This is a genomic window from Streptomyces sp. Ru62 (assembly GCF_002920615.1).
Taxonomy (GTDB): domain Bacteria; phylum Actinomycetota; class Actinomycetes; order Streptomycetales; family Streptomycetaceae; genus Streptomyces.
Window position 1 is genome coordinate 172481 of the sequence record NZ_PQSU01000004.1, and the last position, 57671, is coordinate 230151.

47 protein-coding genes and 2 pseudogenes (1 of these 49 cut by a window edge) are annotated in these 57671 nt (G+C 73.0%); 20 read left to right on the forward strand and 29 right to left on the reverse strand.

What is annotated here, in order from left to right; genetic code table 11:
* Nucleotides 1–163 precede the first annotated feature (163 nt).
* The 6 genes from C3492_RS07025 to C3492_RS07050 all read left to right on the forward strand — a co-directional run bounded on the left by C3492_RS07025 (nt 164) and on the right by C3492_RS07050 (nt 8881).
* On the forward strand, nt 164–928 hold the full coding sequence (locus tag C3492_RS07025; protein ID WP_258055541.1) for a phytanoyl-CoA dioxygenase family protein: 765 nt from the start codon (nt 164–166) through the stop codon (nt 926–928).
* Nucleotides 929–1029: 101 nt separating this feature from the next.
* Nucleotides 1030–2913: an NAD(P)-dependent oxidoreductase gene (locus C3492_RS07030; protein ID WP_103810860.1), complete on the forward strand. Its 1884-nt coding sequence runs from the start codon at nt 1030–1032 to the stop codon at nt 2911–2913.
* 2 nt (nt 2914–2915) lie between these two features.
* Nucleotides 2916–4322 (forward strand): MFS transporter, encoded by a 1407-nt coding sequence (locus tag C3492_RS07035; RefSeq protein WP_103810861.1) that lies wholly within the window; start codon nt 2916–2918, stop codon nt 4320–4322.
* A gap of 64 nt (nt 4323–4386) precedes the next feature.
* A complete protein-coding gene (locus C3492_RS07040) occupies nt 4387–5646 on the forward strand; it encodes a nucleotide sugar dehydrogenase (protein ID WP_103810862.1) in 1260 nt (419 codons plus the stop codon).
* Between the two features lie 46 nt (nt 5647–5692).
* Nucleotides 5693–7528, forward strand: coding sequence for an asparagine synthase (glutamine-hydrolyzing) (gene asnB, locus C3492_RS07045; protein ID WP_103810863.1), 1836 nt, complete (start codon nt 5693–5695; stop codon nt 7526–7528).
* 66 nt (nt 7529–7594) lie between these two features.
* Nucleotides 7595–8881, forward strand: a complete 1287-nt coding sequence (locus tag C3492_RS07050) for a serine/threonine-protein kinase (RefSeq protein ID WP_103811041.1) — start codon at nt 7595–7597, stop codon at nt 8879–8881.
* Between the two features lie 81 nt (nt 8882–8962).
* Here the strand turns inward: C3492_RS07050 and C3492_RS44490 are convergent, their stop codons facing one another.
* Nucleotides 8963–9433, reverse strand: a complete 471-nt coding sequence (locus C3492_RS44490) for a hypothetical protein (protein WP_181140235.1) — start codon at nt 9431–9433, stop codon at nt 8963–8965.
* Between the two features lie 210 nt (nt 9434–9643).
* Here C3492_RS44490 and C3492_RS07060 point away from each other — a divergent pair, with 210 nt between their 5' ends.
* Complete coding sequence (locus C3492_RS07060; protein WP_165951547.1) at nt 9644–9940, forward strand: STAS domain-containing protein; 297 nt, start codon at nt 9644–9646, stop codon at nt 9938–9940.
* The gene (locus C3492_RS07065; protein WP_103810865.1) at nt 9937–10890 is read left to right on the forward strand and encodes an anti-sigma factor RsbA family regulatory protein; all 954 of its coding nucleotides are present in this window, start codon (nt 9937–9939) and stop codon (nt 10888–10890) included. The genes C3492_RS07060 and C3492_RS07065 overlap by 4 nt, the downstream gene beginning before the upstream one ends.
* Before the next feature lie 18 nt (nt 10891–10908).
* On the opposite strand, the gene C3492_RS07070 is transcribed toward C3492_RS07065, so the two are convergent.
* The 5 genes from C3492_RS07070 to C3492_RS07090 all read right to left on the reverse strand — a co-directional run bounded on the left by C3492_RS07070 (nt 10909) and on the right by C3492_RS07090 (nt 19484).
* On the reverse strand, nt 10909–11946 hold the full coding sequence (locus C3492_RS07070; protein ID WP_103810866.1) for a rod shape-determining protein: 1038 nt from the start codon (nt 11944–11946) through the stop codon (nt 10909–10911).
* 158 nt (nt 11947–12104) lie between these two features.
* Complete coding sequence (locus C3492_RS07075) at nt 12105–16058, reverse strand: SAV_2336 N-terminal domain-related protein (RefSeq protein ID WP_258055543.1); 3954 nt, start codon at nt 16056–16058, stop codon at nt 12105–12107.
* 49 nt (nt 16059–16107) lie between these two features.
* A complete protein-coding gene (locus C3492_RS07080; protein ID WP_103810867.1) occupies nt 16108–17142 on the reverse strand; it encodes a MoxR family ATPase in 1035 nt (344 codons plus the stop codon).
* A 42-nt stretch (nt 17143–17184) separates the two neighbouring features.
* Nucleotides 17185–18987: a trypsin-like peptidase domain-containing protein gene (locus C3492_RS07085; protein WP_181140236.1), complete on the reverse strand. Its 1803-nt coding sequence runs from the start codon at nt 18985–18987 to the stop codon at nt 17185–17187.
* Entirely contained in the window at nt 18987–19484 is a 498-nt protein-coding gene (locus C3492_RS07090) for a CU044_2847 family protein (protein ID WP_103810869.1), read from the reverse strand. The genes C3492_RS07085 and C3492_RS07090 overlap by 1 nt, the downstream gene beginning before the upstream one ends.
* A 190-nt stretch (nt 19485–19674) precedes the next feature.
* On the opposite strand from C3492_RS07090, the gene C3492_RS07095 reads away from it, so the two are divergent.
* Complete coding sequence (locus C3492_RS07095; RefSeq protein ID WP_103810870.1) at nt 19675–23286, forward strand: S8 family serine peptidase; 3612 nt, start codon at nt 19675–19677, stop codon at nt 23284–23286.
* Here C3492_RS07095 and C3492_RS07100 read toward each other — a convergent pair.
* From C3492_RS07100 to C3492_RS07115, 4 genes are all read right to left on the reverse strand, one after another.
* Nucleotides 23261–24868, reverse strand: a complete 1608-nt coding sequence (locus tag C3492_RS07100; protein WP_181140237.1) for a carboxyl transferase domain-containing protein — start codon at nt 24866–24868, stop codon at nt 23261–23263. The two genes, C3492_RS07095 and C3492_RS07100, sit on opposite strands and share 26 nt — an antisense overlap.
* Nucleotides 24861–26345: an acyl-CoA synthetase gene (locus C3492_RS07105; protein ID WP_258055544.1), complete on the reverse strand. Its 1485-nt coding sequence runs from the start codon at nt 26343–26345 to the stop codon at nt 24861–24863. Before C3492_RS07105 ends, C3492_RS07100 begins: the two co-directional genes overlap by 8 nt.
* Before the next feature lie 77 nt (nt 26346–26422).
* Nucleotides 26423–27028 carry an O-methyltransferase gene (locus C3492_RS07110; protein WP_103810871.1) on the reverse strand — a complete coding sequence of 202 codons (606 nt, stop codon included), beginning with the start codon at nt 27026–27028 and terminating at the stop codon, nt 26423–26425.
* A 10-nt stretch (nt 27029–27038) separates the two neighbouring features.
* Entirely contained in the window at nt 27039–28139 is a 1101-nt protein-coding gene (locus tag C3492_RS07115; RefSeq protein WP_181140260.1) for a MerR family transcriptional regulator, read from the reverse strand.
* A gap of 145 nt (nt 28140–28284) precedes the next feature.
* On the opposite strand from C3492_RS07115, the gene C3492_RS44120 reads away from it, so the two are divergent.
* Complete coding sequence (locus tag C3492_RS44120; protein ID WP_103810873.1) at nt 28285–29187, forward strand: RimK family alpha-L-glutamate ligase; 903 nt, start codon at nt 28285–28287, stop codon at nt 29185–29187.
* Here the strand turns inward: C3492_RS44120 and C3492_RS07125 are convergent.
* The 4 genes from C3492_RS07125 to C3492_RS07140 form a co-directional block, all read right to left on the reverse strand.
* Nucleotides 29174–30226 (reverse strand): M12 family metallopeptidase, encoded by a 1053-nt coding sequence (locus C3492_RS07125; protein ID WP_103810874.1) that lies wholly within the window; start codon nt 30224–30226, stop codon nt 29174–29176. The two genes, C3492_RS44120 and C3492_RS07125, sit on opposite strands and share 14 nt — an antisense overlap.
* Before the next feature lie 45 nt (nt 30227–30271).
* Nucleotides 30272–30613, reverse strand: coding sequence for a DUF1036 domain-containing protein (locus C3492_RS44125; RefSeq protein ID WP_103810875.1), 342 nt, complete (start codon nt 30611–30613; stop codon nt 30272–30274).
* A gap of 2 nt (nt 30614–30615) precedes the next feature.
* Nucleotides 30616–30879 (reverse strand): hypothetical protein, encoded by a 264-nt coding sequence (locus C3492_RS44495; RefSeq protein ID WP_103810876.1) that lies wholly within the window; start codon nt 30877–30879, stop codon nt 30616–30618.
* A 197-nt stretch (nt 30880–31076) separates the two neighbouring features.
* On the reverse strand, nt 31077–31634 hold the full coding sequence (locus C3492_RS07140) for a hypothetical protein (protein WP_258055545.1): 558 nt from the start codon (nt 31632–31634) through the stop codon (nt 31077–31079).
* 140 nt (nt 31635–31774) lie between these two features.
* Here C3492_RS07140 and C3492_RS07145 point away from each other — a divergent pair, with 140 nt between their 5' ends.
* A complete protein-coding gene (locus tag C3492_RS07145) occupies nt 31775–32548 on the forward strand; it encodes an IclR family transcriptional regulator (RefSeq protein ID WP_103810877.1) in 774 nt (257 codons plus the stop codon).
* Nucleotides 32545–33390, forward strand: a complete 846-nt coding sequence (locus C3492_RS07150) for an SMP-30/gluconolactonase/LRE family protein (RefSeq protein ID WP_103810878.1) — start codon at nt 32545–32547, stop codon at nt 33388–33390. The genes C3492_RS07145 and C3492_RS07150 overlap by 4 nt, the downstream gene beginning before the upstream one ends.
* A gap of 137 nt (nt 33391–33527) precedes the next feature.
* On the opposite strand, the gene C3492_RS07155 is transcribed toward C3492_RS07150, so the two are convergent.
* The 3 genes from C3492_RS07155 to C3492_RS07165 are packed head-to-tail and all read right to left on the reverse strand — an operon-like array spanning nt 33528 to nt 36773.
* The gene (locus tag C3492_RS07155) at nt 33528–34922 is read right to left on the reverse strand and encodes an FAD-dependent oxidoreductase (protein WP_181140238.1); all 1395 of its coding nucleotides are present in this window, start codon (nt 34920–34922) and stop codon (nt 33528–33530) included.
* Nucleotides 34915–36144, reverse strand: a complete 1230-nt coding sequence (locus C3492_RS07160; RefSeq protein WP_103810880.1) for an MAB_1171c family putative transporter — start codon at nt 36142–36144, stop codon at nt 34915–34917. The genes C3492_RS07155 and C3492_RS07160 overlap by 8 nt, the downstream gene beginning before the upstream one ends.
* The gene (locus C3492_RS07165; RefSeq protein WP_181140239.1) at nt 36141–36773 is read right to left on the reverse strand and encodes a toxin-antitoxin system, toxin component family protein; all 633 of its coding nucleotides are present in this window, start codon (nt 36771–36773) and stop codon (nt 36141–36143) included. The genes C3492_RS07160 and C3492_RS07165 overlap by 4 nt, the downstream gene beginning before the upstream one ends.
* A gap of 217 nt (nt 36774–36990) precedes the next feature.
* On the opposite strand from C3492_RS07165, the pseudogene C3492_RS45460 reads away from it, so the two are divergent.
* The 3 genes and pseudogenes from C3492_RS45460 to C3492_RS07185 all read left to right on the forward strand — a co-directional run.
* A pseudogene (locus tag C3492_RS45460) lies at nt 36991–37346 on the forward strand (sugar transporter); the annotation flags it as partial.
* Nucleotides 37315–37539, forward strand: a pseudogene (locus C3492_RS07180) (carbohydrate ABC transporter permease); the annotation flags it as partial. The pseudogenes C3492_RS45460 and C3492_RS07180, both read left to right, overlap by 32 nt.
* A 39-nt stretch (nt 37540–37578) precedes the next feature.
* Entirely contained in the window at nt 37579–39093 is a 1515-nt protein-coding gene (locus tag C3492_RS07185) for an alpha-N-arabinofuranosidase (RefSeq protein ID WP_103810883.1), read from the forward strand.
* Here C3492_RS07185 and C3492_RS07190 read toward each other — a convergent pair.
* Nucleotides 39080–42034, reverse strand: a complete 2955-nt coding sequence (locus C3492_RS07190) for a beta-galactosidase (protein WP_103810884.1) — start codon at nt 42032–42034, stop codon at nt 39080–39082. The two genes, C3492_RS07185 and C3492_RS07190, sit on opposite strands and share 14 nt — an antisense overlap.
* Before the next feature lie 75 nt (nt 42035–42109).
* Between C3492_RS07190 and C3492_RS07195 the strand changes: the two genes are divergently transcribed.
* From C3492_RS07195 to C3492_RS07205, 3 genes are all read left to right on the forward strand, one after another.
* Nucleotides 42110–42568, forward strand: a complete 459-nt coding sequence (locus C3492_RS07195; protein ID WP_103810885.1) for an Rrf2 family transcriptional regulator — start codon at nt 42110–42112, stop codon at nt 42566–42568.
* A gap of 69 nt (nt 42569–42637) precedes the next feature.
* Nucleotides 42638–42841: a hypothetical protein gene (locus C3492_RS07200; protein WP_103810886.1), complete on the forward strand. Its 204-nt coding sequence runs from the start codon at nt 42638–42640 to the stop codon at nt 42839–42841.
* A 259-nt stretch (nt 42842–43100) separates the two neighbouring features.
* Nucleotides 43101–43751 carry a DUF4360 domain-containing protein gene (locus tag C3492_RS07205; RefSeq protein WP_103810887.1) on the forward strand — a complete coding sequence of 217 codons (651 nt, stop codon included), beginning with the start codon at nt 43101–43103 and terminating at the stop codon, nt 43749–43751.
* A 93-nt stretch (nt 43752–43844) separates the two neighbouring features.
* Here the strand turns inward: C3492_RS07205 and C3492_RS07210 are convergent, their stop codons facing one another.
* The 9 genes from C3492_RS07210 to C3492_RS07250 form a co-directional block, all read right to left on the reverse strand.
* Complete coding sequence (locus C3492_RS07210; protein ID WP_258055546.1) at nt 43845–44297, reverse strand: hypothetical protein; 453 nt, start codon at nt 44295–44297, stop codon at nt 43845–43847.
* A 31-nt stretch (nt 44298–44328) separates the two neighbouring features.
* Nucleotides 44329–46020: a histidinol-phosphate transaminase gene (locus C3492_RS07215; protein ID WP_103810888.1), complete on the reverse strand. Its 1692-nt coding sequence runs from the start codon at nt 46018–46020 to the stop codon at nt 44329–44331.
* A gap of 102 nt (nt 46021–46122) precedes the next feature.
* Nucleotides 46123–47283, reverse strand: coding sequence for an aldose epimerase family protein (locus C3492_RS07220; RefSeq protein WP_103810889.1), 1161 nt, complete (start codon nt 47281–47283; stop codon nt 46123–46125).
* Nucleotides 47284–47308: 25 nt separating this feature from the next.
* Nucleotides 47309–48553, reverse strand: coding sequence for a multiple monosaccharide ABC transporter permease (mmsB, locus tag C3492_RS07225; RefSeq protein ID WP_103810890.1), 1245 nt, complete (start codon nt 48551–48553; stop codon nt 47309–47311).
* Nucleotides 48550–50100 carry a multiple monosaccharide ABC transporter ATP-binding protein gene (gene mmsA / locus C3492_RS07230; protein ID WP_103810891.1) on the reverse strand — a complete coding sequence of 517 codons (1551 nt, stop codon included), beginning with the start codon at nt 50098–50100 and terminating at the stop codon, nt 48550–48552. The genes mmsB and mmsA overlap by 4 nt, the downstream gene beginning before the upstream one ends.
* Before the next feature lie 34 nt (nt 50101–50134).
* A complete protein-coding gene (chvE, locus tag C3492_RS07235) occupies nt 50135–51244 on the reverse strand; it encodes a multiple monosaccharide ABC transporter substrate-binding protein (protein WP_103810892.1) in 1110 nt (369 codons plus the stop codon).
* Between the two features lie 37 nt (nt 51245–51281).
* Complete coding sequence (locus C3492_RS07240) at nt 51282–52250, reverse strand: hypothetical protein (protein ID WP_103810893.1); 969 nt, start codon at nt 52248–52250, stop codon at nt 51282–51284.
* 122 nt (nt 52251–52372) lie between these two features.
* Entirely contained in the window at nt 52373–53377 is a 1005-nt protein-coding gene (locus tag C3492_RS07245) for a zinc-binding dehydrogenase (RefSeq protein WP_103810894.1), read from the reverse strand.
* Complete coding sequence (locus tag C3492_RS07250; RefSeq protein ID WP_103810895.1) at nt 53374–54537, reverse strand: mandelate racemase/muconate lactonizing enzyme family protein; 1164 nt, start codon at nt 54535–54537, stop codon at nt 53374–53376. Before C3492_RS07250 ends, C3492_RS07245 begins: the two co-directional genes overlap by 4 nt.
* A gap of 201 nt (nt 54538–54738) precedes the next feature.
* On the opposite strand from C3492_RS07250, the gene C3492_RS07255 reads away from it, so the two are divergent.
* Nucleotides 54739–55626, forward strand: a complete 888-nt coding sequence (locus C3492_RS07255; RefSeq protein WP_181140240.1) for a hypothetical protein — start codon at nt 54739–54741, stop codon at nt 55624–55626.
* A gap of 233 nt (nt 55627–55859) precedes the next feature.
* Nucleotides 55860–57017: a serine hydrolase domain-containing protein gene (locus C3492_RS07260; protein WP_103810896.1), complete on the forward strand. Its 1158-nt coding sequence runs from the start codon at nt 55860–55862 to the stop codon at nt 57015–57017.
* Nucleotides 57018–57107: 90 nt separating this feature from the next.
* Here C3492_RS07260 and C3492_RS07265 read toward each other — a convergent pair whose 3' ends face one another.
* Together C3492_RS07265 and C3492_RS07270 are read right to left on the reverse strand one after the other, a co-directional pair.
* Nucleotides 57108–57527 carry an organic hydroperoxide resistance protein gene (locus tag C3492_RS07265; protein ID WP_103810897.1) on the reverse strand — a complete coding sequence of 140 codons (420 nt, stop codon included), beginning with the start codon at nt 57525–57527 and terminating at the stop codon, nt 57108–57110.
* Between the two features lie 116 nt (nt 57528–57643).
* Nucleotides 57644–57671 carry the 3' portion of an NADP-dependent oxidoreductase gene (locus C3492_RS07270; RefSeq protein ID WP_103810898.1) on the reverse strand. The gene runs 971 nt beyond the window's last position, so only the last 28 of its 999 coding nucleotides appear in the window; its start codon lies off the right edge, out of view; it ends in the stop codon at nt 57644–57646.

Here is a 57671-nt window from a genome sequence, read left to right on the forward strand (position 1 = left end):
GTGTGTCGCCCCGTAGATTTCCGTCCCGTCTTGATCAATGGTCCAGACCAGCTCTCCAAAGGCTCGCTGGGCTTTCCGTTCGACGATCCCCCTTCTCGGGGTGCGCTGTGCTCTCAGGCTGCTGGGAGAAGGGGCGAAGGGGATGTTTGTCTTGACGACGCAGGTGTTAACGAACCTTGCGCAGAAGTTCACGGCCGACGGATTCGCCACCGTCGGAGAACTCGTTTCCCCCGGTGAACTCGCTGTTTACCGGGACATCTACGACCGTTTCCTGAACGGTGACATCGAAGCGGGCGACAAACGGTCCGATCTCGGTTCCCACGCCCCCCGCAAGGACGGGGTACGCGAGAACATCACACAGATCATGTGGCCCTCGGCCCTCCACCCGCCGCTGCGGGAACTCCCCCTCCACCGCAAGGCGCTCGCCGTCGCCCGGGAACTCATCGGCGCCGACGCGGAACTCGACTTCGACATGATGATCCACAAGGATCCGCACACCGCCGTCCCCACGCCCTGGCACCAGGACGCGGCCTACTGGATCGACATGCCCGACCACCGGGCGGTCTCGATCTGGGTGGCGCTGGACGACGCCGACGTCGACAACGGCTGCATGTGGTACGTACGCGGCTCGCACGAACAGCCGCTGCGGCCGCACCGGCCCACCAGCGACGGCAAGAACATCGAGTGCGACTGCTCCGAGGACGAGCCGGGAGCCACTCCGGTGCCACTGCGGGCGGGGGAAGCAGTGGCCCACTCCGGCTTCACGCTCCACTACTCGCGGGGCAACACCACGGACGGCGCGCGCCGCGCGTACATCCTCAACTACCGCCCCGCCGCGATGATCCGGCACGAACGGGCACAGGGCGCGGACCACGGACTCAACGAGAACGTACGGCAGGTCCGCAACTCCGGCGCCGTCGAGGACTGACCACCCGGCACCACCCCCCACCGCCGGGCCGGCCACCACCGGCCCGGCCCCGACAGCCAGATGGGAAAGCCGTGAACCCTGTCATTCTGACTGGTGCCGTCATGACCCACCCGCGACGCCGAGCGGCGGCCGAGGCCATCGCGGCGAAGGACCCGCGGGGCCGCGTCCGTGTCGTCACCGACCCGGACCCCTCCGGCCCGCCCACCGCGCTGCGCACCGCGAACCCGTCCTGGAGCTGTGTCGGTGCGGACGCCACCCACCACGTGGTCTTCCAGGACGACGTCCTCGTCGCCGAGGATTTCTTCCCCTGCGCCGAAAAGGTCGCCGCCGCCGTTCCCGGTGAGGCCGTCGCCTTTTACGAGGGCTGGGAAGGCAGAAACAGCGGTGTCGTACGGCTCGGCGCCCTCACGGGTGCGCAGTGGGCCTATGCCATCGACGAACACGTCCCGTCGCTGGCCCTGATGCTGCCCGCCGACGCCGCCCGCGGATACGAGCGATTCGCGGCGGAACACGGCAATGGCTGGCCGTACGACGTGGTGATCCAGCGGTACCTCAAGGCGCTGGACATTCCGGTGCGGATCGCCGTGCCCAGTACGGTCGACCACGACGACGTGCCGAGCATCGCCGGAAACAGCACTCATGGATGGCGCCGCGCCACATTCTTCACCGACCGGGCCGCGTTTTCCTCCGACGTGAACAACGCGTGCGCCGTATTCTCCGTGGTGCCCTTCTACCAGTACGGCGAGTCGAAATGCGCGGTACGGCAGGAGGACGGCTGGGAATACCTCGACACCGACCGCCATCTGCGGCGCGTCGGCCTGCTCGACCGGTGCGAGGACACCCTCGCCGCGGCGGACCGGCCCGACCTGCCCGACACCGTGTGCCGGCAGGTGTGGCTCACGGCCTTCGCCACCGGTGTCGCCGTCGCCGGCCTGACGGACCGTGACCCGGAGCCCGCCGTGGCGGCGGCGGTGATGGAGTCCCTGGGCCCCGGCGGCCTGTGCGAGGAGTACACCGGCGCCGAACTCGTACCGATGATCCCGCTCGTGCGCGACCTCGCCCTGGCCGCCCTCGACGCGGGCCGGGCCGCGCACCGCGCCACCGCCGGCACCCCCCGCCCCGCACCCGCGCCCGGCGTCGTCGTCACCGGCGGCGACCCCGCCTTCGGCGCCCAGCTCGCGCGGCTGCTGACCGACGCGGGCCGCACCGCCGTACACGCCGAGCGGCTCGACCCGGCCACGCACGCGGTGCCCGAGGCACCGGACGCCGTGATCCACCTCGGCACCCCGCACGACACCGGGTATCCGCTCGCGGACCTGCTCGCCGACACCGAGAAGCTCGGCGCGCGGCGGCTGGTGCACGCGAGTTCGGCCGCCGTCTACCGGGGCGGCGCCGCCGAGGACCGCACCGAGGACTCCGTGCGCGAACGGCCCGGGGACGCCGAGGCCCGGCTGTGGTGGGACGCGGAGGAGCAGTGCCGGGCCTGGGGCCGGCAGACCGGCACGCCCGTGCAGATCGTGCGGTTCGCGGAGCCGGTGGGCCCGCACGCCCCGCTGGACGGGGTCCTCGCCGGCTGGATGCTGCGGGCCTGGACCCGGCGCCCCATGACCCTGGTCGAGGGCCGCCGGCACCAGATCGTGGACTACCGCGACATGGCGGACGCGCTCGCCGCGCTGCTCGCCCGCCCGGCCGGACCCGAGGTCTGCAACATCGCCTCCGCCGGCTACGACGAGACCGCCTTCGCCGAACTGGTCACCCGGACGGCCCGCCGCACCCCCTGGGAGCGGGCCGACGCGCCCGGACCGCACACCCCCCTCATGTCCACCGCCCTGATCACCGCCGAAACCGGCTGGCGGCCCGCGGCACCGGTGCACAATGGCGCCCGGGCGCAGGCACAGTGGCTGGCCTGCGACACCCATGACGACCTCGTCGGGCTCTGGCGGACCCCGGACCCCGGCGACGACACCGGCGTACGGCGGGCCTGACGATGACGGAGAAGGCGGAGAAGCGGGCGGCGCCCGAGACGGGCGGCGGCACGGGGGACGGGATCTTCTCGCCGACGTACCTGGCCGCCACCCTGACGTTCGCCGTGGTGATGTTCCTGACCGGGTTCGCCGCGCTCGCCGTGGTGCCCACCCTGCCGACCGCGGCCCGGGAACTGGACGGCGTGTCCCTGTTCCCGGTCGTGGCGGGCTGCTTCGTCGCCGCCAGCCTGTTCGGCGGGGTGCTCGGCGGGCACTGGGCCGACCGGGCGGGCGCCCGGCGGCCCCTGGCGCTCGGCATGGTCCTGTCGGTGCTCACGCTGCTGGTGTCCGCGTCCAGCGTGTCCGTCTGGCAGCTCGCCGCCGGCCGGTTCGTGGACGGCCTGGCCGCCGGCATGGTCGCGGTGTCGGTGACCACCGCCATCGGCCAGGCCTACCCCGAGCGGCTGCGGCCCCGGATGCTCGCCATGATGAGCGCCAGCTGGGTCATCCCGTCGCTGCTCGGGCCGCCGCTCGCCGGTGTGGTCGTCCAGTGGTGGTCCTGGCGCGCGGTCTTCTACGGCCTGGCCGCCCTGACGGCGCTGCCCGCCGTCGCCCTCGTCGTCGTCCTGCGCAGACCCGTGGACGGCGACGCGGCCGGCGTACCCCCCGCCGCGGAACGGGCCGCCCGCCCCCCGCTGCTGGTCGCGGCCATGCTCAGCCTCGGCGCGGCGCTCGGCCAGTACGGCGTCTCCGACTGGGACCCGCGCCACCTCGCATTCGTCGCCGCCGGCCTCGTCCTCCTCGTCGTCTTCGCCCCGAGGCTCCTGCCGCGCGGGACCTGGCGCAGCGCCCGGGGCCTGCCGACCGCGGTGCTGCTGCGCGGCCTGACCTCCGGCACGTACTTCACCATCGAGGCGCTGGTGCCACTGATGCTGATCACCGAACGGCGGGTCGACGCCGTCGTGGTCGGCGTGGCCTTCACCGCCTCCGCGGTGCTGTGGGCCGGCGCCTCCTGGGTGCAGGGCAAGGCGCTCCAGCACGTGGCCCGGCACCGCCTCGTCACCGTGGGCGCTCTCGTCATGACCGCCTCCGCGGCCCTCGCCGTGGCCGGCTGCTCCGGCGGACTGCCCGCCGTCACGGCAGCCGCCGCGATGCCGCTGTCCGCCATCGGCATGGGACTGCTCGACCCCTGCGTCACCGTGCTCTCCCTGAAGCACAGCGAGCCGCACCGGCAGGGCCACACCACCAGCGCCATGCAGACCAACATGAACCTCGGCCAGGTCGTCGTCCTGGCCCTGGCCTCCGGAGTCCTCAACGCCTGCCTGGCCGCCGGCGCCGGCCCGCTCGACGGCTACCGCGTGGCGTTCGCGCTGCTGCTCCTGCCGACCCTGCTGGTCGCCCTGCTCGCCGTCCGCGCCCGCGGCGACTGACCTCCCTCCCCCTCCCTCCTTTCTCTCTCCTCTTTCCGCACCCTCCCCTCCGAAAGGGACCGTTGTGCGCAGTGACCTTGTCGTCATAGGACTCGGATACGTGGGCCTGCCCCTCGCGGTGGAAGCCACCCGCTCCGGGATGACCGTCGTCGGCCTCGACAGGAACCCCGAGGTCGTCACCCGGCTCAACGCCGGTGTCTCGCACGTCGACGACATCGACGACGCCACCGTCGCCCAAGTCCGCGCCCAGGGCTTCACCGCGACCACCGACGAGAGCGCCGTCGCCGGGACGGACACCGTCGTGATCTGCGTCCCCACCCCGCTGTCCGCGCACGGCGGACCCGACCTGACCATGGTCGAGAGCGCCTGCGCGGCGATCAGCCGCCACCTGCGGCCCGGGACCCTGGTCGTCCTGGAGTCGACCACCTACCCCGGCACCACCGACGAGGTCGTCCGGCCCCTCCTCGAACGCTCCGGACTCACCGCCGGCCGCGACTTCCACCTCGCCTTCTCACCGGAACGCGTCGACCCCGGCAACCAGGTCTACGGCATCCGCAACACCCCCAAGGTCGTCGGCGGCCACACCCCCGGCTGCGCGACCGCCGCCGCGGCCTTCTACGGCAAGATCGTCGACACCGTCGTCCAGGCCACCGGCACCCGTGAGGCCGAGATGGCCAAGCTCATCGAGAACACCTACCGGCACGTCAACATCGCGTTGGTCAACGAGATGGCCATCTTCTGCAACGAACTCGGCATCGACCTGTGGGACGCCATCTCCTGCGCCGCCACCAAGCCCTTCGGCTACCAGGCGTTCCGGCCCGGCCCCGGCGTCGGCGGCCACTGCATCCCGATCGACCCCAACTACCTCGCCCACAAGGTCCGCACCCTCGGCTACCCCTTCCGCATGGTCGAACTGGCCCAGGAGATCAACACACGCATGCCGCGCTACGTCGTGGAACGCGCCCAGCACCTCCTGGACCGGGCCGGCAAGACCCTCGGCGGCGCCCGCGTCCTGCTGCTCGGCGTCACCTACAAGGCGGACATCGCCGACCAGCGCGAGACCTCCGCCCGCGACGTCGTCAAACGGCTCCGGGCCCGCGGCGCCGACGTCTCCTACCACGACCCGTACGTCCCCGAGTGGTCCGTCGACGGCACGGCCGTCCCGTCCGCCGCCGACCTGCCCGCCGCCCTGGAGACCGCCGACCTCGCCATCCTCCTCCAGCGGCACCGGGCGTTCGACCTGGACGAGATCCAGCGGCGCGCCCCGCTGCTCCTCGACACCCGCGGTGCCGCACGCCCGCAGCCGCACGTCGAACGCCTCTGACCGGCAGCCCCGCCCCCTCCCCTTCTCACACCTCAGGAGTGCTCCCATGTGCGGAATCGCCGGATGGGTCGACTACGCCCGCCCCGTCGACCACGACATCGCGCGCGCCATGACGGACACGATGGCCCGGCGCGGGCCCGACGCGGAAGGGCTCTGGACCGACGACCACGTCGCCCTCGGCCACCGGCGGCTGTCCGTCATCGACCTCGAAGGCGGCTGCCAGCCGATGGCCGTCGACGAGGGCCCCGGCGCCCGCGCCACGCTCACCTACAGCGGCGAGACGTACAACTTCCAGGAACTGCGCACCCGGCTCACCGGCCTCGGCCACCACTTCACCACCCGCAGCGACACCGAGGTCGTCCTGCGCGCCTACCTGGAGTGGGGCCCGGGGTTCGTCGACCGGCTCGAAGGCATCTACGCCTTCGCGATCTGGGACCGCGACCGCGACGAACTCCTGCTCGTCCGCGACCGCATGGGCGTCAAACCCCTCTACTACGCGCCGACCCCGACGGGCGTCCTGTTCGGCTCCGAACCCAAGGCGATCCTCGCCCACCCCGCGTTCCGGGCCGTGCTCGACGCCGACGGCCTGCGGGACATCCTCTCCGTCGCCAAGGTGCCCGGACACGCGATCTTCCGCGGCATGCGCGAGGTCCCGGCCGGCTGCCTGGTCCGGGTGAACCGCACCGGCCTCACCGAGGAACGCTACTGGCAGCTCCGGGTCGCCGAGCACACCGACTCCCTCGACGACACCATCCGCACCGTGCGCGAACTCCTCGCGTCCACCGTGGAGGAGCAGATGGTCTCCGACGTACCGCTGTGCACCCTGCTGTCCGGCGGCCTCGACTCCAGCTCGCTCACCGCGCTCGCCGCGCACACCACCCGCGCCAAGGGGCTCGGCCGCATCCGGTCCTGCTCGGTCAGCGACCCCGACCTCGACGGCACCGCCGGCCCCGACGCCAACGAGGACCACGTCTACGCCCGGCTGCTCGCCGAACACGTCGGCTCCGACCACAGCGAACTCCCGCTCAAGGCCCCCGACCTGCTCGACCCGGCACTGCGCGCCTCCGTCCTGCGCGCCTACGACCTGCCTCTCGCCAAGGGCGACGAACACGCCTCCCTGCACCTGCTGTTCAGCATCGTCCGGCAGCACTCCACCGTCGCCCTGTCCGGCGAGTGCGGCGACGAGGTGTTCGGCGGCTACCGCTGGCAGCGCGACCCCGACGCCGTCTTCTCCACCACGTTCCCCTGGGTCCACGAAGGACGCCACAACTACCGGGGCAACGACGTCGTCTTCACCCGCGACCTGCTCGCCAAGCTCGACCTGGACACCTACGAACGCGACTGCCACAGCACCGCCGTCGCCGAGATCGACGCCCGCCGGCACCTGGACGACCCCGCCGAGGCCCGTTACCGCGAAGTCACCTACCTCGCCCTCACCCGCCACGCCCAGGTCCTCTTCGACCGCAAGGACCGCATGAGCATGGCCTGCGGACTGGAGGTCCGCGTGCCCTTCGCCGACCACCGGCTGGTCGAGTACACCTTCAACGTGCCCTGGGCGATGAAGAGTTTCGACGGCCGGGAGAAGAGCCTGCTGCGCGCGGCCATGAAGGACCTGCTGCCCACGGCCGTCGCCCAGCGGGTCAAGACGCCCTACCCCTCCATCCGGGCCGAGGCCTACGACCGGACCCTGCGCGAGCGCCTCGCCGACCTCGTCCGCACCGGCACCGGCCCGCTCGACCCCTTCTTCTCGCCCGGCCTCAGGACACGGGTACGGCAGGACGGAGCCGCGGCGCTGGAGCAGGGCATGAGCCGGGCCGCCCTGGAGACCACCCTCCAACTGGACGCGTGGCTGCGGGCGTACGACGTGGACGTCGTGCTCTGAGCCGCACCGGCCGCCGGATCCGGGCCGGGCATGGACGGGCCGGGTCCGGCGGCCATACTGGACCGCATGGAACGCATCGGGGGATACCTCGTCGAGCGCCGGCTCGGCGAGGGCGGCATGGGCACGGTCTATCTCGCACGGACGCGCGGCGGACGGGCCGTCGCCCTGAAGGTCGCCAAGGCCGAACTGGCCGCCGACCCGGTGTTCCGCGAGCGGTTCCGCAGCGAGGTGGAGGCGGCCCGCGCGGTCGGCGGCTTCCACACGGCACCGGTGGTGGACGCCGACGTCGACGGCGACCCGCTGTGGCTGGCCACGGCCTACATCCCCGGACCCACCCTCGCCGCCCGGCTCGCCGCCGAGGGCGCCATGGACGAGGACCGGCTGCGGTCCCTGGGCGCCGCGCTCGCCGAGGCGCTGGAGTCCATCCACTCCTGCGGCCTGGTGCACCGCGACCTCAAGCCCGGCAACATCATCATGGCCGTCGACGGGCCGCGCGTACTCGACTTCGGCATAGCCCGGGCCGTCGAGTCCACCCGCCTCACCGCCACCGGTACCGCCTTCGGCACCCCCGGCTTCCTCGCGCCCGAGCAGGCCCTCGGCCACGATGTGACCGGCGCCGCCGACGTGTTCGCCCTCGGCGCCGTGCTGGTCGCGGCGGCCGGTGGCAGCGCCTGGGGCGAGGGCACACCGATGGGGCTGATGTACCGCTCCGTGCACGAGCCGCCCGACCTGTCCGCCGTACCCGCCGGGCTGGCGGACCTGGTCTCGGCGTGCCTGGCCAAGGAGCCCGCGGACCGGCCGACGCCCACCGAACTGCTGGACCGGCTGACGGACCCGGCGCCGGGCCCGGACCGGCCGGCGGCACCGCCGTACCCGCCCACGCTCACCGTGTCCCCGGGACCGGCCACACCGCCAACGGCGTTCACCCCGCCCCCGCCGCCCGCGACACCCCCGCAGGCCGCGGCGCCCCTGTACCAGCACCCCGTGCAGCAACCCGTCCAGACCGCCACGCCACCGCACCTGCCCGCGCAGCCCGCCACCCCGCCAGCCCCCTACGGCTTCGGGCCGCCCATGCCCTACGGCGCCCCGGAGGCCGTGCTCGCCGACGCTCAGTCCGGCGCGGTCGTCAACGCCACCGGCGTCCTCTTCGAAGTGGCGGGGGTCACCGCGGACTTCGCCTGGTCCGAGATCGCGCACGTAGGACGCCACTGGCGCGGCAACCGCCTCACCCTCACCGTGCGGCTGTGGGACGGCGGGGTCTACACCTGCGAGCTCAACGCCCGCCGCAGGGCCCGGCTGACCGCCTGGCTCGCCCAGCTCGACCCGGTCCTCGCCCGGTACCTCACCCGCTAGCCGGCCCGGCCAACCACCGCCCCGCCCGGAAGACTTGGGCCGGTCCAGGCTTGAACCGGTCAGGACCTGGGCACGCACCTCCTACCGGCGTCCAGCCGGGCGTTGTCGGCAGCAGGAGGGCGTCATGGACCGTCGGATCCGGGTACGTGTCAGCCGGCGGCCCGCCGCGCCGCGCGGGCAGGAGATCGACCGCAGGACCCCCTCGGGGCGCGTCCTGCCGTACTGACCGCCGTACCGACCCGGTCCGCCGCGGCGGCCAGGGGCGTCCGCAGCGGCTCCGGCGGGGCCGGACCGTCCGGCACCGCGCTCGCCGTGACCGCCGACGCAATGCCGCAGCTCGGTGTCCGTCTCCAGCAAGGTCACCCCGGACGCGTCCACGTCGGCCCCGGCCACGCCCGCCGGCAGAGCCGCCGGCGCCCTGGTGAGGGGCTGCGTACAGCCGCGGACCAGCTCACCGCGCGCGGTCAGCAGGACCCGGCAGCCCTCCGTGCCGCCGTCGACGGTCAGGGTGTCCAGCCGCCCGGTGTGCGGCGTGCGTGCGGCTGACACCATGCTCCCGTCCCGCTCCGCCGTCGGTCGTTCGCGGCTCGCCCGCCCCAGGCGCACGGACCTGCACACCATCCGGGTGAGCCAGGGCGCATACTGGGGAGTCATGTACCCGTGCGGCTGGGAGACGGCGTGAACGCAGCTGAACCGGCGCGGCCCCGGCCGGCCGTCGTGCCGAGGCCGACGGTGCCGGCACCCGCGGCGCCACGGCTCGATGTGTCCCCGTTGACCGGGCGGACCGGGTTCCGGGCGGCGGGCGAGGTCAGCCTGCGCACGCGCGGCATCTGGGAGCGCGCGCTGGAGCGGGCCGTTCGCGAGGGCGAGGACGTGTATTACTTGGAGCTTTCCGCGCTGACCTTCGTCGACGTCGCGGGCGCCGGCGCACTGGCGGACGCCGCCCGGAACCTCGGCGGGCAGCGGCGCCTGGTGCTGGACCGGCCCCCGGACGCCCTGCCACGGATACTGGACCTGCTGTGGCCCGGTCTGCCGGGGATCGAGGTGCGGACGTCATGACCGCCACCACCGAACCCGTGGACCCGTTCGTGCACCCCGCGCTCTTCTACGCCGACGCGCGGGAGTACGTCGCCGGCACCGTGCCGTTCGTCCGGGCGGCGCTGACGGCCGGCGAGCCGGTCGCGGTCGCCGTCCCCGGCGAGAACCTGCGGCTGATCCAGGACGAGCTGGGCGCCGACGGCGCCGCCGTACGCTTCCTGGACATGCGGGAGGCCGGACGCAACCCCGGCCGGATCATCCCCGGTGTGCTGCGCGCCTTCGCCGACGCCCAGTCGCCCGGCCGCCGGGTCCACATCATCGGCGAGCCGGTCTGGGCGGGCCGCAGCCCGGCCGAGTACCCGGCCTGCGCCCAGCACGAGGCGCTCATCAACGCGGCCTTCCGGGGCCGCGAGGTCACCATCCTGTGCCCGTACGACACCGCCCGCCTGGACGAGCGGGCGCTCGCCGACGCGCACGCCACCCACCCGGTCGTCATCCCGGCCGGCTCCGGCGCCGAACGGACCAGCGCCGACTACGACCCCGACGGCGTGGTCTCCCGCTACAACGAGCCGCTGCCACCCGCCCCCGGCGCCGGCCCCGACGTGCTGCGCTGTTCCTTCGACGAGGACTCCCTGTCCGCCGTCCGGCATCTGGCCACCGACCACGGCGCCCGGCTGGGCCTGACCGGCCTGGGCCTGGAGAACCTGGCGCTGATCACCGCGGAGCTGACCACGAACAGCGTCGTCCACGGCGGTGGCACCGGCGCCCTGACGGTGTGGTCCGAGGACGGGTACGTACTGTGCGAGGTCCGCGACAAGGGCCGCCTCGCCGACCCGCTGGCCGGCCGCCGCCCCGCCGGCCGCGACCAGCGGGGCGGACGCGGACTGCTGCTGGTCAACCTGGTGTCGGACCTGGTTCGCACGCACACCGGCCCGGAGGGCACGACGATCCGCTCCTACCTGCGCCGCTGACGGCACCCCGGAGCGGGCTCAGCCGGCGAGCGGGTTCAGGACCAGCGGTTCGATCCGGCCCTCCAGCATGGCGCCCAGTCCCTGCGCCGCGCACACGTCGGGCCGCTCGGCGATGTGCACCGGCATCCCGGTGGCCCGCCGCAGCATCTGGTCGAACCCGGGCAGCAGCGCCGAGCCGCCGACCATCACGATCCCGCGGTCGGCGAGGTCGGCCACCAGGTCCGGCGGGCACTCCCGCAGCACCTTGCCGATGGCGTCCAGGACGGCCGTCAGCGGGGTCTGGATCGCGTCGCGCACGGCGGCGGTGTCCACCCGCACACTGCGCGCCAGCCCCGTCGCCACGTCCCGGCCGTGGATCTCGGTCGACGCCGGACCGTGCGGGGTCAGCCCGTTGCCCGACAGGGCCAGTTGCAGCGGCCGTACCGCCTGGCTGGGCAGCATCAGCGCGTGCGCGTGCCGCAGGTGCTGCACGATCGCGTGGTCCACGGCCTCGCCGCCCACCGGGATCCGCTCGGCGGTGACGATGGAGCCCAGCGAGAGCACCGCGACCTGGGTCGCCGCCGCCCCGCACACCATGACCATGGTGGCCTCGGGCCGCTCCACCGGCAGCCCGCACCCCACGGCGGCGGCGATCAGCGTGTCGACCAGCTCCACCCGCCTGGCCCCCAGCCCGACCAGCGTCTCGATCGTGGCACGCCGGGCCAGCGGATCGGCGTCGTGCGGGGCACAGGCCGCCGCCCGCAGCCGGGGCTTGCGGCGCAGCGCCCGGCGCATCTTGTCGCCGAGCAGATGCCGCAGCATCCGCTGGGCCATCTCGATGTCCACCACCGTGCCCCCGGCGATGGGCCGTACGACCCTGATGTAGTCCGGGGTGCGCCCCGTCATCTTCTCCGCGAACTCGCCCACGGCTATCAGCGCGCCGGTACGGGTGTTCACGGCGGCGACCGAGGGCTGGTCCACGACCAGGCCGGAGCCCTTCACATACACCCGGGTGCGGGCCGCCCCGAGGTCGACGGCGAAGTGACAGCGGCGCAGCCGCTCCAGGCTGACGGTCACGGCGGATCCTCCCGAGTGCGCGGGCCTTGGGGTCCCCCGCCTGTCCGGCGGGCTCACTGGAATCCTGCGCGGGTCCGGGAGCGGGCGCCTTTCCTGGGCCGCCGGGCGGGGTGCCGCCGAACGGGCGTAATCTCCGGCCTCCCCGGAGTGTCGGCGGGTCAGCGGGCGCGAAGGGCCTCCACCAGCGGTTCGAGCGAGGAGACCGTGACCTCGCTGCCGCCCTCGCGCAGGACGCGCCGGCCGGCGGCGGTGGGCGCGTAGCCGACGAAGGGGAGGCCGAGCTGCTGGGCCGCGGTGAGTTCGGCGACCGAGGAGCTGATCAGGACGCAGGAGCGGGCCGGTGCGCCGGCGGCGGTCAGGGCGCGCAGCAGACAGTCGGGGTGGGGCGTCAGCAGACTGAGGTCGGCGCGGCGGCCGTGGATGCCCGCGAGGGGCAGCCGGTAGGGCTCCAGGCAGCGGTGGACGGCCTGGCTGCACACGTCCGTCACCACGCTGACCCGGCGGCCGGAGCGGTGCAGGGCGCGGACGAGCGCGAGGGAGCGGTGCGTCGTCGGCGCGTCCGGCACGGCCCGCAGTTCCAGTTCGTCCAGCCGCGCCCGCAGCAGCGGGCCGAGCCCGTCGTGGGCGAAGGCGCGCAGCAGGTCCAGCGGGTGCGTGAACGCCTCCCGGCCGGGGACGCCCGCGACCGACAGCGGCCGGCCCGCGAGCGCGTCCTGCGGATCGCGGTGGTCGGCGACGACGGACAGCAGGTCGAGGACGGCCTCCCGGGCCGTCTGCGCCGGGAACAGCCGGGCGAGGGGCCCGTCGAAGCCGACCAGCACCGTCTCGGCGCCCGCGAGGAGCGCCGCCAGCCGCCGGCGGGACGGGACCGGTGGCTCCGCCGCCGGCGCGGGCGCCCACTCGGGGACCAGCTGCACGGCGTACGACACCGTCAGTCCCGGGACCGGCCAGTCGTCCACCCCGGCGTTCACCGCCCGCTGGGCCGCGCCCGCCCGGCGCGGCGGATAGCGGCGCGTGACGGGGGCCGCCGCGCCGCGCAGATGCTCCAGCAGGAGCCCGGACACACCGCTGGCCTCGGCACGGACGAACGCCACCGGATCGTCCACCCGCCAGGACAGCTTCACCGCGGCGGTGAACGCGCCCTTGCCGGAACTCGGCAGGGACACGAGCTTCCGGGTCTCGTGCGGGGTGAGGTCGACCGTGTAGTACGTCTCCGGACGGGGCGAACGCGTCCCGTAGGGGTGGATCGGGTCGAGCAGCGTCAGCGGGCCGCCGGGCCGCGTGTGGACGACGGCCGTGCGCCCCGGTGTGGGCACGCCCAGCTCGCGCAGGTCGTGCGTGATGAACGGGCCCCGCACCAGATCCCGCTCCCCGGGCTCGGCGGGCCCCGGCCCGAGCGGGCAGTACCAGGCGGCCGGCGGGCTGTCCGGGGCGCTGTCGCGGAACAGCGGCCGGAACCGCTGCGAGCGCCGGGCGGCGGAGCTGGCGGCGAACTCGTCGTACAGGGCGGGCGGTACGACGACCAGCACGTCCGCGGCGTCCTCCGGCGGCCGGACGGGCGGCCGGCCGAACGTGACCCGCAGCCGCGGCGGGTCGGTCAGCCGGGCGAGCGCCTGGGGGAGTTCGCGCAGTACGGCGACGAGGACGGGCAGGAGATAGGCGCCGGGGGCGGTGCGCACCAGGTAGCCGTCCGGGCGGACCTCCGCCTCGTACTGCCGGGGGCTGAGGGAGCCGCGCGCGAGGATCTCGTGCACGGTGGCTTCGAGCGTGATGCGGGCTTCCGGGCGGCCGGTGAGTCCGTCGGCCGTGAAGCGGATCCCGGCCGGCTCGGCAGCGGTGCCGACGGGACCGCTCCGCCGCTCCCGGCCCAGCCGCAGCAGCCGTTCGGCGCCGCGCCGCTGGGCCTCCGCGTCGGCGGAGAGGAGCGCGGCGACGGCCGGGCCCAGCTCCGTCCCGAGCGCGTCGGAGTCGTCGGGGTGCAGGGCGCGCGCGATGCCCCCGAGCGCCCGGAGCGCCTTCTCCCGGCTCCCGTGGACCACCGGCGCGGAGTCCAGACAGGTCAGCACCGGCCCGTCCGGGCCGAGCACGACGGCATGGGTGTCCAGCACACCGCGCGGGCCGTCCTGCGCGTGCAGCGCGAGGACCGCCTCGGCCAGCGGCGGGAGCAGCGCGCGGACCTCCTCGGCGGGCAGGCCGCCCGGAGCGTCCCGGAGGCGCCGGCGCAGGGTCCGGCCGGCGACGAACTCCCGGACCAGGTACGGCGATCCGTCGGCGACGCCGTGGTCACGGACCGGTGCGATGCCGGGGTGGCGCAGCTCGCCGAGGCGCCGTCCGAGGTCCTGGAGGGCGGCGGTGGACCGTCCCGGCGGATACCGGTGCAGCACGACGAGCGTGTCACCGTCCCGGGTGTCCTGGGCCAACCAGCCCGTGCGGTCCGTGCCGCCTGTGCCGCCTGTGCCGCCTGTGCCGCCCGTCCCGCCGGTCCCGCCCGAGGCGCCCGTCCCGCCCGCGCCGTCGGCCCGCCGCAGCAGCCGGTACCGCCCCGCGAACAGCTCCCCGGCGCCGTCCGCCGTCAGCCGGCGGACGCTGTCCTCGCTGACCGTGGCGAACGGATCGCCCCCCGGGGCCGTCCCCGTGCCCCGCGCGTCCGGTACCGATGCCCGGAACTCGCCCGGCGCCCGGCCCGCCCTGCGGTCGATGAACTCGCCCATGCGGTCGAGGAGTCCGGTGGTGCGGTGGCGGTCGGTGCGGGGCAGGCCGAGCAGCAGCAGCTCGCGCACGCCGTCCCGGAAGGCGTAGGAGCCGGGCGGGCCGTCCGGGGCGGTGGTGAGCATCCCGCTGACGATCACCTCGGCCAGGTGCTGGGGACGCGGATCGGGTTCGACGGCGGCCTGGACCAGGCGCATCACCGGCAGGTCGGGGCGGCCCACCGCGAGATGGCCGGCCAGCCGGACCGCCTCCGGGGAGGCGGTCGCCCGGAACCGCAGGACCAGCTCCTCGGCGGACAGCAGCCCGACGTCCGTACGGTCCTCGGCGTCCGCGGGCAGCGGGCGCCCCAGCCGGGCGACCGCGCCCGGGAACCCCCCGCCGCCCGGGGTGGCGAGCAGCCCGGCCCAGTGCGCGAGCCACCGCGGCTCCGGCTCCAGCACGGGGAGCGGGACCGCACCGCCGGTCACGGCCGGCTCGGGCGGCTCGTACGGGGTGAACGCGAGCGTCGCCGTGGGGGCGGCGGGGTGCGGGGCCGACAGGGTGCCCGGGGTGGTGGGCAGGGCGGTGTCCCGCCACAGGTGTTCCGGCAGCGGTTGGACGACGGCCAGGGGCATCCGGCGCGCCCAGCGGTGCAGGGTGGCGAACCAGCGGGTGCCGGCCGGACCCTCCCGCCACTGCGGGCCCATGCAGTCGCTGATCAGGAGGGTGACGGTACGGCCGTCGGCGGGGGCGTGCGGGTCGGCTCCGCGCACGGTTCCGTCTGCGGCGGCGCGGTGGAGGGCGACCGTCCGGAAGGCGCCCGACTGGGCCAGCACCGTGTGCAGTTCGCGGATCAGGGGCCGCCAGACCGGCATCGTGGGGCCGGCGTCGTACACCAGGTTCAGGCGCAGCCAGCGCTCCCGTGCGGGGCGCAGCACCGGCAGCCACCATGCGGGGTCGGCGCCGAGGCGGGCGATGCGGTCGGCGGTCGCCTTCTCGTCCAGCTCCAGGCCCACGGGTGCGTCGATCCGGCGGCCCAGCGGGCGCAGCGCGCGTTGCAGCGCGAGCGGGTGGCGCAGCATCGGGGGCGCCGGGGCCAGGAGCGGGGTGTGGGACCGGTCCGCCGCCGGGGCGGGACGGCGGGCGGGCAGGTGCAGGGGGAGGCGGGAGGGCGGTGCGGGGGCGGGCCCCGGCTCCCGTACCGGCTCCTTGGGCGCAGGGGGCGGGGCGGGGGCTTCCCGCTCCGGGACCTCTGGCCCGGCCGGAGCGGGGTCGGCGGGGTCGGCGGGGTCGGCGGTGACAGGGGCACCGTCGTCCGCGCCGGGGGTCATCTGCCGGGCCAGCCACAGCAGTTCGGCCAGTTCCAGCGGGGTCGGGCGCACCCCCCGGGCCGCCTCGGCCAGGATGTCGGCCAGGCGGACCAAGGGGTCGGGGAACGGGGGCGCGGGGCGGCCCCGGAGGATTCAGCGGGCATCAGAAGACTTCGGAGCCCGCGGTCTGCCCCAGGTACGGCATCAGCTGTTCGGCCAGCCGGTCGAGGGAATCGGCGTCCAGGTCGGCGGAGCGGGCCAGGTAGATGGCGTTGAGGAGCTGGTCGGTGGCCAGGTCGCCGGTGCCCGCCCGGGACAGGAACCGGTCGATCAGGGTGCGCGCGTGGGCGTCGGGTTCACCCAGGTGGGCGCGGACGATCTCGGCGAGCTGCCGGTCGTCGGGCTGCCGCAGGTGCAGGGTGACGCAGCGGCGCAGGAAGGCGGGCGGGAACTCGCGCTCGCCGTTGCTGGTGAGGACGACGAAGGGGAAGGCCCGGCAGCGGACCCGCCCCCGGGCCACCGGGACCCGCTCGTCGGTGCCGTCGGCCAGCACCTCGGCGACGCCGTCCGGCGCGTGCCGTGCGGCCCGCACCAGCTCGGGGATCTCGTACTGGCCCTCCTCCAGCACGTTCAGCAGGTCGTTGGGCAGGTCGAGGTCGCTCTTGTCGATCTCGTCGATGAGCAGCGCGCGGGGCCGGGCGTACGGCAGGAGGGCGGTGCCGAGCGGGCCCAGGCGCAGATGGTGCTCGATGCCCGACCGGTCGTCCGCGCCCTGGGCCCCGCCCTGCCGGGCGGCCTCCTGCCGGGCCGCGTACAGCCGCGAGAGCGGGTCGTACTGGTAGAGGCCGTCGTGGAGCGTGCTGCGGCTGGTGATGTTCCAGCGCAGCACCGGGCCGAGCCGCAGCTCACGGGCGACCGCGTAGACGAGCGAGGACTTGCCGGTGCCGGGCGGGCCGGTGACCAGCAGCGGGCGGCGCAGGTACAGGGACGCGTTGACGAGCTGGACCGTCTCCGGCGTGGCCTGGTACGTCTCGGCGCGGTGCGTGCGGTCGGGGGAGACGGCGGAGGCGTCGGCCGACGCGTCCGGCGCCGCGAGCACCGGCCCGCCGTCGAAGTCCCGCCAGGGCGGTGGCGGGGGCAGCTCGGTGATGCCGTCGTGCGGCTCGTTCGTACCGGTGTAGACGGGCCACAGGGGCATGGGCTCTTCTTCTCCGTGGGGGCGGTTCGGTCGGGCGGTGGGTCAGGCGACGGGCGAGTGCAGGCTCGCGGTGGTCCCGGGGAAGCAGCGTGGGTCGTCCCAGAGCACCTGGAGGTCTCTCGCCCAGTGCAGGTCCGGCTCGTCGGCGGCGTCCGCGGTCAGCCGCAACGACAGGACGTGCCGCGGCAGTTCGGCGGGCGGCACGCCGGCGACCGAGGCGGCGAGCTGGTCGAGGAACGCGGTGCCGGGACAGGGCGGTTCCCCGGGGGCGGTGTCGGTGCGGGGTGCCTCCCCGTGCCCGGTGCCGGGACCGGGGGAACCAGCGGCCTCGGTGCGGGGGCAGGGCACGTCCCCGTGCCCGGTGCAGGGGGAGCCGGTGCGCGGCCACAGCAGGATCGGGACGGGCACGGTGAGACCGACCTCGAAGTGCTGCCGTGCCGCCGTGGGCGGGGCCGCGTAGCCCGCCAGCCCGGCGTCGCCGTCCCAGAGCCGTTTGCGCAGGCTCGGCGGCCGCTCCCGGGTGCCGCACTCCACCCGGTGCACCTCGATCCCGCCGCCGGAGTCCAGCTTCTGCCACTTCTTGCGCAGCTGGTGGCGCAGCCGGCCGCTGTGGTGGCGCGCCCGGTCGGTCACCACCAGGGGGTAGGCGCAGCCGAGCGGCGTGCTGTCGTCGGCGCCGCACTCCCACTGCGCCACCGCCTCGTTGAGCCACTCGCGCGGCAGGACGAACGTCACCAGCTCGTCGGCGTCCGGGGCGAGGTGGGCGACGGCTTCGTCGATGCGGCTCTGGACGTAGGCCCGCACCCCGGTGCGCGGCAGCCGGCGGGCGCCCACCGGCCGGCGCCGGCCGTCGCGGTACGCGGACACCTCCACGGTCACCTGGTCGGGACCGGCACCGCTGTGATCGATCTCCACGACGACCGGTGACCAGACGGGAGCCGCCGACGTGCCGGCCGGGACCGGGGTGTCCGTCGCCGCCGGGGCCCGTAACGCGGTTTCCCCGTCCAGCAGTTCCAGCAGCCGGTCGGTGAACCGGCTCATCGCCCCCGGATCGGGGACCTCCCACTGCACATGGGCGGCGGCAGCCCACAGGGAGGGGAAGCCGCCCGGGGGCAGGGGAGGCCCGAAGGCGCCCACCGCGTCCACGTACAGCCGGTTCGGGTCGCCCACCCGCTCGGCCTGGGCGACGGCCCGGCGCAGCAGGGCGTACAGCCGCCGGCGGGCGTCGTCCCGGTGGCCGGGGGTGGGCACCAGCTCGCCCAGCTCGGGCCAGTACCGGGCCAGCACGTCCAGCGGCAGCATCCGGCCCTTGCGCACGTCCGGTGACGACCCCACGGCCGCGGTGACCATGCCCGCCACCCTGCCGTCCGGGAGCGTCGCCGCCGCCCCGCTGAACCCGTCCACGAGCGGCTGACCGTGCCCCTGCCACGCCACCAGTTCCAGCCACTCCCCGGCGATCAGCTGGCCGGCGACGGGCTGGCACTCGGCGAGCGTGCCCTCGTCGTAGCCCTCGGGGAAGCCGTACGCGACCAGCCGGGGGTACGGCTCGGTGTACGCGGTGTCGGGCGGGGCGAAACCGGCCGGGGCGAGCGGGACGTCACGGTCCAGTTCGAGTACGGCGACATCGCCCGGGTCGGTGACGCCGCCGGCCCAGCCGCCGTGGGCGACGACCGAGGCGGACAGCGCGCCCAGCTCCCTGGCGTGCGGGAAGGTGACGGTCACCACTGCCCGGTCGCTCCGTCTGACGACGTGGGCGCAGGTGAGCAGCCGGCGGCCGGTGACCAGGAATCCCGCCCCGACCGCGTCGCCACAGGCGATCCGGGCCTGCCAGGCAGCGCCGCGCATCACCGGTCGGCGGACTCCGGGCCGGGCACGGTACGGTCGGGCGCGGCCTGGCCGGGCACGGCCGGCGGTGACGCGTGCTGCGCGGACGCGGCCCACGAGGGCGGGTTCTGCCCCGGGGCGGCCTGGTCAGGCGCCTTCCCCGGGGACCAGCTCAGCTTGACGACCAGGTGGCCCTCCGCCGACCCCTTCGCGATGACGGCACCGGCCTCCGCGGACAGCCGCACGCCGAACTCGATCTCCACCGCGTCCGGGCGCAGACTGCCGTCCCGGAAGACCCGCAGCGCGGACGCCGCGGCCGCCCGTACGCCGTCGAGCGCTCCCTCGAAGGTGCGCGCGGCCTGCGCCGGTCCGTCCCCGCGCGAGACGAGGCGGGCCCCCGACCGGGTGCCGGCGGCACCCTCCACCACGACGAGCGCGCCGTCCTCGGTCCTGAACTCCACCAATTCGTCCACGCTGACGCTCGCTCCCCCGTCGTACCCGACCAGTGACGACCCCATGTTACGGACGGTGCTGCGGGAGTCACACATACGGCGCTGAGGGGCGGGACTTGTTCTGAGGTTGGCGAAAACCCGCCAGGGCGACTTTCCGTCAGCACCGGTCAACTCCCGTACGACAAGCGACACATCACACTCGTCCCAGCACGCGACGCACTCGGCACACACGACTCGCCAACGAGAAGAGGCGTGGATGAGCACAGGACCAGTCAGACGCGGGGCCGCCCTGCTCGCCGCGGGGCTGGTGAGCGCCCTGCTCCCGGCCGGCCCGGCGGTCGCGGCGCCGCACCCCCAGGGCCCCGGCGCGAGCGGCACCACCACCGTCACCCTGGTCACCGGCGACCGGGTGACCGTCACCGACCTCGGGCACGGCAGACAGACGGTCACCGTACGACGGCCCATCGGCGCCACCGGTGCCGTACGGACCCAGCGCGACGACGGCCACCTCACGGTCGTACCGGACGAGGCGCTGCCCTACCTGCGGGCCGGCACCCTGGACCGGCGGCTGTTCGACGTCAGCGGGCTGATCCGGCAGGGGCTCACCGACGACCGGGCCGGCACCCTGCCGCTGATCGTCACCTACGACAGGAGCGCGCGGACCGCGACCCCGGCCGGCGCCGAGCGCACCCGCGCGCTGCCCAGTCTGCGCGGGGCCGCCGTCAAGGCCGGCAAGGGGCGCGCCTTCTGGCGGTCGTTCACCCGGACGCCCGGCATCGACAAGGTCTGGCTCGACGGGCGGGTGAAGGCCGAACTCGCCGAGAGCAACGCGCAGATCGGCACGGCGGCGGGCTGGGACGCGGGGCTCACAGGGAAGGGCGTCACCGTGGCCGTCCTCGACACCGGCGCCGACCTCGGCCACCCCGACCTCGTGGACCGGGTCGGCACCGCCAGGAGTTTCATCGAGGGGCAGGAGGTCGCCGACCGCAACGGCCACGGCACCCACGTCACCTCCACCGTCGGCGGCAGCGGCGCCGCCTCCGACGGCAGGGAGAAGGGCGTGGCGCCGGACGCGACCCTCGCCGTCGGCAAGGTGCTCAGCGACCAGGGCGCGGGGAGCGAGTCCCAGATCATCGCCGGGATGGAGTGGGCGGCACGGGACGTGCACGCCCGGATCGTCTCCATGAGCCTGGGCTCCACGGAGCCCAGCGACGGCACCGACCCCATGGCACAGGCGGTGAACACCCTCTCCAAGGAGACCGGCGCGCTGTTCGTCGTCGCCGCCGGCAACACCGGTGCCCCCTCCTCCATCGGCTCACCGGGTGCCGCCGACGCCGCCCTCACCGTCGGCGCCGTCGACTCCGCCGACCAGGCCGCCTGGTTCAGCTCCGCCGGACCCCGGTACGGCGACAACGCCCTCAAGCCCGACCTGGCCGCCCCCGGCGTGGACATCCTCGCCGCCCGCTCCGGGCTCGTCACCGGCACCGGCCCCTACACGTCCATGAGCGGTACGTCCATGGCGACCCCGCAGGTCGCGGGCGTCGCGGCACTGCTCGCCGAGCGGCACCCGGACTGGACCGGCGCGCGGTTGAAGGACGCGCTGATGTCCAGCTCGAAACAGCTCGACGCCTCCGTCTACACGCTGGGCGCGGGCCGGGTGAGCGTGCCGGACGCGGTGCACGCGACGGTGACCGCCACCGGCAGCGCCGACCTCGGCTTCCACGGCTGGCCCTACGACGCGGACGAGCCGGTCACCCGGACCGTCACCTACACCAACACGTCCGGCACACCGGTCGATTTGAGGCTGTCGGTGCGGGGCGCCCCGGACGGCGTCGCCACCCTCGCCGACGACACCCTCACCGTGCCCGCCCACGGCACGGCCTCCACCACCGTCACCGGCGACGCGTCCAAGGCACCGGTCGGCGGGACCACCGGACAGATCGTGGCCGCCGACCCGGCCGGCACCGCGGTCGCACACACCGTGTTCGGGCTGGTCAAGGAGGAGGAGCGGTACACACTCACCGTCCACGTCAAGGACCGGTCGGGCGCGCCCGCCGCCGCCGACCTCACCGTGCAGCGGCTCGCCGAGGGCACGGACGCCGAGCCCGTCCACGTCGGCGACTCGGGCACCCTCCGGCTGCGCCTGAAGCCCGGCACCTACTCCCTCGCCACCTTCCTCGACGTGCCCGGCAGCCACGGCGCCGACTCCCTCGGCCTCGGCTTCCTCACCGCCCCCGAGATCACCCTCGACCGGAACCGCGACATCACCCTGGACGGCCGCACGCTGCGCGAGGTCCGCGCGGACGTGGACCGGCGCACCGAGACCCATCAGCTCGTGATGGAGTACGACCGGAAGGCGAACGGAGCCGACCTGTTCGGCGCGGTCCAGGTGCCCCTCACCTACGACAGCGTCTTCGCCGCGCCCACGCCCAGGGTCACACAGGGCACCTTCGAGTACCGGACCGTATGGCGGCTGGCCAAGCCACAGCTTGAGGTCGAGGGCGTCGGCGAGGCCACCGTCCAGCCGGGCGGCACCCTCATCGCGGGCCGCACGCGACTGCCCCTGGTGGACGTCGGCGACGGTCCCGTCACCGGGGTGTCCGGCAAGGCCGTCCTCGCCCGCCTCGCCCCCGGCGCCGACCCGGCCGCGCTCGCGCGGGACGCGCAGGACGCGGGCGCCGAGGCCCTGTTCGTCACCGACGACGCGCCCGGCCGGCTGATGGCCTGGTGGGGCACCGACGACAACGCCGACCGGCCCCTGCTGATCGCCACCGTGAACCGGGCGGACGCGGCACGCCTCAGGGCGGCGGGCCGCGTCGACATGACCGGCACCCCCGACTCGCCGTACGTGTACGACCTCTCCGAGGGCCACCGGGGAGCCGTCCCGGACCGGGACCTCACGTACGCGCCCGGCGCCCGGCAACTCGCCGCCGTGCACGTCACGTTCCACGCCGCACGGCCGCAGAGCGGCGGCGAGTTCCGGTACTCGATCACCGACACCTTCCCGATCGGCCTCGGCTTCCAGGAGCGCGTCGCCCTGCCCGCCCAGCGCACCGACCACGTCTCCACCGGCCCCGGCCAGCTGTGGCACGAGTCCGTCACCGCCGGCGACGGCGCGCTGGAGGAGCGCGGCGGGCTCGTCCGCTACGACGGCGGGACCCGGCCGGCGCTGCACTGGTTCCGGCCGGTGTGGCACCCGTGGCTGGGCACCGGACTCGGCTGGGGCCAGCAGCGGGCCGGGAACCAGATCCAGCTGAACGTGCCCGGCTGGGGCGACTCCGGCCCCGACCACACCGGCTTCGGCGACGTGTGGAGCGAGGACAGCGGGATGCGCCAGACCACCTCCGTCCGGCTCGACGGCACCCTCGTCGACCAGAACACAGGCTCCGCCGCCTACGTCTGGGACGCGCCCGCCGACGAGCACACGTACCAGGTCGTCACCGACACCGCCCTCGACGCCGGCCGGTGGCCGCTCGCCACCCGGGGCCACACCGAGTGGACCTTCCGCTCGGCGGCCACCCCCGAGGACCACTGGACGTACCTGCCGCTGATCAACCTCGCCTACGACCTCGGCACCGACCTCGCCGGTGCCGTGCGCGGCGGACAGCGGGTACCGGTCGCAATCTCCGCCTCCTACGTGGCGCACGCCTCGGGCACCGGCAGGCTCGGCGGCGGCCGGCTGGAGGTGTCGTACGACGACGGCACGACCTGGCGGGCCGTCCCCCTGAGCACCGGCCGGGCCACCTCCTGGCGCGGCACGCTGACCGTGCCGCGCGGCGCGTCCTCCGTGTCGCTGCGGGCCTCGGCCCGGGACGACAAGGGCGGAGCGGTGACGCAGGAGATCATTCGGGCGGTGGCGGTCCGGTGACGCTCCGGGGCGCGGACGTGCCGACGACGCCCCGGACCACGCCCAGCTCCACCAGGTCCTGGGGGCGGACGCGGAGCTGGTCGGCGGTCGACCGGACCTCCTGCGGCGGGCGTTTCAGGATGGCGGCCGCCAGTTCCGGCGCGATCACCGAGAAGTAACTGTCCGGCGTGGCCCAGGTGTTGCCGGGCGCGGCCAGTGCGAGGGCGCCGCCGGAGCCGCCCTCGCCGATGACGAGGGTGGTGATCGGCACCCGGGCGGCGGCCACCGCGCCGAACACCTCGGCGACGGCCGCGCCGACGCCCTGCCGCTCCGCCTCCGCGTCGTTCGCGGCACCCGGGGTGTCCACCAGCGTCAGCACGGGGACGCCGAGCCGGTCCGCCAGCCGGATCAGCCGGGCGGCGGTGCGGTACCCGGCGGGTCGGGTCGCCGTGCCGGTCTGCGCCGCGTAGGCCACGGTACGGCCGTCCCGCTCACCGAACCCGCACAGCATCCCGCCGGGATCCATCCCGCCGCACCTGTCACCGCTGATCGGCAGCCGGTCGTCGAAGTAGGCGTCCAGGTAGGCCCGCGCCCGCGGCCGTCCGCCCGCCCGGGCCCGCTCGACGGCCTCCCACCCGCTCCCGGCCGACCCACCCCACCCGAGCGCCTGCGGCACGGGGGCGGGCTCGGGCCGGTGGGCGGTCACGGGGGCGGAGGCGGGTGCGTTGTCCCCGTGGGGTTCTGGGGCGGAGGCGGGCGCGGGCCACTGGGCGGATGCCGGGGCGGGCGCGGGTGGGGCGGGCTCGGTCCCCTGGGCGGCCGCCGGGGTGGGGGCGGTGGGCGGTGCGCTGTCGGTCGGCGTGGCTCCCGGGGTGACTTCCGGCGTGGCTTCCGGCGTGACGCCCGGTGTGGTGCCCGCCTGCCGCCCGGCCAGCAGCCGCAGCCACCTCCCCAGCACCCCCTTCAGCTCGGCCGGCGCCACGATCGCGTCCGCCGAGCCCGCCGCGAGCTGGGACTCCGCCGTGTACGCGGACGGGTCGGCGTCCGGCGGGCGGACCCGGGAGCCGGCGAAGCCGACCTGGGCGCCGGGGAGGGCCAGGACGATGTCCGCGCCCGCGCCGAGGGTGGCCCAGCCGCCGCCGGTCGTCGGGTCCCGCAGGACCGCTATCTGCGGCAGCCCCGCCTCACGGGTGAGCGCGGACTGCCGGGCCACCCGCTGGAGCTGGGTGAGCGCGAGCATGCCCTCCTGCATCCGGCTGCCCCCGGTCGCGATCAACGGCACCACGGGCAGCCGGTGTTCACGGGCATGGGTGTACGACGCCTCCAGCCGGTCCCCGGTGCCCTCGCCCAGCGAGCCGCCCAGGAAGCCGAACTCGAAGGCGATCAGGACGGCCCGGGTTCCCTCGACGCGCGCGGTGCCGCAGACGACCGACTCCCGCTCGCCGGTGCGGGCGGCGGCGCGGGCGCGGGAGGCGCCGTAGCCCTGCCAGCCGAGGGGGCCGTCGTCCCGCTCCGACTGCCGTATCGCAACGGGCAGTTCACGGAAGCTGTCCGCGTCCGCGACCAGCGCGAGCATCTCCCGTGCCGAGAGCCGCTCAGGCATCGGCCAGGGCCCGCTTCATGATCTTCCCCATGTCGTTGCGGGGGAGCGCCTGGAGGTAGCGGACGACCCGGGGGCGCTTGTGCGGGGCCAGCCGCCGGGCCACGTGGTCCGCCAACTCCTCGGTTCCCGGCGGGGCCTGAGGGTCCGCCGGGACGATCCAGGCCACGATCCGCTCGCCCAGGTCGGCGTCCGGCTCCCCGGTGACCGCCGCCTCCCGCACCCCCGGGTGCTCCAGCAGCGCGTTCTCGATCTCACCGGCCCCGATCTTGTACCCCCCGCTCTTGATCAGGTCGGTGGTCTTGCGGCCGACGATGCGGACGTAGCCGTCGGGCTCGCGCACGGCCACGTCCCCGGTGCGGAACCAGCCGTCGGCGGTGAACGCGGCGGCGGTGGCGTCGGGCCGGTTCAGGTACTCGGTGAACAGGTTCGGGCCGCGCACCTGGATCTCCCCGACGCTCTCCCCGTCGTACGCGGTGATCTCCGTACCGTCCTCCTCCACCAGCCGCAGCTCCACCCCCGGCAGCGGCACCCCGACCGTCCCGGGCCGGGCCTCGCCGTCGACCCGCACGGCGGTGTTCATCAGCGTCTCCGTCATGCCGTACCGCTCGATCACCCGCCGCCCGGTCGCCGCCGCGATCCGCTCGTGGTCATGGACCGGCAGCGCGGCCGAGCCCGACACCAGCAGCCGGGCCCCGGCGAGCGCCTCGGCCAGCTCCGGGTCGCCGGGCAGCGCCTCCGCGATCCGGTGGTACATCGTCGGCACCCCGAACATCATGGTCGCGCCCGCGTTCAGCTCCCGGGCCACGCCCTCGGGGGAGAACCGCCCCAGGTGCCGCACCGAGCCGCCGCGCCGCAGCGGACCCAGGACACCCAGCACCAGCCCGTGCACATGGAACAGCGGCAGCCCGTGCACCAGCACGTCGTCGCCGGTCCACCCCCAGGCGTCGGCGAGCCCGTCCAGGGTGGTGGCGAGGGCCCGGCGGGGGAGGACCGCGCCCTTGGGCGGGCCGGTGGTGCCGGAGGTGTAGACGATCAGCGCCGGGTCGCCGTCCGAGGCGCGCTCCTGAGGGACGGCACCGGTGGCCGACGCGTCGACATCGACCCGTGCCAAGTCCCCGAAGACCGACGGCAGTTCCGTGCCGGGCGCGGCGAGCACGAGTGACGGCGCGCTGTCGGACAGGATGTGCGCCAGCTCCTTCTCACCCGACTTCGGGTTGAGCGGCACCGCCGCCACCCCGGCGAGCAGTGCGCCGGTCACCGCGACGGCGGTCTCCAGCTCCGCAGTGGCCCACACGGCGACCCGGCCGGAGCCCTCGATCCGCGCGGCGAGGGCACCCGCGGCGCCCGCCAGCCCGCCGTAGGTCAGAGTCCGTGGCCCGAACCGCAGGGCGACCCTCCCCCGGACTTCGTCCGGGGGGACCCCCATCTCGCTGCGCTCACCTGGACCGTCCGTCAGAGCGGGGAAGAGGGAGGACACGCGGCGCACTCCTTACTGTCGGACGGGGCCGACTGCACGGTCGGCGGGGCCGACTGCCGGGGACGACAGCACCCTTCCTACACCAGGACCCGCGTTGCGACGACCGCGCTCAGATCGGCCGCGAGCCGCAGCTCGACCGCCCGCAGCGCGGGATGCTCCAGCCAGTGCAGCCGGGCCCGGTCGACCCGGCCCTCGTGCAGCGGCGGCCATCCGGCCGCGGGCGTGAAGTCGTCCACGACGACCGTCCCGCCGGGCACCAGCAGCCGCTCCACGTCGGCGGGCGCGTCCCCGGGCGCCTTGCCCTGCCCGCCCCCGTCGAGGACGAGCAGGTCGAAGGGGCCGTACTCCGCGATCCGCCGCCAGTCGCCGGTCAGCACGGTGACCTCGGAGCGGCCGGTGAAGACCTCGGCGGCGCGCCGCGCCCGCTCCGGCTCCCGCTCGACGCTGACCAGCCGCACACCGGGGGCTGCCCCCGACGCGAGCCAGGCCAGGCCGACACCGAGCCCGGTGCCGGTCTCCCCGATCCGCAGCCGGGCACCGCCCGCCAGCGTGTGCAGCAGGCGGCCCTGTTCGGGCCGGCAGGAGAAGGGGAAGCCGTGCGCGCGGGCGGCGGCCAGGGCGTGCCGCACGAGCGGCGGCAGCCCGTCCGCACCGGTGTACGCGCCGGTACCGTGCTGTGCCATACGGCCAGTTCTAGCCGACGGGCACGGACGGGCGGGCGGCCGTCACCACATCGGCGACGACACAGCTGACGTTGTCGGGACCGCCCGCCGCGTCGGCCGCGCCGATCAGGGACCGTACGACGGCCTCCGGGTCGGACCCGGCGGCCAGCAGCTCCTTGATCAGCGCGTCGGGGACGACCCGGGTCAGCCCGTCCGAGCACACCAGGTACCGGTCCCCGTCCCGGGCCTGCCGCACCCGCAGATCCGGCACCGGCGGCGCACCGGAGGTGCCCAGCGCCTTCAGCAGCAGGGCCCGCTGCGGATGGCTCTCGGCCTCCTCCTCCGTCAGCCGTCCCTCGTCGATCAGCGACTGGACCACGCTGTGGTCGTGGGTGATGCGGAACAGCTCGCCGTCCCGCAGCAGATACGCCCGCGAGTCCCCGATGTGCACGAGGGCCAGCTTCGACCCCGTCCACAGCAGCGCGGTCAGCGTCGTCCCGCTCTCCTCGCCGCCCTCCCCCGCGGCCCTCGCGAGGTCCTGTACGGCCTCGTTCGCCCCGCGCACCGCATCCTCCAGCAGGTTCAGCACGCTGCCGGCGGCCAGTTCCTCCTCCTCGTCCAGGAACCTCAGCGCCGCCACGGCGGCATGGCTCGCGGGTGCCCCCGCCGGGCCGCAGCCGTCGGCGACGGCGAGCAGCCTGCGGCCCGCGTACACCGTGTCCTGGTTGGCCGGGCGGACGTGCCCGCGGTCCGAACGCGCCGCGTGACGCAGTTCCAGCATGGTGGTGTGTCTCCCTCTCGACTCGCCGGTCAGCTCCTCGACGAGGAACGCGGCGAGGTCCCGCCGTACGGCCGTCTCCGCCTCCACCCGGGCCCAGTACGCCCGGATCTCCCGGGCCGCGTCCGCCGCGTCCAGGGCGCACACCGCCCGGATCTCCGCCAGGGGCATGCCCAGGCGGCGCAGCCAGGCCACGAGCCGGGCCCGTTCCAGCTGGGCGAGGGCGTAGTAGCGGTAACCGGTGTCCGGGTCGACCCGGGCGGGCGGCAGCAGGTCCAGCTCGTCGTACAGGCGCAGCGCCTTCGGTGACAGCCGGCTCGCCTTCGCGAACGCCCCGATGGTCAGCAGTTCCATGCGCACCTCGCGCGTCTCGTCGTCCGCCACCGATGCTGGGGCTTGACCGAAGGGGAAGGTCAACAGGGCTGTCCCGGTTCCCGCGGCGCTTGTTAGCCTCACAGCCGCACCGACCGTCGAACCCGCGTACGACAGGGAGTCCGCCGTGCCCCGCATAGCCCTCGCCACCTACGACCCCGGAACCGGGCCGAGCAAGGACGCGGACCTGCCGGTGCTGGTGCGGGCGCTCGCGGACGCCGGTGCCGAGGCGGAGGCCCGGCACTGGGACGATCCGGCGGTGGACTGGGGCGGGTACGACCTGGTCGTCATCCGCTCGACCTGGGACTACAGCTGGCGGGCCACGGAGTTCGCCGCCTGGGTGGACCGGGTCGGCGCGCTGACCCGGCTGGCCAACCCGGCCCCCGTGGTGCGCTGGAACGCCGACAAGCGCTACCTCGGGGAGCTGGCGGCGGCCGGCGTGCCCACCGTCCCCACCCGCTACCTCGCCCCCGGCGAGCCGGCCGGCCTGCCGACCGGACACGAGTTCGTGATCAAGCCGACCTCGGGCGCGGGCGCCCGGTTCGCCGCCCGCTACACGCCCGCCGAGCACGACACGGCGGTACGGCACCTGGCGCGGATGCACGCGGAGGGCTTCACCGCGATGGTGCAGCCCTACATGCCGGGCATCGACGTGCGCGGTGAGCGGGCGCTGCAGTTCTTCGGCGGGCGGCTGCTGCACGCCAGCCGCAAGGGTGCCGTGCTCTCACCCGGCACCCCGTACGACGCCGACAAGGTGGCCCACCCCGACCTGGAGCGCTGGCATCCCACGGACGCCGAACTCGCCGTCGCCGGGAAGGCGTTGGCGGCCGTGCCCGGCGCCCCCGGGTTGCTGTACGCGCGCGTGGACCTGGTGGACGGCGAGGACGGCGAGCCCCGCCTGATGGAACTGGAGCTGGTCGAGCCGAACCTGTTCCTGTGGCTGCACCCGGACTCGCTGCCGCGCGTGACGGAGGCGATCCTCGCGGCGGCCGAGGACGCGGGCCCGGGCCCGACGGTCACCAGTACATGACCGACGCGCCCCCGGCACCCCACGTGGAGTACATCCGGACGCGCAGGACGTACCGGCGGTCCTTGAGGAGCTTGACCTCGAAACGGCCGTTGCGGTTCTCCCCGCTGTCGTCCTCACCGGTGACGTAGCGCAGGTTCTCGCCGCCCACGTCCTCGAACAGGACCATCAGCACATCGGCGTCGCCGAACGAGCCGAACTGGTATTTCTGGCTCTTCTCCGGAGTGACCTCGTAATCGGCCTGCTCGCCCGAGGCGAGGTCGAGGACCGCCGACCGGAACGGCTTCAGCGCGTCCAAGTGCGGAGCCAGCGGGGGATACCAGGTGCGCACGTACTCCTTGTCGTGCTCGGACAGTCCCCGGGGGGAGGGAATTCCGGTCCGGTATGCTTCCGGCCGCTTGATGAGACCCGCCTCGAACCCGTAGTGCATGACGGACGACGGGTCCCACTGCGAACCGCTCACCTCATCGGTGGAGAGTTTGCGGATGATGTTCTGGTAAGTCACCTCATGCGGCCAGAAGTTGGGCGGGCCGGCCATGTGCGCGTACACCGTCGGCTCGTCCCACTCGATGCCGGCGAACGGATTCTGGTGCTCGTGGGAGAAACCGATCGCGTGCCCTATCTCGTGCCGGACCGTGACCTTTCCATAGGGCGAGGTCGGGTCCCAGCCGAAGTTCATCGTGGGTTCCCCGGAACCGATGCCGAGACAGTCCGTGCCGACGTACGACCAGGACCCGTCGTCGGCGAAGGCGATCCGGATCTCGGATTCCGCGGGGTCGTCCTCGGGGCGGAACCGCAGTCCGATACCGAGATCCTCCCATTCCTGGAAGCCGTTGTGGACCTCGGTCAGCCAGGCCTTCGGCACGCCGTTTCCGGCGCCGTCCAGGAACGAGTACCGCAGCTGGGTACCGTTCACCCACTTCGCCCGGTTGAGCAGTATGGCCCTGGTCCGGGGAAGGCTGAGGTCCGGGGGGAGCGCGGGGATTCTCTGCGGGGGCTGAGCGCAGTACCGCGCGGGGCCCTTGTCCTGCTCGGTGGCCATGACGACGCTCCTTGATTCTGCTCGCGGTGGGGGTTCAGTGAGGGCTCAGATGTCCACGTTCACGCCACCGGGAAATGCGTACTGGTCGTGCGGGCGCATCGTCACCGTCTTCCACGCGCCGGTCGACCCGATGTTCAGGCAGGAGTCGAACGGGTACAGATACGTGTAGACGGGGCCGTAGCGGCCGCTCCAGATGTGACCGTCGTCGGACTCGGCGTACCAGTAGAAGAACTGCTGGTTGTTGGGCGCGATGAGAACCCGCTCGTAGGGCTTGATACGCCACCAGCCCATGGTCCGGTAATCCCCGTACTGCCCGCATGCCTGCGGGTCCCAGTACATTCCGGCCACCTGGATCGTCGAGGAATGACTGTTGCGGAAGTACGGCATGGTCACTCTCCTCGCTGCCGAGCCGCCTCGATGTGCCGGCGCCACCGTTCCGCCAGCGTGTCCTGCGGCACTTCTTCCTCCGGTACGACGGGAGGGGCCGGCACGGCCGCGGCGTCGGCGGCACCGGCCGCCGGACCTTCGTCCTCGTGGATCCTCGGGTCGAGCCCGCTCCGGACGTCCTCCTCCGGGGCCTCCTGGAGCAGTTCGACACCCGGCTCGAAGGCCTGGAGCGGTGCCGGGACGCCCGACGGTTGATTGTTGGACATGCGAAACACCCCATCCCCTTTGATTGACCATTGAATGGGTGTGGTGATGAACCGTTGAACGAGCCATTTCTGACCCGGTGAATGAATTCCGGAACGCCGGAATTCCGCTACTTCCGATGCTGCTCCAGCTTTCGCCGCCCTGCATCCCGGGGAACGGGGGCAGCGTCAGAAAGCGTGGTGGAGAAGCGAGTTGACGCTCAGGTGAGGACGGCCGTCCGCTGGAGCAGCCCCCAGGTGAACTCGGCGACCACCTGCCGCCGTACGCCGTCGTGGTCGGGGGCGGTGAGGGCCAGCCCCCACCGGGTCGGGGCGGTGCCCTCCAGCGGACGTGCGGGGGCGAAGGCGCGGGCGGCCTCGTCCACCGTGCAGGACCACGGGGTCAGATCCTCCAGCGTGCGCAGCTCCGGCGCCGGCGCACCCGGCGCCCGCACCAGCCACGCGTTCCAGACCCCGCCGTCGGGTCCGACGAGCACCTCGAAGCGCAGGGCGGGCCAGAGCGGCAGGGTCCACCGCCGGGCCTCGCAGTCGGCGTCGCCCAGCCGGCGGGGCACCACGGACTCCGGTTCACCGAGGACGGAGCGGTACCGGGCGGCCGCGCCGCGGGACCGGGGTGAGCGGACCATGGCCTGCCACCGCTTGTTGGCCTCCCGCATGTCCCCGACCGAGGCGCCCAGCCGCCGCCGGGCGTCCTCCACGAGGTCCGGGTTGTGGTCGGCCATGCGGCGCAGCAGGACCAGCTGGAAGTCGAGATCCATGGTGTCCATGGTGCCCGTGACCACAGGGGTCGTTCCCGACCCATTGCCCGCACCACCCACCATGACTAGCCTGTGTTCGTCATGCCGATCGTCTGTTGAAATCTCGAACGCAGACGCCAGACCAAGGGAGGGGGCCGGACGTGGGACGCCTCGTGCCTGCCGTGACCCGGGCTCTCGACATTCTTGAGCTGTTCCTCGACGGGGACGGGACGCTCTCCGCCCCCGACATCGTGCGCAAGCTCCAGCTGCCCCGCACCACCGTGCACGAGCTGGTCACCACGCTCGCCGCCCGGTCGTACATCGTGCCGGTGCCCGGCCAGCCCGGACGGTACCGGCTCGGGGTACGCCCGTACCAGCTCGGCAGCCGTTACGCCGAGCAGCTCGACCTCGCCGCCGAGGGCCAGCAGGTGGCCCGCTCCGTCGCCGAGACCTGCGACGAGACGGTGCACGTCGCCATCCTGGAGGGCACCGACGTCATCTACATCGCCAAGGTCGACTCCACGCACGCGGTCCGCATGGTCTCCGCCGCCGGCCGCCGGCTGCCCGCCCACTGCACCTCCGTCGGCAAGATGCTGCTGGCCTCGCTGCCCGAGCCGGAGCTGACCGCGCGGATCCCCGACGGGACCGAACTGGCCGCGATGACCCCGAACAGCATCACCGACCCGGCCGCCCTGCGCGAGGTCCTCGCGGACATCCGGCAGCGCGGGATCGCGGTGGAGAACCGCGAGTCCAACCCCGACGTCTCCTGTGTGGCCGCGCCGGTCCGCGACCGCACCGGACAGGTCGTGGCCGCGCTGTCGATCTCCGTCCCGATGATCCGCTGGAGCGACGAGCGCCGGGCCGAGCTGGAGCAACTGGCCGCGAAGGGCGCGGCGGAACTGTCGGAGCGGCTGGGCCACCGGAGCGCGGCATGACGGCGTACGAGGTCGCGGTGCGGGCGGAGGCCGCGCTCGGCGAGGGACCCACCTGGGACCCGGCGACGGGCCGGCTGATCTGGCTGGACATCCTGGGCGCGCGGCTGCACACCTACGAGCCCTCCTCCGGCCGGCGCACGGTCCGTACGACACCGCAGCACGTCGGCGCGGCCAAGCCCCGGGCGGGCGGCGGCCTGGTGCTCAACCTGCGGGACGGCGTGGGCCTGCTGGACTCCGACGACACGTTCCGCTGGCTGCACCACGAGCCGGTCGCGGGGCGCCGCGCGAACGACGCGGCGGTGGCGCCCGACGGTTCGCTGTGGGCGGGCACGATGCGGTACGACGAGGCGCCCGGCGGGGGCACGCTGTCCCGGCTGACCGGGGACGGCGCCGTGCGCACGGTCCTGCCGGACGTCACGGTCAGCAACGGCACGGGCTGGAGCCCCGACGGCCGTCTGATGTACTACATCGACAGCCCCACCCGGCGCGTCGACGTCTTCGACCACGACGCGGACGGCATCCATGAGCGCCGGACGCTGGTGGAGATCGAGGAGGGCGCGGGCTTCCCGGACGGGCTGACCGTCGACGCGGAGGGCTGCGTGTGGGTGGCGCTGTGGGACGGGGGAGCGGTCCGCCGCTACACGCCCGCCGGCGAGCTGGACCGGGTGATCACCTTGCCGACCCCCCGCACGACAGCCTGCGCATTCGGTGGCCCCGCCCTGACCGACCTCTACATCACGACCGCCCGCACGGGCCTGCCGCCTTCCGACCCCCTGTCGGGCTCCCTGCTCGTGGTACCCGGCGCGGGACAGGGCCTGCCCCAACCGCCGTTCCAGGGCTGAGCCCGCCGACGCGCCTCGCGGGCGGGCGGCACCACGCAGCCGACGGAACCGCAGTTCCCCAGGGGCGCGGGGAACTGCGCGACCGGCCACCACGGACCCGCGGACGGCGGACGGCGGACGGCGGAGCCCCCCGCGCCCTACAACCCCGCGGACCGGCGCTCCTGAGAGGTCAGCGGCGGAGCAGCAAGCGCCGGCTTCAAAGGCCCCGCCACCGCCGCGACCACCACACTCGGCGCCAGCAGCGCCTCCGCCCCCCGCTGAAGCGCCGTCACGTCCGTCACCCGCCGGGCCACGCGCCCGTTCCCCGTGGCGGTCCGCAGCAGGCGGCCGACGTACGCGGCCAGCACCCGGTCCCGCAGCGTCGGCCCCTCCTCGGTCGCGCCCGCATAGAACACGTCCGCCCCGACGGCGAGATCCCATGCCGCCCGGACCGTCCGCCCGACCGCCTTCTGCGCCTCCCGGGCCAGTCCCCGGCCGCCCAGCCCCTGACGCCGTACCACGTCCCGCAGGGCCAGCGCCGATCGTGCGGCCACCGCCATGCCGTGCCCGTACACCGGGTTCAGCGCGCACACCGCGTCGCCGACGACCACGAAGTTCTCCGGCCACACCGGCATCCGCTCGAAGAAGTGGCGCCGGTTCGCCGTCGTCCGCGTGACCGCCACCTCGCCGAGCGGCTCCGCGCCCCCGCCCAGCAGCTCCCCGATCAGCGGATGCCGCAGCCCGTGACGGGCGTAGCGCTCGAACTCCTCGGCGGAGGACGGCGGTTCGTCACCGCGCCCGCCGAACAGCGTGACGATCCACTTGCCGTCCTCGACCGGCATCAACACGCCCCCGCGTCCGGTCCCGGAACCCCGCGGATCGGGCTCGATGTTGACGACCGGGAAACCGGCCCGGGCCGCCTCCGGCGCCCGGTACAGCCGGCTGGCGTACACCAGCCCGGAGTCGACCTCCCGCCGCTCGACGGCGGGCAGTCCCAGCCCGGTCAGCCACCCCGCCGCCCGCGAGCCGCGCCCGGTCGCGTCCACGACCAGGTCGGCCGTCAGCGTCCGCTCGGCGCTGTCGTGGGCGCGGATGCGCACCCCCGTCACCGCGCCGCCCGCACCGGTGAGCCCCGTCGCCTCGGCCCGCTCCACCAGTGCGATCCGCCCGTCGGCCAGCACCAGCCCCCGTACCACCCAGTCCAGCAGATCCCGGCTCGCCGGCAGCATGAACGCGGACTCGGCCCAGCGCCGGTACCAGCCGTACGGGGAGAGCGCCACCATGTCCGTGGTCATCGGCACCCGGCTCACCCCGGCCGCGCACAACCGCCCGATCGCCCCGGGCAGCAGTTCCTCCAGTGCCCGCGCCCCGCCCGACCAGAGCTGATGCACATGCCGGGCCTGGGGCAGTCCCTTGCGGGGCGCGGGCCCGTCGGGCAGCGCGTCCCGCTCGACCACCGTCACCCGGGCGCCGCCGGCCGCCAGGGCACGGGCCGTGAGCAGGCCGGCGAGGGAGCCGCCGAGAACGACGGCGGTGGGTCTGTGCTCATTCATGAACGGCAACGCTCTCTGCTGGGACGGCCGCACGCGCGCGCACCGCCGCGATGTCGTCGGAACGGCGGAGGGCTCGGGAGACGGCCCCGATCTCCTGGAGCAGGTTCGTGGTGTCCGGCCCGGTGGCCGCCTCGGACGGCTCCGGCGTACGGGCCTTGGTCTCGACGGCGTCGAGGATGCTCACCGCGGCCGCCAGCGCGCGGGCCCGCTCGGGCGGGTGGCCGAGGCCGAGCGCGGCGTCGTACGCGCGCCGGCCGAGCCCGGTGTCGATGTGCCGGGCCAGCGGCAGCAGCACGTCCCGGATGAACGTTTCGCGCCGGGTGAGCCGCAGTTCGGGCGTGGCGCGCAGCACGAACGGCACCCCTTCGCCGTTCGCGGTGCGCATCAGCTGGTACAGGGGCCGCAGGTCGCGGTGGGCGAGCCGGACCCGCCAGCGGTCGTGCAGGTACTGGCCGGCGTGCGGCAGGATGAAGCCGACGGCGATGAGAATGGCGGAGAGCGCGGCCACGGGCGGGGCCAGATCGGTGCTCAGCCAGTCCAGGTCCTGGCCGAACCAGCGGGCGACGACGGCGATCAGCTTGACCGCGTCGAAGATCAGGTTCAGCACGTATCCGGCGCCCAGCAGCTTCAGGCCCCAGCGCAGCCAGGCGTCCAGGCCCTCGGTGCGCACCCAGTTCCAGATGAGCCGGGAGGTGATCAGGCAGGCCACGGCGTGCGCGACGAGGTAGAGCAGGATCTCCTCGCGCATGAACGGGGTGGTCGCGTAGTGGGTGTCCAGGTCCCGCAGCCGCTCCTCGGGGGCGTCGGCGAGCAGGAACAGCACCCACAGGGCGACGATCACCCCCGAGTACACCGAAATCACCCAGCGCATGGCGCGGCGGGTGGCGGCCGAGCGGTCGGACAGGCCGTTGCGCCAGGTGATGATGAGCAGCAGACAGGAGCCGCAGAACGCGGTGATCAGCGAATAGCACCAGGGCGCCGAGATGTTGGGCACGCCGGTCACCCGGTTGACCCAGGCGATGGTGGACGGGGTGCAGAACACGAACACCGCGCAGGCGAGCAGCAGCAGGCCGCCGACCGCGCGCAGCAGCGGGTCCCGCCACAGCCGGATGATGGTGGGCAGCTTGATCACCAGGGCGGCGGTGAGCACGGCCGTGGGGATCCAGAAGGAGATGTAGAACTCGTCGAGGAATCCCGAGGGGTTCAGCGCCAGCCGGATCACCGGGCCGCTCCGCCACGCCCCCGGTATCCGAGGGAACGCTGCACCGGGTCCGGCGGGGTGGTGCGGGCCCCGCTGAGGTGGCCCCGGAACAGGGTGGCCAGGCGGTGCCCGAAGTCGTCGGCCTCGGCCTCGTCGGTCTCCCGGGAGCCGTCGCGGGCGGCCACGGTGAGGGCCGCCTCCCGCCAGCCGGGCGTGTCGGTGAGGGCCCGGGCGGCGGCGGCCCCGGCCAGGTGGTGGTGCCGGTGCCCGGCGTGCAGGTGCCACAGCTCGTGCCCGAGGATGACCAGTTGCTGCACGGCCTCGGCGCGCTCCTCCACGATGACCAGGTCGAAGTCGGCGAACTCGACCCACAGACCGGTGACTTCGAGCTCGTCCGGGAAGCGTTCGAAGCGCAGCTCCACCGGCCGACCGCCTCGCAGCGCGCTCATCTCCTCGCACAGCGCCCGGCACAACGCCCGTATGCCGTCGGGTGGTTCGGGCCGGGCGCGGACGGCGGCGGCGAGGTCGCCGGCCAGGGCGCGCATCGCCGAGCCGGGACCGGAGCGCCGTATGCGGGCCGGGCCGGAGCGGGAGCGTCGCAGTCGTGAGGTCAGGCGTGCCGCCTGCTCCCGCGCGCCCCCGAAACTCATCTGTCTCCCTTCCCACCACCGGTTGCGGCTGGTCCGAGCGTACGCGCCTGGATGTGTCCGCGTCATGCGATCCGGCGACCGTTGTTCAACAAGGAACCACCTATGAGCTTGTGCCCGACCCATTGACGCGGAAGCGCTCCGAATCTACGGTCCCGTTCGAGGTTACGAGCGCTATCCGATATCTCGAACGGCGATACCTCGAACGGTGGGGCAAGGTATGGGACAACCTGGCCTGAATCGCAGGCGACTTCTCGGCGCGGCGGCCGGCTTGACGGCAGCAGCCGGCTTCGGCTTCGCCGCCCTCGGCAGCGGGGCCGACGCACTCGCCTCCGGCACGCACACCCGGGTCCGCTACTGGAACCTCCGGCCGCCGGCAACCACGCACCCGACCTCGGCGTCATGCACATCGGCCGCGTCGCCGGCTTCTCGCCGGGCCGGCTCCTGGACGCCTGGGACGTCGGCCTGCTCGCCGAGTACGGCCTGCGCGAGCAGGACTACAACCCCCGGCTGTGGCAGCGCGGCGTCATCGACGGCGAGCTCTATCGCCTCGTGGAACAACTTCCTGTGGCCCTACATGGTGACCAACGACCCCGACCTGATGACCATGCCGAACGGCATCGCGACCGTCATGAACTCCTACGGCATCCAGTGGGCCCAGCTGATGGCCGGCGGCCTCATGGCGGGACTGCCGCTGATCGTCGTCTTCGTCTTCTTCCAGCGCCAGATCGTGGCGGGCGTCGCCCCCACCGGCCTGGCCGGCCAGTAGCCACAGTCCGCACACAAGCCACCCACCCCGGAAGGCACCATGCACCCCGCTCGCTTCACCCTCGACCCCGCCTTCACCATCGGCGCGGTCAACCCCCGCCTCTTCGGCTCCTTCGTGGAACACCTCGGCCGCTGCGTCTACACCGGCATCTACGAACCGGACCACCCCGCTGCGGACGCCGACGGCCTCCGCACCGACGTACTGGACCTGGTCCGTGAACTCGGCGTCACCACCATCCGCTACCCGGGCGGCAACTTCGTGTCCGGGTACAAGTGGGAGGACTCGGTCGGCCCGGTGGAAGACCGCCCCCGCCGCCTGGACCTGGCCTGGCACTCCACCGAGACCAACCGCTTCGGCCTCTCCGAATACATCGCGTTCCTGAAGAAGCTCGGTCCACAGGCCGAACCCATGATGGCGGTGAACCTCGGGACGAGAGGCGTGGCGGAGGCCCTCGAACTCCAGGAGTACGCCAACCACCCCGGCGGCACCGCCCTCTCCGACCTGCGCGCCGCCCACGGCGACAAGGAGCCCTTCGGCATCAGGCTCTGGTGCCTCGGCAACGAGATGGACGGCCCCTGGCAGACCGGCCACAAGACGGCGCGGGAGTACGGACGGATCGCCGCCGAGACCGCCCGTGCCATGCGCCGGCAGGACCCGGGCGTGGAACTGGTCGCCTGCGGCTCCTCCAGTCAGGCCATGCCCACCTTCGCCGAGTGGGAGGCGACCGTCCTCGCGGAGACCTACGACCTGGTCGACCACATCTCGCTGCACGCCTACTACGAGCCCGTCGACGGCGACCTGGACTCCTTCCTCGCCTCGGCCGTGGACATGGAGTCCTTCATCGAGAACGTGATCGCCACGGCCGACCACGTGGGCGCGAGACTGAAGTCGAAGAAGAGGATCAACCTCTCCTTCGACGAGTGGAACGTCTGGTACCTCTCGAAGTGGGAGGAGTACGCCAGGACCATCGACCGGTCCGACTGGCCCGAGGCGCCCCGCCTGCTGGAGGACAACTACAGCGTCACGGACGCGGTCGTCTTCGGCTCGCTGCTCATCGCGCTGCTCCGGCACGCCGACCGTGTCACCGTCGCCTGCCTCGCCCAGCTCGTCAACGTGATCGCCCCGATCATGACCGAGCCGGGCGGCCCGGCCTGGCGGCAGACGACGTTCTTCCCCTTCGCGCAGGCCGCGCGGTACGGCCGGGGCCAGGTGCTGGACGTCCGTGTGGACTCGCCGACGTACGAGACGAAGAAGTACGGCGAGACCGACCTGCTGCACGCCACCGCCGTCCGTGCGGACGACGGCACGGTCACCGTGTTCGCCGTCAACCGCGGCCGCACCGAGCCCCTGCCCCTGGAAGTGGCGCTGAACGGACTGGAACTGACCACCGTCACCGAGCACAGCGCGCTCGCGGACGCCGACCCCGACGCCCGCAACACCCTGACCGACCCCCAGCGCGTCACCCCGCACCCGGTCGAGGGCACCCCCCTGAGGGACGGCACCCTCACCGCCGTACTGGAGCCGCTGTCCTGGAACGTGATCAGACTGGCGTGACCGGTACGCCGCCCGTCGCCCTGCCGAGCAGCGTCAGCCGGACCGACCCGGGGCCCGACAGCGTGGTGAACTCCGAGAGGACCGCCAGCGCGAGGGTGTTGGTGCCCCGGGTGCGCAGGATGCCGTTCGGCAGGACGAAGGTGTGCTGCGGGCCGACGTTGTTGATGTACTGGCCCAGGTTCCAGCCGTTGAGGAAGATCTGCGCGCGGTAGGCGCGGTACGGGTCGTCGTCCAGGGTCAGGCCGACCGACGCGTCGATGTCGGCCGGCACCGACAGCCGGAACGTCGTCCGGTACCAGGTCACCCCCTGGTACCGCGCCGCGCGCGGGAAGGTCACCTTCTCCCAGTCCCCGTCCCGGAAGCCCGGCAGGTGCCAGCCCTCCCGCTCGCCGTACAGACCGCCGTTGTTCATCGGCCCGCGCACGGGGTCGGGAGCACCCGCCCCCTGGACGCGCCACCGCACCTTGGGCGACGCCCCCCTGAACGTGACCGCCGTCAGGCCCCGCGCCACCTTGTGGGTGTCGAGCGCCTTGCCGTCCTGGTCGTGCTGCATGCGCCGGACGAGGACCGACAGAACGTGCCGGCCGGGGGAGCGCAGCCGCTCACGCACCGGGAAGACCGCCGTCTCCGCCCAGCTGCCCTTGCGGATGGTCACGTTCTTGTCCGGCACCGGCATCCGGTGCGTGCCCAGCGGCTCGCCGTCCAGCCACGCCATCAGCAGGCCCTGGGTGCCGGTGCTGTAGGCGAGCGAGACCTCCTCGACACCGGTGGTGCCGTTCAGTTCGCCCCGGTACCAGACGTCCCCGTAGTGGAAGCCGTAGTCGTCCGCGAAGAGGACCGGCTGTCCGTCCGGGACCGCCGTGGTGCTGTACGACGACGTCTTGTCGGCGACCTTCCATGACGAGTCGTCGAAGCTCGGGCCCGCCTCCGGGTTCTCCCTCCGCATCCGCCAGCCGCCCAGCTCGGGCAGCCGCACCTCGGGCACGTCCGGCAGCATCCCGGTGGTCAGCAGGCTGCCGGAGAGCGTGGCCCGGGTGGGCAGCTTCCGCCCGTTCCAGACCAGGGTGTCGATCCCGCGCGGGCCCCACACCTCCATGCCCGTCCGCTCGGTGACGTCACCCGTCAGATGGACCTCCGAGCCGCGCAGCTCCGCGTGCCGCAGCAGCGCCGGGCCGTAGACGAGGAGGGTCCCGGACGGGGTGTCGTAGGGGAAGAGGCGTACGGCGGTGGCGTCGTCGGCGAAGAGCAGCAGCAGCGGGGTGTCCGTCTCGCCCTTCCGCACCAGCACCCGGGTCAGCCCGTCCTGGCCGAGGGGGGCGTTCACATGGAGTTCGTTCCGGTCGTAGGCCCAGCCGGCCTCCGGGTCCAGCCGCTGCACGGAGGGCTCTTCCGGGCACTTCAGCACCAGCTCGGCCATCTCCTCGCTGCGCCCGGCGAACACGGCGATGTCCTGCCGGCCCACCGTCAGGACCGTCATGGGCGCGACGGTGGCGTACTTCAGGGTCCGCCTGCCCAGCGGCAGCCCGGTGGTGAGCAGCTTGGCGTCCTTGCCGGGCACGGTGACCGGCAGCCTGCCGGCGTCGGTGGGCAGTTCGGTGGTCACCGGATCGGTGCCGTCGTTGCGGGCGACGTACACATGGGTGCCGGTGTCCGGGTTGGTCAGGTGGTAGACCTTCAGCCCGTCGGCCGTCACGTCCGCCGCCCGGTCCAGCTTGGCGAAGTCGGGGACGCGCTGGAGCAGATGGCCGAGCTGGTGCATCGGCGCGATCTTGTCCGTGACGTTCCGGCCCTCGTCGATGGCGGCGCCGTAGTCGTACGACGTGTAGACGACCGGCGCGGGCAGCCAGCCCCACGACGTCCCCCCGAACGTCATGTACACGTTGTGCAGGGTGAGCCCGTTGGCGAGGTTGGTCAGATAGAACCGCCGCTCGTACGCGGCGTCCCGGGTGCGCCGCGACTCGGCGTACCCCTTGCCGTCGAACCACGCCCCGCCCCACGGATCGAACCAGCCGCCCCCGAACTCCGGCACGAACCCCGGCGTGGTGGGGGAGGCGGTGGCCCCGCCCTTCGCCCCGCCGGGCCCGTAGTGCCCCCAGTCCGGCGGGGTCTGCGACGGCGACGGATACCCGTCGAACCCGTACAGCCAGCCGCCCCTCTCCCCACCGGTGTCGAAGGACCCCGGCACCCAGTACCCGTTCCGCCCCTTGTCGTTGTGGAACAACGGGACGTCGATCCCGTCGGCCCGCACCTTCCGGTACAGGTGGGACATGTAGTTCCGCCCGGTGGCCTCGTTCGCATGGGCGTCGTACTCGTTCTCGATCTGGTACAGCAGGACCGTGCCGGTGCCCTGCGTGAACAGGTGCCGGCGGACGATCCGGTTCACCTGGGTCAGCCACTCGTCCACGTGCGCCAGGTAGGCCGGATCGTCGGTCCGGGCCGTGCCCCTGGTCGCCGTCAGCCACCCGGGGAAGCCCCCGCCGTCCACCTCGGCGTTGATGTAGGGACCGGGGCGCAGGATGACGTACAGCCCCGTCTCGGCGGCCGTCCGCAGGAACAGGTCCAGGTCCCGGACACCGCTGAAGTCGTACACGCCGGGCGCGGGGGAGTGGTAGTTCCACGCCACGTAGATGCTCACGGCGTTGTACCCGTGCGCCCGCATCTTCTGCAGCACGTCCCGCCACAGGGACGGGCTGGGCAGCCGGAACGGGTGCATCTCGCCGGACCACACCACCAGCCGCCGCCCGTCCACGAGCAGCGAGTACCGGTCGTACCCGATGGTGTGCCGCTCGCCGTCGGCGCGCGGCGGCAGCGGTGCCGGACCGGTCGGCGCACTGCTCCCCGCGTACGCGGAGGGCGCCCCGGGGCCGCCGCTGCCGCCCAGGGCGAGACCGAGCGCGGCGGAGCCGGCCAGGGCACTGAAGGTACGTCTGCTGAGCGCCAAGGTGGATCCTCCCGGGCGATCTTACGGGGGCGAGGTCCGGCCATTCTCCCCACGGCCACGCCCCACAATGGACCCATGAGGATCTCGGCACGGGCGGATTACGCGGTACGGGCGGTACTGGAGCTGGCCGTACGGCAGGGTAACGGCCCGGTGAAGGCAGAGGAAATCGCCGCCGTGCAGGGGATCCCGCACAAGTTCCTGGAAGGGATTCTCGGCGACCTCCGACGGGCCGGGATCGTCGACAGCCGGCGTGGCGGGGGCGGCGGCTACCGGCTGGCCCGGGAGGCGGCCTCGATCACCGTGGCCGACGTCATCCGGGCGGTCGACGGCCCGATCGTGTCGGTACGGGGCGAACGCCCGACGGGCCTGTCCTACACCGGCACCGCCCAGCCGCTGCTGCCCCTGTGGATCGCCCTGCGCGCCAACGTCCGCCGCATCCTGGAGGGCGTCACCCTCGCCGATCTCGCGGCCGACGCCCTCCCCGAGCCGGTCCGCGCCCTGGCGGCGGAACCGGCGGCCTGGGAGAACCCGTAAGGCGCAACGACTTCCCCCGGCCGGCGCACCGGCGGGTTTCCCTCGCGGGCGCACGTCGTTAGGGCGGGCATGATCAAGAAACTCGCCTGTGTCACCGTCCTGACGGCCGCCCTCCTGGCATCCGCCGCCACCGCCGAAGCCACCCCGCGCCCCGCACCGCCCACCGGTGTCCCCGGCGCCGCCCTCCTCGACGGCATCCTCGGCTCCCTGGAGATCGGCCACCCGGCCACTTCCCTCAGGACGATCCTCCCCACGGGCGTCCGGGGCCGGTGAACGACACGACCCACGTGTGAGCGCCCGGACCACCGGGCGCCGCGCTCATGGCGAGGAGGACGTGAAAACCCCGATGTGAATGGCCGGAGTTGACTCTCCCGGCGCCGGGCGGGGCTCCCTACGCTACCCCCGCCTCCACGCTCCGTTCACAACGAACGCACAGCTCCTTCAAACTTGAACGACTGAACGACTGAACGGCTGCACGACCCGGAGTGGATGGGCGGGAGGCACACCCCCCACTCGACAACCGGGAGAAACCATGGCTGGTGGAGTCCTGCTGAGCGGCGCCGTGGCCGCTCTCCTCACCACCGCACTGCCCGCCCAGAGCCCCGACTCCGTCTTCGACGACCCGCCCCCGGACAAGATCGTCATCGACGTGGCGACGGTCAACGGCTCGGGCTGCCCCGCCGGTACGGCCGCCGTGGCGGTCTCGCCGGACAACACCGCCTTCACGGTGACCTACAGCGCCTACCTGGCCCAGGCCGGCGGCAACTCGGACCCCACCGCCTTCCGCAAGAACTGCCAGCTCAACCTGGTGGTCCACGTCCCGCAGGGCTTCACCTACGCGATAGCCAGCGCCGACTACCGGGGCTTCGCCTCGCTCCAACGGGGCGCCACGGGCACGCAGAAGGCGTCGTACTACTTCCAGGGCTCGTCGAACACCGTGCCCCGGACCCACCCGTTCAACGGCCCCTACAACGACGACTGGCAGGCCACCGACTCGACCGACTGGGCGCAACTGGTCTGGGCGCCCTGCGGTGTGCTGCGCAACTTCAACATCAACACCGAGCTGCGCGTGAACGCGGGCACCACGGCCGCCGACAAGGTCAGCTTCATGACGATGGACTCGACGGACGGGGACATCAGTACGGTGTACCACTTGGCCTGGAAGGAATGCCCGCCCTCCTGACCGGGACCGGGACCCGCTCCGGTCAGTCACGTCCCGGCGAGGGTGACGCGCCGCCGGCTTCCCCCTCCCGTCCCCGGGGGAGTGGCCGGCAGGTCACGTACTGAGCGCGGGAATCAGGGAGGGGTCGGCACCGAGGTCCGTGACCCCCTCGCGGACCGCATCCGTGAACCGCGTCAGCTCGGCCAGCAGTCCCTCCCAGGGGACCGGCGCCGTCCAGTCGTCCGGCTCGAAGACCGAGCCGACCCGCCACCCGTCGCCGGTCTCCTCGATCCGTACCGTGCCCAGCTCCTCGAAGGACATCGACTCGAATCGGAAGCCCTCCCGCGCCTGCGGTTCCCGGTTCCGCTCCAGCCAGGTGACCAGGGCGCGTGCCAGTTCGGCGACCGGGAAGCCCTCCACCGCGCACACCGTCCGTTCGCCGTCCCGGAGGACGAGTTCCGCTTCGAGGTCCACCAGCAGGACGTGCACGGGTGCCGTCGCGGGTTCCATGCCCCGCCTCGGCAGGTCGGAGGTGTTCAGGTTCTCGTATGCGACACTCACCGGCATCGGGCGAACCTATCAACCACCGGGAGCGGCGTCAGACGGCCGCTTGGCCCGTCCCCGCCGCGTTCGGCCAGCTCTGTGCGTTGGGCCAGCCCGTCGCCGGGGCCGGGGTCAGGCCGGCGGCGGGCGCGGGGGCCGTCATCCCGCGGACCTGGGCTGCGGTGAGCCCGCCCCGGGCCGGAACGCCGGGCGGGGTGGGGGCCATGGTCGCGGCGGGCGCGAGAGGCACGGGTGCGGGGGCCGGTACGGGTGCAGGGGCCACCGGTGCCGGTACGGGCGCGGGAGCCACCGGCGCCGGTACGGGTGCCGGTACCGGGGTGGGAGCCGCCGGTACGGGTGCCGGTGCGGGCATCACGGCCGCCGCCGGAGCCGCCACCGATGCGGGCACCGGGGCCGGCGGAGCCGCCGGGGCTGCCGCCGGCATCGGCATCCCGCCGCCGGCCGGTGCCACGGCGGCGGGGAGCGGCATGCCGGTGCCGGCGGCCGGGGCGGGGCCGGACGCGGTGAGCCGCATTCCGGCCCCGTTGGTCTCGCTGACCAGCCGGTCGACCGCCGCCGTACCCGAGCTGTAGCTGGTCCCGGTGCCCAGCTCGGGTACGGTGGCTCCCCTCCTGGACCCGTAGAGCACCTGCTCCAGGCCGGACACCAGGCGACGCACGTCGACCTGGGGGCGCACCACGAGCCGCAGGAAGCGGCTGGAGGATCCGATCTTGTTGCCGCACTCGCGGACCAGGATCCGGTGCTCGGTGAGCATCCGGTCCCGTACCACCGTGCCTTCCGCCCCGACGGGCAGCCGTACGAAGAGGAAGTTGCCCTGGGAGGGGTAGACGGTGAGGCCGGGGAGTGCGGAGAGGTGGCTGGCCATCTCCAGGCGGTCCCGGCGGACCTGCTGGAGGCTCTGCGCGTACTCGGCGCCGTGCTCCTTCAGCATGAACACCACGTGCTCGGCGAAGGAGTTGAGGTTCCACTTCGGCAGCATGGAGCGGACCTTGCCCGCGAGCGCCGGGTTGGCGACGAGGTAGCCGAAGCGGATGCCGTGCAGGCCGAAGTTCTTGCCGAGGCTGCGCAGGACGATCACGTTGGGGCGGAGCATGGCCTCCTGGACGACGCTCGGCTCGGCCTCCGCGTCGGCGAACTCCAGGAAGGACTCGTCCACGATCACCAGATCGAGGTCGGCCATGGCGTCCATGAACTGCACGATCTGCCGGCGGCGCAGGTAGCCGCCGTCGGGGTTGTTGGGGTTGCAGATCACGGCCACCCGGGTGCCGCGGGCACGGATGAACTCGGCGTACTGTCCGAGGTCCAGGGCGAAGTCGTTCGCCTCCTGGAGCGGGAACATGTCGACCCGCTTGCCGGTCTCCATCGGCTGGTCGGTCCAGCGGCCGAAGGTGGGGACCGGTATCGCCAGGGACTCGCGGACCAGCAGGTGGTCGATCCAGGTGATCAGCTCGGTCGAGCCGTTGCCCATCGCCACGCACTGCGGCGGGAGCTGGAGCAGGTCGCACAGCTCCGCGGTGATGGTGTCGGCGCTGCTGGGGTAGTACGTGACGATCTCGCGCAGCCGGCCCGCCATCTCCTCGAACATGGCGGGCGTCGGGAAGTACGGATTGCACGGAATGCAGAAGTCCACCGGGCCGGTCCCGTCGCCGCCCTCCCGCGTCAGCGCCGCCATGGAGGGGCTGTGCGCGGCGGTGCCGCGGAACAACGAGGTGACGTTGCCGGCCAAGGGAACCTCCGTCGAAGGGTGGCCCGTGCGGGGGAGCACGGGCCACCCTTCGATACGGAGGAGACGGCAGTGGCGTTCAACTCACCGGCGGTGTGAGCCGGTTCACGCCCCGAAGGTGTGGAGGGTCGACGTCCGGTACGTCTGCCCCGGTCGCAGCACCGTCGACGGGAAGTTCGCGTGGTTCGGCGAGTCCGGGAAGTGCTGCGTCTCCAGGCACAGGGCGTCGCCCTGCCGGTAGGTGCGGCCGCCGGTGCCGGTGAGCGTCCCGTCGAGGAAGTTGCCGGAGTAGAACTGCAGGCCCGGCTGGTCGGTGGCGATCTTCAGGGTGCGGCCGGAACGCGGGTCGCGCAGGGTGGCGACGTGCTCGGGCTTCGCCGTGATCCCCTTGTCCAGCACCCAGTTGTGGTCGTACCCCTTCGCCTGCACCTGCTGCTCGTGGCCCGCGCGGATGTCCCGGCCGATGGGCTTGGCGTGCCGGAAGTCGAACGGGGTGCCCGCGACCCTGGCCAGCTCGCCGGTGGGGATCAGGCCGGAGTCGGTCGGGGTGTACCGGGAGGCGGCGATCGTGAGTTCGTGGTCCTCGATCGTGCCGCTGCCCTCGCCGGCCAGGTTCCAGTAGACGTGGCTGGTGAGGTTGACGACGGTGGCCTTGTCGGTGGTGGCCGCGTAGTCGATGCGCCAGTCGCCGTGCCGGGTGAGGGTGTACGTCACCGTCGTCCGCAGCGTGCCCGGGTAGCCCATCTCGCCGTCGACGCTCGTGTAGTGCAGGTGCAGCCCGACGTCGGAGCCCTTGGTGAACGGCTCGACCTGCCACACGTGCTTGTCGAAGCCCTTGGCCCCGCCGTGCAGGCTGTTGACGCCGTCGTTCACGGAGAGCTGGTACGCCGTGCCGTCCAGCGTGAACTGCCCCTTGCCGATGCGGTTGCCGTACCGGCCGATCAGGGCGCCGAAGTACGGGCTCTTCGCCACGTAGTCGGCGATGTCGTCGAAGCCGGCCACGACGTTGGCGTACCGGCCGTGCCGGTCGGGCAGCTCCAGGGTCTGGACGATGCCGCCGTAGGACAGCACCTTCAGCCGGGTGCCGCCGTTCTCCAGCGACCAGCGGTACACCTTCGTGCCGTCGGCGAGCGTGCCGAAGAGTTCCTTCACCGGCTTCCGGCCTCCTGAACCGGTGGTGGCCTGGGCGCTGCCCGTGCCGAGGGTGGTGGCGGCGAGACCCGCCGCGGCTGCTCCCGCGATGACCGTGCGTCTGTTCAGTTCCATAGGTGCGGCTCCGTTGTCTGGGCGCTTACGAACCGGACTTGCGCTTGTTCCACACGTCGAACCCGACCGCCACCAGCAGGGCGAGGCCCTTGATGACCTGCTGCCAGTCGGTGCCGACGCTGAGGAGGTTCATGCCGTTGTTCAGCACGCCGAGGACGAGACCGCCGATGATGGCGCCGAGGACGGTGCCGACACCGCCGCTCATGGACGCGCCACCGATGAACGAGGAGGCGATGGCCTCCAGTTCGAAGTTGACGCCCGCCTTCGGCGAGGCCGCGTTCAGCCGGGCGGCGACCACCAGACCCGCCAGGGCCGCGAGCACGCCCATGTTCAGGAAGACGTAGAAGGTGACCTTCTTGTCCTTCACGCCGGACAGCTTGGCCGCCGGAAGATTGCCGCCGATCGCGTAGATGTGCCGGCCGAAGACCGCGTTGCGCATGACGTAGCCGTAGCCGACGACCAGCGCGCCGAGGATGATCAGCACGATCGGGGCGCCCTTGTAGCTGGCGAGCAGCAAGGTGACGACGAGGATCGCGGCGACCAGGGCGGTCAGCTTGAGCAGGAACAGCCGGGTCGGCAGCACGTCCAGGGAGAACTCCTGCTGGCGGCGGCGGTCCCGGAACTCCTGCCACACCACGGCCGCGATCAGGACGAGCCCGAGCAGCAGGGTGAGGTTGTGGTAGTTGGTGTCCGGGCCGACCTCGGGCAGGAAGCCGTTGCCGAGCTTCTGCAGACCGTCCGGGAAGGGGCCGAGGGTCTGGCCCTTGAGCAGGATCTCCGTGAGGCCGCGGAAGAGGAGCATCCCGGCGAGGGTGACGATGAAGGACGGTATGCCGAGATAGGCGATCAGATAGCCCTGGACCGAGCCGGCGACCGCACCGACCACCAGGCACAGCACCAGCGCGACGGGCCAGGAGACCCCGTGCTGCACGGTCAGTACGGCCGCGAAGGCGCCGACGAACGCCGTGAGCGAGCCGACCGACAGGTCGATGTGCCCGGCGATGATCACCAGCATCATGCCGATCGCGAGGATCAGGATGTAGCTGTTCTGCAGCACCAGGTTGGAGACGTTGCGCGGCAGCAGCAGGTCCCCGTCGGTCCAGATCGCGAAGAGGACCACGATCAGGCCGAGCGCGATCAGCATGCCGTACTGGCGCATGTTGCGGCGCAGACCGGCCAGCACCAGGCCGAGCAGTCCCCCGTCGGCGGCCGGTCCGCTCCTGCCCGGCGGCGCGGGGGCCGGGCTCTTGGCGGTCACATCCGTGCTCATCGCGTTACCTCTTTGTCCTTCGTCATATGGCGCATCAGCACTTCCTGCGTGGCCTCGGCCCGCGGCACCTCACCGGTCAGCCGCCCGGCGGCCATCGTGTAGATGCGGTCGCACATGCCGAGCAGCTCGGGCAGCTCGGAGGAGATGAAGACGACCGCCTTGCCCTGGGCGGCGAGCTGGTCGATGACCGTGTAGATCTCGTACTTGGCGCCCACGTCGATGCCGCGGGTCGGTTCGTCGAGGATCAGCACGTCGGGACCCGCGAAGATCCACTTGCTCAGGACGACCTTCTGCTGGTTGCCGCCGGAGAGCTTGCCCACCGGCTCGAAGACCGTGGGCGCCTTGATGTTCATGGACTTCCGGAAGCCCTCTGCGACCTGCCGTTCCTCGTGCTCGTCCACCACACCCCGCTTGGCGACCTTGTCCAGCGCGGTCAGCGAGATGTTCCGGTTGATGGTGTCGATGAGGTTCAGGCCGTAGTGCTTGCGGTCCTCGGTGACGTACGCGATGCCGTGCCCGATCGCCTCCGCCACGGTCTTCGTACGGATCTCCGTGCCGTCCTTCAGGACCGTGCCGGCCGCGTACCGGCCGTAGGTCCGCCCGAAGACGCTCATCGCGAGTTCGGTGCGGCCCGCGCCCATCAGGCCCGCGATGCCGACGATCTCGCCGCGGCGCACGCTCAGGGACACGTCGTCTACGACCTTGCGCTGCTGGTCGATCGGGTGGAACACGGTCCAGCCGCGGATCTCCAGCGCCGGCGCCGCGCCCTCCTCCGGCTGGTGCGGGGTGCGCTCGGGGAAGCGGTGGTCGAGGTCGCGGCCGACCATGCCGGCGATGATCCGCTCCTCGGTCGTCTCCGGTGCCTTCACATCGAGGGTCTCGATGGACCGCCCGTCCCGGATGATCGTCACCGAGTCGGCGACCTTGCGGATCTCGTTGAGCTTGTGGGAGATGATGATCGAGGTGATGCCCTGGTTCTTCAGCTCCAGGATCAGATCGAGAAGCTTGTCGCTGTCCTCGTCGTTCAGGGCCGCCGTCGGCTCGTCCAGGATCAGCAGCTTCACCTGCTTGGACAGTGCCTTGGCGATCTCGACGAGCTGCTGCTTGCCCACGCCGATGTCGGCGACCCGGGTCTCCGGGTGCTCGTCCAGGCCGACCCGGCGCAGCAGCGCGGTGGCGTGGCGCAGGGTCTCGCGCCAGTTGATGAGCCCGCGCGTGGCGTGCTCGTTGCCGAGGAAGAGGTTCTCCGCGATGGACAGGTGTGGCACCAGCGCCAGTTCCTGGTGGATGATGACGATGCCGTGCTGCTCGCTCGCGCGGATGTCCTTGAACTGACAGGTCTCTGACTCGAAGAGGATGTCCCCCTCGTAACTGCCGTACGGGTGGACGCCGGAGAGCACCTTCATCAGGGTGGACTTGCCGGCGCCGTTCTCCCCGCAGATGGCGTGGACCTCGCCCTGCCGGACGGTCAGGGTGACGTCCGACAGCGCTTTGACACCGGGAAAGGTCTTGACGATCGAGCGCATTTCCAGGACGGGTCCCGCCATGGTCGTGCCTTCCAATCCGTAGGAAATGGGCGGGTTACTTGAGGTCGGCCTCGGTGTAGTAACCGCCGTCGACCAGCACCTGCTTGTAGTTGCTCTTGTCGACGCTCACCGGCTGGAGCAGGTAGGCGGGCACGACCTTCGTCCCGTTGTCGTACGTCTTGGTGTCGTTGACCTCGGGCTTCTTGCCCTTCAGGGAGTCGTCCATCATCGTGGCGGCGACCTCGGCGAGCTTGCGGAGGTCCTTGTAGACGGTCTGCGTCTGCTGACCGGCGATGATCGACTTCACCGAGGCCAGCTCGGCGTCCTGGCCGGTGATGACCGGCAGCGGCTTGCTGCCCGAGCCGTAGCCGTCCGACTTGAGGGCGGACAGGATGCCGATGGAGATGCCGTCGTACGGCGAGAGGACCGCGTCGACCCGGCCGCTCTTGTAGGACGAGGTGAGGACGTCCTCCATGCGCTTCTGCGCGGTGGTGCCGTCCCAGCGCAGGGTGACGACCTGGTTCAGCTTCGTCTGCCCGGACCTGACCACGAGCTGCTTCTTGTCGATGTACGGCTGGAGGACGCTCATGGCGCCGCCGAAGAAGTACTTGGTGTTGTTGTCGTCGTTGGATCCCGCGAACAGCTCGATGTTGAACGGGCCCTTCTTGCCCTTGGTCAGCCCGAGCTTGTCGACGATGTACTGGCCCTGGAGCTTGCCGACCTTCTCGTTGTCGAACGAGGCGTAGTAGTCGACGTTCTTGCTGCCGAGGATCAGCCGGTCGTAGGAGATGACCGGGATGTGCGCGTCCGCGGCCTCCTGGAGGACGTGGTCCAGGGACTTGTTGTCGATCGCCGCGATGATCAGGCCCTTGACGCCCTGCGTGATCAGGTTCTCGATCTGCGAGACCTGGGTCTCCGGGTCGTCCTCGCCGTAGACCAGCTTGGTCTTGTAGCCCTTGGCCTGGAGGTCCTTGACGACGTTCTTGCCGTCGGAGATCCAGCGCTCGGAGGACTTGGTCGGCATGGCGATGCCGATGGTGGCGCCCTTGACGTCGCCCGACTTCTCCTTGCTGCCGCCCTCGCCGCTCTGACCACAGGCGGTGAGGGTGAGGGCGAGCGAGGCGGCTCCGGCTATCGCGGCGAGTGCGGCTCTGCGGTTGCGCATGGGGATCAGTCCTTGTTCTTCTCGTCGTTGAGAGGGGTCACGCGGTGGTCGGGAAGCGGTGGAGCGTCCCCGGCAGACGGGAGCCGAGCGGCGCCATGTCGCCGTCCGCGCCGTGCCGGGCGAGCAGGTCCAGGGCGAGCCGGCCGCGCCGCACCCGCTCCCGGGCGGTGTCCAGGGTCACGTCCCGCAGATGGGTGCCCCACGGGTAGATGCCGGGGGCCTTGGACAGACCGAACTTCAGGTAGAGCGGTGCGCCGCGCCGGATCAGCTCGGCGACCTCGTACATCCGGACGTAGCCGCCGAGGTCGTCGGGGGCCTCGATGTACATGTCCATGGGGGCGGCGGAGACCCGGCGGATCTCGGTGAGGTGATCCAGCGTCAGATCGCTGGGCACGTTGACGGAGTCGGCGCCGAGCCGCTCGTAGACGGCGTACGAGGCCGGGTTGACCGGGCCGATGAGCGCCGAGACCTTCAGTGTGGTGTCGGCCGGGATGATCCCGGCCTGGCGGGCCCGGTGCAGGGTCCACAGCACGCCCTCGTCGGCGACCAGCAGGCACTTGACGCCCAGTTCGGTGGCCCGGACGGCGTCCTCGACGCAGCCGGCGACGGCGTCGTGGCCCCGGGCGCGCAGTCCGGCCCCCCGCGAGTCGGACCGCACCGATCCGCCGATGTCCCAGGTGCCGCGCGGGCCGGTGAACAGGCAGAGCTCGATGTCCCGCTCGTCGGTGGCGTCGACCATCTCGGTGATCTCGGCGTCGGAGAGCATCCACACGCCGCTGCCCTGGCTGATCCGGTGGATCGGCACATCGAGGCGCGAGGCCTCCTTCAGGACGACCGCCAGCGCTTCGGGACCCTCGCACGAGGGGATCTCGGTGCGCCAGCGACCGCCGCCCGGGAAGGTGTGGGTGGAGGCGTCGGCGGGGTCGAGGGCGGGCGCGCCGAGGCCGAGTGCGGCGAGCACCTGCTCGCCGGGCCTGCGGGCTGCCGGGGCGGAAGCGTCGGTCACAAGCTGTCCTTAGGGTCCTGAGTGTTCGGTATTTCGGACAAGGTTCGCGGCTCTGGGTGTGAAGAAGCGCTGGGTGTACGCCGGTCAGGGCGCCGTCAGGTCACGCCCTGACCGGCGTACGGTCAGGGGCGGAGCAGCACCTTGCCCACCTTGGGATCGCCGGCCCCCACGAGCTCGATGGCCTGCGGGAACTCGGTCAGCGGCAACTCGTGGGTGACCAGCGGCAGCGGGTCCAGCAGCCCGGCCCCGAAGACCCGCACGGTGTGCGACCAGGCCTCCGGCGGTGCCCCGAAGACGGTGTGCACCTCCAGCTGCCGTACGACGAGGTCGGTCGGGTCGAGCCCGTCCGCGCCCGGCGCCGGAATCCCGGTGAGGACCAGCCGCCCGCCGCGCCGCAGCAGGGCGGCGGCGGTGCGCGCGGCGGACGCCGACCCGGCGGTCTCGATCACCACGTCGAAGTCGTCGGGCAGTTCCTGGTCCTTCAGCCGGAAGTCGCTCGCCCCGAACCGCCGGGACAGCGCCTCCCGGTCGTTCCGCGTGCCCACCACGAGCAGCTCGGCCGGTGAGACCGCCTTCAGGAACTGCACGGCGAACATGCCCAGCGTGCCCGTGCCGACCACCGCGACCCGCTCGCCCGGCTGGGCGCTCGCCTTCAGCGCGGCGGCCGCGATGCAGGCGGCCGGCTCCAGCAGGGCGGCGGCGGTGAGGTCGGCGTCGTCCGGGAGGACGTGCAGCAGTCGCGCCGGCAGGGTCAGCGTGGTGGCCATGGCGCCCGGCTGGGTGAAGCCGGTCTCCTCGTACCCGGCCGAGCACAGCGTGGTCTCGCCCGCGTGACAGCGCTCGCACACCTGGCAGTTGCGGAAGCCCTCGCCGACGACCTTGCGGCCGACGAGCGAGCCGGGCACCCCGGCACCCACCGACGTGACCGTCCCCGACCACTCGTGTCCGGGCGTGAGCGGATACCGCACGTACCCTTCCGGCCGGTTGCCCTGGTACACCTCGCGGTCGCTGCCGCAGATGCCGGCCGCGTGCACCGCGACCAGCGCCTCGCCGGGACCGGGCTGCCGGGGCGTGTGGGCCTCGACCCGGTGCACCCCCGGCGCCTCGACCAGGACCTGGGAGCTCACTTCGTGCCCTTCGGCTTGCGCTGCTCCCAGCCCTCGGCCCACAGGTCGAAGCGCGCCTGCTGCTGCGGGAACTCGGCCGCCGCGTCGACGTCCAGCTCGACACCGAGACCGGGCGCGTCGGAGAGGTGGAAGCAGCCGTCCTCCGGGTTCACCTGCGGCGCGCCCTTGACCACCTTCTTGATCTCCGCGTCCGCGAAGTCGTTGAAGTGCTCAAGGATCTTGAAATTCGGGGAGGTGAAGCCGACCTGGAGGGAGGCGGCGGTGAGCACCGAACCGCCCACGTTGTGCGGGGCGACCAGCATGTAGTGCGTCTCGGCGGTGGCGGCCAGCTTCCGCGTCTCCCAGATGCCGCCGATGTGGCCGACGTCGGGCTGGATGATGTCCACCGCCTGGCTGTCGAACAGCTCGCGGAACTCGATCCGGTCGTGGATGCGCTCCCCGGTGGCGACCGGCATGTCCACCTTGGCCGCGACCTTCTCCAGCGCCTTCAGGTTCTCCGGCGGCACCGGCTCCTCCAGCCAGGCCGGCTTGAAGGGCGCCATCTCCTTGGCCAGCCGGACGGCGGTGGCGGGGGAGAAGCGGCCGTGCATCTCCAGCATCAGCTCCGCCTCCGGGCCGATCGCGTCCCGCACGGCCTCGATGAGCGAGACCGCGTACAGGGTCTCCTGGTGGTCCAGCTCGAAGTGCCCGGTGCCGAAGGGGTCGATCTTGAGCGCCTTGTAGCCGCGCTCCATGACCCCCTGTGCCGCCTTGTGGTACGCCTCCGGGGTCCGCTCGGTCGTGTACCAGCCGTTGGCGTACGCCTTGACCTTGTCGGTCACCTTCCCGCCGAGCAGCTGCCACACCGGCACGCCCAGCGCCTTGCCCTTGATGTCCCAGCAGGCCATCTCGACCACCGCGATGCCGGACATGACGATCTCACCGGCCCGGCCGTAGTCGCCGTACTTCATCCGGCGCACGAGGTCCTCGACAGCGAACGGGTCCGATCCGAGAATGTGGTTGGCCTCGGCCTCCCGCAGATAGCCGATCAGCGCGTCGGTGTGCCCGAGCATCCGGGTCTCGCCGACTCCCGTGATGCCCTCGTCGGTGTGCACCTGGACGTAGGTCAGGTTGCGCCACGGCGTGCCGACCACGTGCGTGCTGATTCCGGTGATGCGCACGGCAGTTGCCCCTCAGCTGTTCGAGATTTCGTCACACGTTCGAAATGTTGGCGTGACAGTAAGGACGGTCCGGTGGGGGTGTCAATGGGTCGAACAGGTAACGGTTTCGGCAAGGCTTTCGAGAACTCTTTCGACCTCGCACCAAACCTTCACAACGACGCCTGGAACCGGAACCGCATGGACTTCTAGTCTTCCCGCGTCATGAACTACTGCCTCCCGTGCCGACGGCACCTCAACGGCGCCCTGGCCTGCCCGGGGTGCGGAACTCCTGCCGACCGGCTCCAGGCCCCCACGGCCGCGCCGGCCACGCGCGCGCACGGGCACGAACACGGGTACGGGCAGACGCCGACGACGTACGAGCAGCCACATGAGCCGTCGTCCGAGGAGCCGTACGATCAGCCGCACGGAGAGGCGCACGACGGTTCGGACGCCCCCGGGGAGCCGGAGCGGGCGGCGGAACCGGAACCGGCGGAGGCGGAGACCGACGAAGCGGGCGGGGCGGAGGCGGGCGACGCCGACGACGGGGTCGCCCCGGCCGGCCGGCGGGCCCGGGGCGGTGCCGAGGGCAGCCGCCGCGACCGCAAGGCCGCCGCACACCGCCGCAGACGCCGCCGTACCGTCCTGGTCGCCGCCGGGTTCGTCCTCGCGGCGGGCGGGCTCAGTCTCGCGGAACTGGGCACGGACGCGCCCTTCTCGCCCTTCTCCAGTGACGCCCCGGCCCCGGCCGGGGACACCTCGGCGGACGGCGGCGCCGCCACCGTCGGGCCGGACCGCACCGCCGACCCGATAGGCGCCACGTCCGGTGCCACCCCGCGCGCGGGCGAGTCCGCCTCCCCCGACGCCTCCTCCTCCGCCTCCGCTTCCGCGTCGGGGTCCCCGAAGGACAAGGACTCCGCTTCCCCCTCCGCCACGGACACCGGCACGGCGCAGCAGCCGGCCACGACGGGTTCCGGTGCGACCTCGACGACCCCGGCCGCCCCGCCCCCCAGCCAGTCCGCCACCCCGACCGCCGCCCCGACGACCTCCGCGCCCGCGCCCGAGCCGTCGCCCACCAAGACCTGCGACCGCTTCCTGTGGTGGTGCACCTGAGGGCGTCCGCCCGCCCGCGTCCGGCTCCGTCCGTGTGCACGTGAGGCACGCACCGGCGCACCCCCGCCACCCCGCGCCATCGGCCATTCGGGCTATCCGTGACACCCCCCGGCCGTCACGGAGGTTGAGTCGAACAGGCACGTCTCGCCGTACCGGTCTCGGGAACGCCCGATGTCAGGGAAGGGCGTTGTGCCGAGGGGGAGCAGCGAGCAGCGTTCGGTCGAGGAGAGCGGATGACGCAGGAGATCACCGTCCAGGGCACGGTCGCCGAGGGCTTCGAGCCGGTGCGCGAGGAGTTCGCCGCCCTCGTCGCAGGGGAGCGGGAGGACTACGAGGGCCAGTTGTGCGCATACGTCCACGGGCGGCGGGTCGTGGACCTGTGGGCGGGCGCGGGGGTGACGGGTGACTCGCTGTACGCCGTCTACTCGGCCACGAAGGGCGCGGCCCATCTGGTGGCGGCGCTGCTCGTGCAGGACGGCACGCTGGAGCTGGACCGCAAAGTCACCTACTACTGGCCGGAGTTCGCCGCCGAGGGCAAGGGCGCGCTGACGCTGCGCGACCTGCTGGCCCACCGCGCGGGGCTGGTCGGCGCCGACACCGGGTTCAGCCCCGCCGAGCTGGCCGACGACCGGATGATCGCCGAACGCCTCGCGGACCAGCGGCCGTTCTGGCGGCCGGGCACGGCGTTCGGCTACCACGCGCTGGTCATCGGCGCGCTGACCGGCGAGGTCGTCCGCCGGGCGACCGGACGTACGCTCCAGGAGGTGTACGAGGAGCGGGTCCGCGCTCCCCGTGGCCTCGACCTCCACCTGGGTCTGCCCGAGGCGTACGAGCCGCGCTTCCGCACGGTCCTGCCGATGCTGCCGACGCCCGCGCAGCAGGCGCAGCTCGACGCCGTGCCGACCGGCCCGCACACCCTCGCGTCGATCGCCTTCAACCGGCACGGCGCGGAGCCCACCGACCTGGAGAGCCTGCCGAACGAGCGGCTGATCCGCGCCCAGGGGCCCGCCTCGGTGGGCGGGATCGGCTCGGCACGCGGTCTCGCGGGCATGTACGCGGCCATGATCAGCGAGGTGGACGGCAGGACCCCGCTGCTGAAGGGCGACACACTGGCGGAGTTCGCCCAGATCCACTCCACCGGGTACGACCTGGTGACCCGCGCCCACAAGTCCTTCGGCCTCGGCTTCCAGGCGACCGCCGACACCTGGCACCCGTTCCTGGGCGCGGGCACGCTGGGCCACAGCGGCGCCAACGGCGTCCAGGCCTTCGCGGACCCGCACGCGGGCATCGCCTACGGCTACACCAGGCGCAGGTTCGCGTTCCCGGGCGGAGCGGCCCCGGAGAACAACAGACTGGCGGCGGCGGTGCACAGGGCGGCGCCGGCCGGCTGAGGAGTGCGGCACCCGGCAGGCGCCCCCACCACAACAGCAGCCGCACCCCACGTCCAAGGATGCGGCTGCCGATGTAAGGAACGACGGAGGTCAGACCAGCGTCACGCTGATGTTCCCGCGAGTCGCCTTCGAGTAGGGGCACACCTGGTGGGCCTTCTCCAGCAGCTCCCGCGCGGTGGCCGCGTCGACGTTCGGGATGCTTGCCGAGATCTCCACGATGATCCCGAACCCCTCGTCGTTCCTGCCGATGCCGACCCTGGCCGTGACGGTGGACCCGGACACGTCGGCGCCCTCCTGCCGGGCGACGACCCCCAGCGCCCCCTGGAAGCACGCGCTGTAACCGGCGGCGAACAGCTGCTCCGGGTTGGTCCCGGACCCGCTGCCGCCCATCTCCTTCGGCGGGTTGACGACGACGTCGAGTCGGCCGTCGTCCGTGGCGACCCGCCCGTCGCGGCCGTTCTCGGCGGTGGCGACGGCGGTGTACAGGACGTCGGACTGCGTGATGGGCATGCGGTTGTCTTCCTCCTCGGTCCGCCGCGACTCGCGCCCACGATCGCGACGGATTTCGGAAAGAAGCTACCGCATGTCGGAAACTGCGGGAAGGCCGGAGCGAAACCGCGGGAAGGTCAGAGCTTGACGACCATCTTGCCGATG

Coding starts and splice junctions, on each gene's coding strand:
- C3492_RS07030 (WP_103810860.1), top strand. CDS start 1,030: ATGACCCACCCGCGACGCCGAGCGGCGGCCGAGGCCATCGCGGCGAAG.
- C3492_RS07035 (WP_103810861.1), top strand. CDS start 2,916: ATGACGGAGAAGGCGGAGAAGCGGGCGGCGCCCGAGACGGGCGGCGGC.
- asnB (WP_103810863.1), top strand. CDS start 5,693: ATGTGCGGAATCGCCGGATGGGTCGACTACGCCCGCCCCGTCGACCAC.
- C3492_RS07050 (WP_103811041.1), top strand. CDS start 7,595: ATGGAACGCATCGGGGGATACCTCGTCGAGCGCCGGCTCGGCGAGGGC.
- C3492_RS44490 (WP_181140235.1), bottom strand. CDS start 9,433: ATGGTGTCAGCCGCACGCACGCCGCACACCGGGCGGCTGGACACCCTG.
- C3492_RS07065 (WP_103810865.1), top strand. CDS start 9,937: ATGACCGCCACCACCGAACCCGTGGACCCGTTCGTGCACCCCGCGCTC.
- C3492_RS07080 (WP_103810867.1), bottom strand. CDS start 17,142: ATGCCCCTGTGGCCCGTCTACACCGGTACGAACGAGCCGCACGACGGC.
- C3492_RS07085 (WP_181140236.1), bottom strand. CDS start 18,987: ATGCGCGGCGCTGCCTGGCAGGCCCGGATCGCCTGTGGCGACGCGGTC.
- C3492_RS07090 (WP_103810869.1), bottom strand. CDS start 19,484: ATGGGGTCGTCACTGGTCGGGTACGACGGGGGAGCGAGCGTCAGCGTG.
- C3492_RS07095 (WP_103810870.1), top strand. CDS start 19,675: ATGAGCACAGGACCAGTCAGACGCGGGGCCGCCCTGCTCGCCGCGGGG.
- C3492_RS07100 (WP_181140237.1), bottom strand. CDS start 24,868: ATGCCTGAGCGGCTCTCGGCACGGGAGATGCTCGCGCTGGTCGCGGAC.
- C3492_RS07110 (WP_103810871.1), bottom strand. CDS start 27,028: ATGGCACAGCACGGTACCGGCGCGTACACCGGTGCGGACGGGCTGCCG.
- C3492_RS07115 (WP_181140260.1), bottom strand. CDS start 28,139: ATGGAACTGCTGACCATCGGGGCGTTCGCGAAGGCGAGCCGGCTGTCA.
- C3492_RS07125 (WP_103810874.1), bottom strand. CDS start 30,226: ATGGCCACCGAGCAGGACAAGGGCCCCGCGCGGTACTGCGCTCAGCCC.
- C3492_RS44125 (WP_103810875.1), bottom strand. CDS start 30,613: ATGCCGTACTTCCGCAACAGTCATTCCTCGACGATCCAGGTGGCCGGA.
- C3492_RS44495 (WP_103810876.1), bottom strand. CDS start 30,879: ATGTCCAACAATCAACCGTCGGGCGTCCCGGCACCGCTCCAGGCCTTC.
- C3492_RS07140 (WP_258055545.1), bottom strand. CDS start 31,634: ATGGATCTCGACTTCCAGCTGGTCCTGCTGCGCCGCATGGCCGACCAC.
- C3492_RS07150 (WP_103810878.1), top strand. CDS start 32,545: ATGACGGCGTACGAGGTCGCGGTGCGGGCGGAGGCCGCGCTCGGCGAG.
- C3492_RS07155 (WP_181140238.1), bottom strand. CDS start 34,922: ATGAATGAGCACAGACCCACCGCCGTCGTTCTCGGCGGCTCCCTCGCC.
- C3492_RS07165 (WP_181140239.1), bottom strand. CDS start 36,773: ATGAGTTTCGGGGGCGCGCGGGAGCAGGCGGCACGCCTGACCTCACGA.
- C3492_RS07185 (WP_103810883.1), top strand. CDS start 37,579: ATGCACCCCGCTCGCTTCACCCTCGACCCCGCCTTCACCATCGGCGCG.
- C3492_RS07195 (WP_103810885.1), top strand. CDS start 42,110: ATGAGGATCTCGGCACGGGCGGATTACGCGGTACGGGCGGTACTGGAG.
- C3492_RS07200 (WP_103810886.1), top strand. CDS start 42,638: ATGATCAAGAAACTCGCCTGTGTCACCGTCCTGACGGCCGCCCTCCTG.
- C3492_RS07205 (WP_103810887.1), top strand. CDS start 43,101: ATGGCTGGTGGAGTCCTGCTGAGCGGCGCCGTGGCCGCTCTCCTCACC.
- C3492_RS07210 (WP_258055546.1), bottom strand. CDS start 44,297: ATGCCGGTGAGTGTCGCATACGAGAACCTGAACACCTCCGACCTGCCG.
- C3492_RS07220 (WP_103810889.1), bottom strand. CDS start 47,283: ATGGAACTGAACAGACGCACGGTCATCGCGGGAGCAGCCGCGGCGGGT.
- mmsB (WP_103810890.1), bottom strand. CDS start 48,553: ATGAGCACGGATGTGACCGCCAAGAGCCCGGCCCCCGCGCCGCCGGGC.
- mmsA (WP_103810891.1), bottom strand. CDS start 50,100: ATGGCGGGACCCGTCCTGGAAATGCGCTCGATCGTCAAGACCTTTCCC.
- chvE (WP_103810892.1), bottom strand. CDS start 51,244: ATGCGCAACCGCAGAGCCGCACTCGCCGCGATAGCCGGAGCCGCCTCG.
- C3492_RS07255 (WP_181140240.1), top strand. CDS start 54,739: ATGAACTACTGCCTCCCGTGCCGACGGCACCTCAACGGCGCCCTGGCC.
- C3492_RS07260 (WP_103810896.1), top strand. CDS start 55,860: ATGACGCAGGAGATCACCGTCCAGGGCACGGTCGCCGAGGGCTTCGAG.
- C3492_RS07265 (WP_103810897.1), bottom strand. CDS start 57,527: ATGCCCATCACGCAGTCCGACGTCCTGTACACCGCCGTCGCCACCGCC.